This is a genomic window from Geodermatophilus sp. SYSU D00708, from assembly GCF_054050115.1.
On record NZ_JBJGYS010000021.1, the window covers coordinates 1 to 57,671 of the forward strand.

52 protein-coding genes are annotated in these 57,671 nt (G+C 76.3%); 36 read left to right on the forward strand and 16 right to left on the reverse strand.

The genetic code is table 11. From position 1 onward, the window contains the following. Window positions 1-10 precede the first annotated feature (10 nt). Window positions 11-895 (reverse strand): esterase/lipase family protein, encoded by an 885-nt coding sequence (locus ACI79D_RS17200; protein WP_456919666.1) that lies wholly within the window; start codon window positions 893-895, stop codon window positions 11-13. A gap of 54 nt (window positions 896-949) precedes the next feature. Between ACI79D_RS17200 and ACI79D_RS17205 the strand changes: the two genes are divergently transcribed. Then, window positions 950-1,606 (forward strand): CDP-alcohol phosphatidyltransferase family protein, encoded by a 657-nt coding sequence (locus ACI79D_RS17205; protein WP_456919667.1) that lies wholly within the window; start codon window positions 950-952, stop codon window positions 1,604-1,606. 124 nt (window positions 1,607-1,730) lie between these two features. Then, complete coding sequence (locus ACI79D_RS17210; protein ID WP_456919668.1) at window positions 1,731-2,705, forward strand: carbohydrate kinase family protein; 975 nt, start codon at window positions 1,731-1,733, stop codon at window positions 2,703-2,705. A 325-nt stretch (window positions 2,706-3,030) separates the two neighbouring features. Here ACI79D_RS17210 and ACI79D_RS17215 read toward each other — a convergent pair whose 3' ends face one another. From ACI79D_RS17215 to ACI79D_RS17245, 7 genes are all read right to left on the reverse strand, one after another. Further along, complete coding sequence (locus ACI79D_RS17215; RefSeq protein WP_456919669.1) at window positions 3,031-3,681, reverse strand: flavin reductase family protein; 651 nt, start codon at window positions 3,679-3,681, stop codon at window positions 3,031-3,033. Window positions 3,682-3,748: 67 nt separating this feature from the next. Continuing rightward, window positions 3,749-3,946, reverse strand: a complete 198-nt coding sequence (locus tag ACI79D_RS17220; protein WP_456919670.1) for a DNA-binding protein — start codon at window positions 3,944-3,946, stop codon at window positions 3,749-3,751. Next, window positions 3,943-5,172 carry a glycosyltransferase gene (locus tag ACI79D_RS17225; RefSeq protein WP_456919671.1) on the reverse strand — a complete coding sequence of 410 codons (1,230 nt, stop codon included), beginning with the start codon at window positions 5,170-5,172 and terminating at the stop codon, window positions 3,943-3,945. The genes ACI79D_RS17220 and ACI79D_RS17225 overlap by 4 nt, the downstream gene beginning before the upstream one ends. Next, complete coding sequence (locus tag ACI79D_RS17230; RefSeq protein ID WP_456919672.1) at window positions 5,169-5,972, reverse strand: carotenoid biosynthesis protein; 804 nt, start codon at window positions 5,970-5,972, stop codon at window positions 5,169-5,171. The genes ACI79D_RS17225 and ACI79D_RS17230 overlap by 4 nt, the downstream gene beginning before the upstream one ends. Continuing rightward, window positions 5,969-7,615 (reverse strand): phytoene desaturase family protein, encoded by a 1,647-nt coding sequence (locus ACI79D_RS17235; protein WP_456919673.1) that lies wholly within the window; start codon window positions 7,613-7,615, stop codon window positions 5,969-5,971. Before ACI79D_RS17235 ends, ACI79D_RS17230 begins: the two co-directional genes overlap by 4 nt. Further along, window positions 7,612-8,199, reverse strand: coding sequence for a GNAT family N-acetyltransferase (locus tag ACI79D_RS17240; protein ID WP_456919674.1), 588 nt, complete (start codon window positions 8,197-8,199; stop codon window positions 7,612-7,614). Before ACI79D_RS17240 ends, ACI79D_RS17235 begins: the two co-directional genes overlap by 4 nt. Further along, the gene (locus tag ACI79D_RS17245; RefSeq protein ID WP_456919675.1) at window positions 8,196-8,708 is read right to left on the reverse strand and encodes a YbaK/EbsC family protein; all 513 of its coding nucleotides are present in this window, start codon (window positions 8,706-8,708) and stop codon (window positions 8,196-8,198) included. The genes ACI79D_RS17240 and ACI79D_RS17245 overlap by 4 nt, the downstream gene beginning before the upstream one ends. 221 nt (window positions 8,709-8,929) lie before the next feature. Between ACI79D_RS17245 and ACI79D_RS17250 the strand changes: the two genes are divergently transcribed. The 7 genes from ACI79D_RS17250 to ACI79D_RS17280 all read left to right on the forward strand — a co-directional run bounded on the left by ACI79D_RS17250 (window position 8,930) and on the right by ACI79D_RS17280 (window position 17,551). Continuing rightward, complete coding sequence (locus ACI79D_RS17250) at window positions 8,930-9,256, forward strand: DUF6504 family protein (protein WP_456919676.1); 327 nt, start codon at window positions 8,930-8,932, stop codon at window positions 9,254-9,256. Continuing rightward, window positions 9,256-9,741, forward strand: coding sequence for an SAV_6107 family HEPN domain-containing protein (locus ACI79D_RS17255; protein WP_456919677.1), 486 nt, complete (start codon window positions 9,256-9,258; stop codon window positions 9,739-9,741). The genes ACI79D_RS17250 and ACI79D_RS17255 overlap by 1 nt, the downstream gene beginning before the upstream one ends. 73 nt (window positions 9,742-9,814) lie before the next feature. After that, window positions 9,815-13,600, forward strand: coding sequence for a DNA polymerase III subunit alpha (locus ACI79D_RS17260; RefSeq protein ID WP_456919678.1), 3,786 nt, complete (start codon window positions 9,815-9,817; stop codon window positions 13,598-13,600). A gap of 136 nt (window positions 13,601-13,736) precedes the next feature. Further along, a complete protein-coding gene (locus tag ACI79D_RS17265; RefSeq protein ID WP_456919679.1) occupies window positions 13,737-14,225 on the forward strand; it encodes a VOC family protein in 489 nt (162 codons plus the stop codon). A gap of 68 nt (window positions 14,226-14,293) precedes the next feature. Further along, window positions 14,294-15,046 carry a class I SAM-dependent methyltransferase gene (locus ACI79D_RS17270; RefSeq protein WP_456919680.1) on the forward strand — a complete coding sequence of 251 codons (753 nt, stop codon included), beginning with the start codon at window positions 14,294-14,296 and terminating at the stop codon, window positions 15,044-15,046. Further along, window positions 15,043-16,212, forward strand: a complete 1,170-nt coding sequence (locus tag ACI79D_RS17275) for an alkaline phosphatase family protein (protein ID WP_456919681.1) — start codon at window positions 15,043-15,045, stop codon at window positions 16,210-16,212. The genes ACI79D_RS17270 and ACI79D_RS17275 overlap by 4 nt, the downstream gene beginning before the upstream one ends. A 94-nt stretch (window positions 16,213-16,306) precedes the next feature. Continuing rightward, a complete protein-coding gene (locus tag ACI79D_RS17280) occupies window positions 16,307-17,551 on the forward strand; it encodes a serine hydrolase domain-containing protein (protein ID WP_456919682.1) in 1,245 nt (414 codons plus the stop codon). Between the two features lie 3 nt (window positions 17,552-17,554). On the opposite strand, the gene ACI79D_RS17285 is transcribed toward ACI79D_RS17280, so the two are convergent. The 3 genes from ACI79D_RS17285 to ACI79D_RS17295 all read right to left on the reverse strand — a co-directional run bounded on the left by ACI79D_RS17285 (window position 17,555) and on the right by ACI79D_RS17295 (window position 20,140). Continuing rightward, window positions 17,555-18,496: a sucrase ferredoxin gene (locus tag ACI79D_RS17285; protein ID WP_456919683.1), complete on the reverse strand. Its 942-nt coding sequence runs from the start codon at window positions 18,494-18,496 to the stop codon at window positions 17,555-17,557. 19 nt (window positions 18,497-18,515) lie between these two features. Further along, window positions 18,516-19,544 (reverse strand): cupin domain-containing protein, encoded by a 1,029-nt coding sequence (locus ACI79D_RS17290; protein WP_456919684.1) that lies wholly within the window; start codon window positions 19,542-19,544, stop codon window positions 18,516-18,518. A 308-nt stretch (window positions 19,545-19,852) separates the two neighbouring features. Next, window positions 19,853-20,140 carry a BatC protein gene (locus ACI79D_RS17295; RefSeq protein WP_456919685.1) on the reverse strand — a complete coding sequence of 96 codons (288 nt, stop codon included), beginning with the start codon at window positions 20,138-20,140 and terminating at the stop codon, window positions 19,853-19,855. A gap of 211 nt (window positions 20,141-20,351) precedes the next feature. Between ACI79D_RS17295 and dinB the strand changes: the two genes are divergently transcribed. The 3 genes from dinB (at window position 20,352) to ACI79D_RS17310 (ending at window position 22,559) form a co-directional block, all read left to right on the forward strand. After that, complete coding sequence (gene dinB / locus ACI79D_RS17300; RefSeq protein ID WP_456919686.1) at window positions 20,352-21,554, forward strand: DNA polymerase IV; 1,203 nt, start codon at window positions 20,352-20,354, stop codon at window positions 21,552-21,554. Window positions 21,555-21,740: 186 nt separating this feature from the next. Then, window positions 21,741-22,139, forward strand: coding sequence for a DUF3040 domain-containing protein (locus ACI79D_RS17305; RefSeq protein ID WP_456919687.1), 399 nt, complete (start codon window positions 21,741-21,743; stop codon window positions 22,137-22,139). 84 nt (window positions 22,140-22,223) lie between these two features. Further along, the gene (locus ACI79D_RS17310; RefSeq protein ID WP_456919688.1) at window positions 22,224-22,559 is read left to right on the forward strand and encodes a DUF2750 domain-containing protein; all 336 of its coding nucleotides are present in this window, start codon (window positions 22,224-22,226) and stop codon (window positions 22,557-22,559) included. A 7-nt stretch (window positions 22,560-22,566) separates the two neighbouring features. On the opposite strand, the gene ACI79D_RS17315 is transcribed toward ACI79D_RS17310, so the two are convergent. From ACI79D_RS17315 to ACI79D_RS17325, 3 genes are all read right to left on the reverse strand, one after another. After that, on the reverse strand, window positions 22,567-24,948 hold the full coding sequence (locus ACI79D_RS17315) for a transglutaminase family protein (protein WP_456919689.1): 2,382 nt from the start codon (window positions 24,946-24,948) through the stop codon (window positions 22,567-22,569). A 76-nt stretch (window positions 24,949-25,024) separates the two neighbouring features. Further along, the gene (locus tag ACI79D_RS17320) at window positions 25,025-26,377 is read right to left on the reverse strand and encodes a DUF58 domain-containing protein (protein ID WP_456919690.1); all 1,353 of its coding nucleotides are present in this window, start codon (window positions 26,375-26,377) and stop codon (window positions 25,025-25,027) included. A 14-nt stretch (window positions 26,378-26,391) separates the two neighbouring features. Continuing rightward, complete coding sequence (locus ACI79D_RS17325; RefSeq protein WP_456919691.1) at window positions 26,392-27,375, reverse strand: AAA family ATPase; 984 nt, start codon at window positions 27,373-27,375, stop codon at window positions 26,392-26,394. 428 nt (window positions 27,376-27,803) lie between these two features. Here ACI79D_RS17325 and mraZ point away from each other — a divergent pair, with 428 nt between their 5' ends. The 19 genes from mraZ (at window position 27,804) to ACI79D_RS17420 (ending at window position 48,135) form a co-directional block, all read left to right on the forward strand. Next, entirely contained in the window at window positions 27,804-28,238 is a 435-nt protein-coding gene (mraZ, locus tag ACI79D_RS17330) for a division/cell wall cluster transcriptional repressor MraZ (protein ID WP_456919692.1), read from the forward strand. A 411-nt stretch (window positions 28,239-28,649) separates the two neighbouring features. After that, entirely contained in the window at window positions 28,650-29,627 is a 978-nt protein-coding gene (gene rsmH / locus ACI79D_RS17335; RefSeq protein ID WP_456919693.1) for a 16S rRNA (cytosine(1402)-N(4))-methyltransferase RsmH, read from the forward strand. Further along, window positions 29,624-30,235: a hypothetical protein gene (locus ACI79D_RS17340; protein ID WP_456919694.1), complete on the forward strand. Its 612-nt coding sequence runs from the start codon at window positions 29,624-29,626 to the stop codon at window positions 30,233-30,235. Before rsmH ends, ACI79D_RS17340 begins: the two co-directional genes overlap by 4 nt. A 3-nt stretch (window positions 30,236-30,238) precedes the next feature. Continuing rightward, window positions 30,239-32,053 carry a peptidoglycan D,D-transpeptidase FtsI family protein gene (locus tag ACI79D_RS17345; protein ID WP_456919695.1) on the forward strand — a complete coding sequence of 605 codons (1,815 nt, stop codon included), beginning with the start codon at window positions 30,239-30,241 and terminating at the stop codon, window positions 32,051-32,053. A gap of 149 nt (window positions 32,054-32,202) precedes the next feature. Then, entirely contained in the window at window positions 32,203-33,774 is a 1,572-nt protein-coding gene (locus ACI79D_RS17350; RefSeq protein ID WP_456919696.1) for a UDP-N-acetylmuramoyl-L-alanyl-D-glutamate--2,6-diaminopimelate ligase, read from the forward strand. Beyond that, the gene (locus tag ACI79D_RS17355) at window positions 33,771-35,162 is read left to right on the forward strand and encodes a UDP-N-acetylmuramoyl-tripeptide--D-alanyl-D-alanine ligase (protein WP_456919697.1); all 1,392 of its coding nucleotides are present in this window, start codon (window positions 33,771-33,773) and stop codon (window positions 35,160-35,162) included. The genes ACI79D_RS17350 and ACI79D_RS17355 overlap by 4 nt, the downstream gene beginning before the upstream one ends. Next, window positions 35,159-36,238: a phospho-N-acetylmuramoyl-pentapeptide-transferase gene (gene mraY, locus ACI79D_RS17360; protein ID WP_456919698.1), complete on the forward strand. Its 1,080-nt coding sequence runs from the start codon at window positions 35,159-35,161 to the stop codon at window positions 36,236-36,238. Before ACI79D_RS17355 ends, mraY begins: the two co-directional genes overlap by 4 nt. Before the next feature lie 82 nt (window positions 36,239-36,320). Then, complete coding sequence (gene ftsW, locus ACI79D_RS17365) at window positions 36,321-37,859, forward strand: putative lipid II flippase FtsW (RefSeq protein ID WP_456919699.1); 1,539 nt, start codon at window positions 36,321-36,323, stop codon at window positions 37,857-37,859. A 26-nt stretch (window positions 37,860-37,885) separates the two neighbouring features. Beyond that, window positions 37,886-39,001, forward strand: a complete 1,116-nt coding sequence (murG, locus tag ACI79D_RS17370) for an undecaprenyldiphospho-muramoylpentapeptide beta-N-acetylglucosaminyltransferase (protein WP_456919700.1) — start codon at window positions 37,886-37,888, stop codon at window positions 38,999-39,001. Further along, window positions 38,988-40,436, forward strand: coding sequence for a UDP-N-acetylmuramate--L-alanine ligase (gene murC / locus ACI79D_RS17375; protein WP_456919701.1), 1,449 nt, complete (start codon window positions 38,988-38,990; stop codon window positions 40,434-40,436). The genes murG and murC overlap by 14 nt, the downstream gene beginning before the upstream one ends. A 137-nt stretch (window positions 40,437-40,573) precedes the next feature. After that, a complete protein-coding gene (locus ACI79D_RS17380; RefSeq protein WP_456919702.1) occupies window positions 40,574-41,236 on the forward strand; it encodes a cell division protein FtsQ/DivIB in 663 nt (220 codons plus the stop codon). A 97-nt stretch (window positions 41,237-41,333) separates the two neighbouring features. Continuing rightward, on the forward strand, window positions 41,334-41,918 hold the full coding sequence (locus ACI79D_RS17385) for a peroxidase-related enzyme (protein ID WP_456919703.1): 585 nt from the start codon (window positions 41,334-41,336) through the stop codon (window positions 41,916-41,918). A gap of 393 nt (window positions 41,919-42,311) precedes the next feature. Then, window positions 42,312-43,601: a cell division protein FtsZ gene (gene ftsZ, locus ACI79D_RS17390; RefSeq protein WP_456919704.1), complete on the forward strand. Its 1,290-nt coding sequence runs from the start codon at window positions 42,312-42,314 to the stop codon at window positions 43,599-43,601. Between the two features lie 138 nt (window positions 43,602-43,739). After that, the gene (pgeF, locus tag ACI79D_RS17395) at window positions 43,740-44,471 is read left to right on the forward strand and encodes a peptidoglycan editing factor PgeF (protein WP_456919705.1); all 732 of its coding nucleotides are present in this window, start codon (window positions 43,740-43,742) and stop codon (window positions 44,469-44,471) included. Window positions 44,472-44,486: 15 nt separating this feature from the next. After that, a complete protein-coding gene (locus tag ACI79D_RS17400; protein WP_456919706.1) occupies window positions 44,487-45,227 on the forward strand; it encodes a YggS family pyridoxal phosphate-dependent enzyme in 741 nt (246 codons plus the stop codon). Between the two features lie 41 nt (window positions 45,228-45,268). Further along, entirely contained in the window at window positions 45,269-46,195 is a 927-nt protein-coding gene (gene sepF / locus ACI79D_RS17405) for a cell division protein SepF (RefSeq protein WP_456919707.1), read from the forward strand. A 55-nt stretch (window positions 46,196-46,250) separates the two neighbouring features. Continuing rightward, entirely contained in the window at window positions 46,251-46,547 is a 297-nt protein-coding gene (locus ACI79D_RS17410) for a YggT family protein (protein WP_456912228.1), read from the forward strand. Between the two features lie 103 nt (window positions 46,548-46,650). After that, complete coding sequence (gene wag31, locus ACI79D_RS17415; RefSeq protein WP_456919708.1) at window positions 46,651-47,376, forward strand: DivIVA-like cell division protein Wag31; 726 nt, start codon at window positions 46,651-46,653, stop codon at window positions 47,374-47,376. 120 nt (window positions 47,377-47,496) lie between these two features. Then, window positions 47,497-48,135, forward strand: a complete 639-nt coding sequence (locus ACI79D_RS17420; protein ID WP_456919709.1) for a hypothetical protein — start codon at window positions 47,497-47,499, stop codon at window positions 48,133-48,135. Window positions 48,136-48,169: 34 nt separating this feature from the next. Here the strand turns inward: ACI79D_RS17420 and ileS are convergent, their stop codons facing one another. Beyond that, on the reverse strand, window positions 48,170-51,334 hold the full coding sequence (ileS, locus tag ACI79D_RS17425; RefSeq protein WP_456919710.1) for an isoleucine--tRNA ligase: 3,165 nt from the start codon (window positions 51,332-51,334) through the stop codon (window positions 48,170-48,172). Between the two features lie 89 nt (window positions 51,335-51,423). Here ileS and ACI79D_RS17430 point away from each other — a divergent pair, with 89 nt between their 5' ends. After that, complete coding sequence (locus tag ACI79D_RS17430) at window positions 51,424-52,935, forward strand: potassium/proton antiporter (RefSeq protein WP_456919711.1); 1,512 nt, start codon at window positions 51,424-51,426, stop codon at window positions 52,933-52,935. A gap of 81 nt (window positions 52,936-53,016) precedes the next feature. Here the strand turns inward: ACI79D_RS17430 and ACI79D_RS17435 are convergent, their stop codons facing one another. Next, complete coding sequence (locus ACI79D_RS17435; protein ID WP_456919712.1) at window positions 53,017-54,510, reverse strand: malate:quinone oxidoreductase; 1,494 nt, start codon at window positions 54,508-54,510, stop codon at window positions 53,017-53,019. A 101-nt stretch (window positions 54,511-54,611) separates the two neighbouring features. Here ACI79D_RS17435 and lspA point away from each other — a divergent pair, with 101 nt between their 5' ends. The 4 genes from lspA to ACI79D_RS17455 are packed head-to-tail and all read left to right on the forward strand — an operon-like array spanning window position 54,612 to window position 57,517. Continuing rightward, window positions 54,612-55,307, forward strand: coding sequence for a signal peptidase II (lspA, locus tag ACI79D_RS17440; RefSeq protein WP_456919713.1), 696 nt, complete (start codon window positions 54,612-54,614; stop codon window positions 55,305-55,307). A 47-nt stretch (window positions 55,308-55,354) separates the two neighbouring features. Then, on the forward strand, window positions 55,355-56,302 hold the full coding sequence (locus ACI79D_RS17445; RefSeq protein ID WP_456919714.1) for an RluA family pseudouridine synthase: 948 nt from the start codon (window positions 55,355-55,357) through the stop codon (window positions 56,300-56,302). A gap of 13 nt (window positions 56,303-56,315) precedes the next feature. Then, the gene (locus ACI79D_RS17450) at window positions 56,316-57,089 is read left to right on the forward strand and encodes a CPBP family glutamic-type intramembrane protease (protein WP_456919715.1); all 774 of its coding nucleotides are present in this window, start codon (window positions 56,316-56,318) and stop codon (window positions 57,087-57,089) included. After that, window positions 57,086-57,517 (forward strand): GNAT family N-acetyltransferase, encoded by a 432-nt coding sequence (locus ACI79D_RS17455; protein WP_456919716.1) that lies wholly within the window; start codon window positions 57,086-57,088, stop codon window positions 57,515-57,517. The genes ACI79D_RS17450 and ACI79D_RS17455 overlap by 4 nt, the downstream gene beginning before the upstream one ends. Window positions 57,518-57,671 lie beyond the last annotated feature (154 nt).

Genomic DNA, 57,671 nt, shown 5'->3' on the forward strand with positions numbered 1-57,671 from the left:
ACAACAACACCTAACACCCCCCCCCGAGCGCGCCCCCCCGCCCCCCCCCCCCCCCCCCCCCCCCCCCCCCCCCCCCCCCCCCCCCCCCCCCGCCGCTCAGAGCGCCGCAGTCGTCGGGGCCGAGCTGGACGGGGTCCCCGGGGCGCAGCTCGGCGAGCACCATCGCCTGCACCAGCGGGTCGCGCGGCAGGTCGCCGTGGCCGACCCGCGCGTCGGCGCAGACCGACTGCACCGGCAGGTCGACGGCGCCGTCGAGGCGGGCGGAGTCCGGCGGGGTGACCGTCTCGTCCTGCGTGGTCCAGATGGACACCCAGGTCGGTCCCTCCGGTGTCTCGTCCCCGGCGTTGAGCCGGGCGATGAGCGGGCTGCGGGTGGACATCTGCTGGCACCCGACGGGGCACTGGGACGGCGCGATCGAGCCGGCCAGGTCGGCGAGGGTGGTGCCGTGGTGCGGCGAGCCCAGGGTGACCACCCGGCGGGCCACGTCGTCCCCACCGTCGGCGACCCACAGCCGGGCGATGACCCCGCCGGCCGAGTAGCCGACGACGTCGACGCTGTCGGCGCCGGTGCGCTCCAGCGCGGCGTCGACCGCCGCGCCGAGGGACACGGCCGACTCGGTGAGGTCGCCGGTGCCGTCGCCGGGCACGGCCACCACGGTGGCGTCGCGGCCCTCGGCGGTGAGCCGGTCGGCCAGCGGCTGCAGCGACGCGGTCGACCCGCCGTAGCCCGGCACCAGCAGCACCGGCCCGGGCTGCTCCTGGGACACCGGCCCGTCCGTGGCCTCGGAGGTGCGGTCGAGCAGCAGGACGACGCCCGCGGCGAGCACCGCGACCGCGACGAGGGCCAGCACCGCCACGACCAGGCGGCGCCGGGCGGGGGAGAGGCCGGCGAGCACGCTCCCACTGTCCCTGGTCTCGCCGCGATCGTGCGGCACTGGTGGACTGCGGACGTGCTGAGCCGCGAGGAGTACCTGGCCGCGTGGTCGGCGTGGCACGGCGGCACCGACCCCGCGGCGAGCCGGCTGGTCCGCGGCTGGCTGTCGGCGGCCTACGCGGCAGCCCGCCGGCTCGCCGGGCTGCCGCCGGTGGTGGCGACCGCGCTCGGCCTGGCGGTGGCGGTGGCCGCGGTGGTCCCCGCCGCGTCCGGCGGGGCCTGGCTGCTCCTCGCCGGGCCGCTGATCGGGGTCTCGGCCGTCCTGGACTCCCTGGACGGCGCGCTGGCCATCGCCACCGGCCGCGCCTCTCGCCGCGGCTTCGTGCTCGACTCGGCCGTCGACCGGCTCAGCGAGGCCGCCTTCGCCGTGGCGCTGTGGGTGGCCGGGGCGCCCGGCTGGCTGGCCGCGGCGTTCGGCGCGCTGTGCTGGCTGCCCGACTACCTGCGCGCCCGCGCGGGGCAGGCCGGCGTGGCGGAGACCGGCGCGATCTCGGTGTGGGAGCGGCCGTCGCGGGTGGCGATGACCGGTTTCACCCTGGGCGGGGCCGGCGTGGTCGCAGGCTGGGGCCTCGCCGTCCCGGTGGTCACCGCGGGGACGGCGGCCGGCTGCCTGCTCGGGGTGGTGGGCGTCGCGCAGCTGGGGACGGCGCTCCGCCGGGCGCTGGCCGACTGAGCTCCCGCGGACGGCCGGGCTCCCGCGGGCGACCCGGTCGTGCGACACCTAGAGTGACGCCTGCCGTTCACCTGGGCCGACCCACGCCCGGAGACCACTCACCGTCGCACCGAGGGAGCGCTCCGTGCCCGTCGTCGTCACCGGTTCCATCGCCACCGACCACCTGATGACCTTCCCGGGGAAGTTCACCGAGCAGTTCGTCGAGGGCCAGCTGGAGAACGTCTCGCTGTCGTTCCTCGTCGACGACCTGGTGCAGCACCGCGGCGGGGCCGGCGCGAACATGGCCTACGGGCTGGGCCTGCTGGGCGTCGGGCCGGTGCTGGTCGGCGCCGTGGGCAGCGACTTCGCCGACTACGAGGCCTGGCTGTCCCGGCACGGGGTGGACACCGCCAGCGTGCACTGGTCGGAGGTCAAGCACACCGCCCGGTTCGTCTGCACCACCGACGCGGTGAACAACCAGATCGCGTCGTTCTACTCGGGCGCGATGAGCGAGGCGTCGTCGATCGAGCTGGCCCCGGTGGCCGCCCGGGTCGGGACGCCGGACCTCGTCGTCGTCGGCCCCAACGACCCCACGGCGATGGTGCGCCACACGCAGGAGTGCCGGGAGCGGGGCTACCCCTTCGCCGCCGACCCGAGCCAGCAGCTGGCCTGGGCCGACGGCGAGATGATCCGCGAGCTGGTGGACGGCGCCGAGCTGCTGTTCACCAACGAGTACGAATCGGCGCTGCTGCTGCAGAAGACCGGCTGGACCGCCGGGGAGGTGCTGGCCCGGGTCGGCGTGTGGATCACCACCCGCGCCGCCGACGGGGTCCTGGTGCGGCAGGCGGGGGCGGAGCCGATCTCGGTGATCGCCGTCCCCGAGACCAAGCCGGTCGAGCCGACCGGCGGCGGCGACGCGCTGCGCGCCGGGTTCATCGCCGGCCGGATGTGGGGGCTGTCCCTGGAGCGGGCCACCCAGCTGGGCTCGGCGGTGGCGACCGAGGCGGTGGAGGTCATCGGCACCCAGGAGTACGCGCTGCACCGGCAGCGGTTCCTGGAGCGGTTCGCCGACGCCTTCGGGGCCGGGGCCGCCGACGAGGTAGCCGCCCACCTGCCGTGACGTCACGGTCCCGCCGGGCTGCGGGCCCCGCTACAGGCAGGGCAGGGGGATCCACCAGAGCCACATCTGCTCGCAGTGCTGCGGTGCGGCCCCGCCGCTGACCGCAGGCTCTCCCGGAGCGAGCAGCACAGCTGCCGCGGTCACGACTCCTACAACGGTGGCCCGGACCCAGTCCATCGCTTCTCCCCAGGGCTCTTCTCACCCGTCGCGGAACGCGAGCGTTCCGAATGGGATTCGATCCCATCCGGCCGCCGAGGACGATCCTAGGGCCTTTGGTCCCCGGTCGGCGTCGCCACCGGAGCCCGACGGCGCTGCCCGTTCCTCGTCAGTCCTCCCGGAGCTGCTCGCCGATCGAGGGGTCCTCGGCCCAGCGGCGGTAGGAGATCCGCCTGATCTCCTTGACCTCGCCGATCGTCGACCACTCGTTGCCGCCGAGCCGGGCCAGCGGCCGCAGCTCCTCGATCCGCGGCCGCCCGTCGCGCACCGCGCGCCCGGCCACGCTGACCAGCTGCACCCGGCCGAAGACGACGGTGCTGTCGCCCAGCCGCAGCGTCGAGTGCAGCGTGCACTCCACCGCCACCGGGGACTCCGCCACCCGAGGCACCGAGACCCGCTCCCCGGGCTCGAGCCGGACGCCGACCTCCTCGGCCTCGCTCACCCCGTGCGGGAAGTCGGTGCCGGTCGCGTTGACCTGCTCGAACAGCTCCTCCGGGGTGAGGCTGACGGTGAACTCGCCGGTGGCCTCGACGTTGCGCAGCGAGTCCTTGCGGCCGACCGAGGTGAACTGCACGACCGGCGGGTCCACGCACGCGACGGTGTAGAAGGAGTGCGGCGCCAGGTTCACCACGCCCTCGGCCGAGCGGCTGGTCACCCAGGCGATCGGCCGGGGCACCACCACCGAGTTGAGGACGCGGTAGAAGGCGCCGCTGTCCATGGCGGCCGGGTCGAACTGCACGCGGGCATCCGGGCTGGTCACCCGCCCATCCTCGCCTCCGGACCGGGGACGAGCCGGGCGGGGCCGGCTCACCGGTGACGGGGCTGCGTCAGGCCCCGGACGGATCCAGCCCGCGCTCGACCAGCGCCGCACGCAGGAGCCGGACCGCCTTCGGCCCCACGCCGTGCAGGGCCAGCAACTCCTTCTCCCCGTGCCGGGCCACCTCGGACAGACGGTCGATCCCGGCCGCGCGCAGCGCACCGAGCGCCGGGCGGCCGATGGAGGCGGGCAGGTCGTCGTCGGTCATGCCAGCGCAGACCCCGCCCCGCGCGAGATGTCATCGGTCCTGCTCCGCTGGGCGGATCGTCGGTGGCTGCCCCGTGCCGCTCGCCGGTCGGGAGGTCCGGACGCCGGGAGCGACGGCAGGGTGCGGCCGCGCCAGGTGAGCCGCCCCCGGCGGCGGTCGGCCAGCGACGAGGCCATCAGCACGTCGAACAGCACCACCGAGAGCGGGTGGGCCAGGGAGTCCGGCCACACCCGGCTGCCGGTGACCGCCGCGGACACCGCCCGCCCGGCGACGCCGGCCGCGTACCCGACCAGGCCGGCGCGGGAGCCGCGCAGGGCGGCCAGCGCCGGCAGCACGGCGACGGCGGTGAGCCCGGCGGCGGCCGCGGCACTCGCGGCCGGTGACCCGCCGACCGAGGCCCACAGCGACTTGGCGTACCCGGCCCGCAGCGCCGGCCAGCCCGCGTACATGCGGCAGGCGGCCAGCCGGGAGCCGTCCACGGGCACCGCCCGCCCGCCGGCCCGCTTCACCGCGCGGGCCAGCGCGACGTCCTCGATCACCTCGCTGCGGACGGCGCCGTGCCCGCCGGCCCGCTCGTACGCCGTCCGCCGCACGACCAGGAACTGGCCGTTGGCGGCCGCCAGCGACGGGCGCGGCGAGCGCTCGGCCAGCCGGACCGGCAGCGTCGTCATCCACAGCCACGGGCTCAGCGGCTGCACCAGCCGCTCGGCGCCGGTGCCGGTGACCGGCCGCGGCCACGGGGAGACCAGGTCCAGGTCGTGCGCCTCCAGGATGGCGACCGAGCCGGCGACCGCGTCGGGGAAGAGCCGGACGTCGGCGTCGAGGAAGACCAGGACGGCGTCGTCGGTGCCGTCGTCCTCCCCGCCCGCCGCCGCACCGACCGCGCAGGCGTGCGGCTTGCCCAGCCAGCCCGGGGGCGGGTCGGGCGCGGTCACCAGCCGCACGCGGGGATCGCCGACCGCCCGGACCACCGCGGCCGTGCCGTCGGTCGAGCCGTCGTCGACGACGACCACCCGCAGGTCGGTCACCCCCTGCTGGGTCAGCACCGCCGCCAGGCAGCCGCCGACCTGCGCCTCCTCGTCCCGGACCGGCAGGACGACGGTCACCGGGCGGCGCACCGCCGCGGGGGAGGGTGGCGGCCGGCGCAGCAGCACCGCGTTGAGCGCCGCGTGCAGCGCCCCGGCGACCGCCGTCCCCGCGAGCACGCGCACCGGCCGGCCGCTCACCGCGAGCGCGCCCGCCGGGCCTGCACCGCCAGCGCCGCCAGCACCGGGACCGCGAGCACGACGCCCCACGCCGCGGACCCGGGCAGGTCCAGCCAGCCGGCGTGGGCCAGCGCGCCGCCCAGCGTCATCCAGGCCAGGGCCAGCAGCGGTGCGCCGTCGCCGATCCGCGGCGCCGCGTCGGGCACCAGCAGGTCCAGCAGCGTCATCAGCGCCAGCCCGGCCAGCAGCCAGCCGGCCAGGTTGGTCAGCGGCACGGTGTCGATGCCGGGCAGGGACGGCTGCGGGTGCGCCCAGGTCCAGTACCCCGCCTGGACCATCTGCGGGTCGAGCACGACGTCCCAGCCGGCGAACACCGCGGCGGCGAACGCGACCCGGGCCGCGCGGCGCCACGCAGGCCGGACGGCGCGGGTCAGGCGGAGGGCCAGCAGCCGGCTCGGCCAGGCCATCATCAGCCAGGCCAGCGGGACCAGGAACGGGACGCCGAGCAGCGTCGGGCCCAGGTCGTCGCTGTAGGTGTACTCCCCGTACGGGAAGCCGGTGGCCAGGCCGACCGCCTCGAACGCCACGGCGGTCGCCGCGGTGACGCCCAGGACGACGGCGCCGGCGCGCCCGCCCCGGCTCGCCGCGGCGTGGCCGACCGACAGCGCCGCGCCCAGCAGCACGATCGCCCAGCTCACCGTGGTCCGGGCGGAGGCGTCGGTCAGCGGGTAGGCGATGGCGACGAGGACCAGCAGGCCGGCCAGCGCCCACGGCAGGACGGCGGCCGCGCTCCGGGACCGCGGCAGCGCCAGCCCGGTCACCGTCGGCTCCGCAGCCGGCCGGCCGCACGGGCCAGCGCCCGGCGACCGCGGGCGGCGCGGCCGCGGTCGGCGAGGACGACCCGCGCCGCCGTCCGCCCGGAGTTGCCCGACACCCCGCCGCCGGGGTGCGTCGAGGCGCCGGCCAGGTAGAGGCCCGGCAGCCCCGGGACGCGGTGGCCGGCCAGCGCAGGCGTGGGGCGGAACCCGAACATGCTGGCCAGCCCCATCTCCACGTGCATGACGTTGCCACGGAGGAGGGACAGTTCCCGTTCCAGGAGCACCGGCGTCTGGACGTACAGCCGCTGCACCGAGCCGGCGAAGCCGGGGGCGAACCGGTCGACGGCGGCGACCAGCCGGGCCGCCTCGGACTCGGCGAGGACGTCCCAGTCGGCGCCGTCGGCGAGCGCGTACGGGTACCACTGCCCCCAGACGGTGACCACGTGCTGCCCGGGCGGGGCGAGGGTGTCGTCGGTGGCGGAGAAGCACATCGCCAGCGGCACCGGCTCCCGGGGCAGCCGGCCGGCCCGCCAGTCGCCCGCGGCCGCCGCCAGCTGCGCGCGGTCGGTGCACAGCAGCTGCAGCCCGCCGAGCGCCGCGGCGGCGTCCACCCCGGGGTAGGCCGGCGGGGCATCGGTGAGCGCCCGCACCACCAGGCCGAAGCCGTTGCCCAGCGGCGGGTCGGCGTCGGCCAGTGCCGGCGGGGCGTGCTCACCGGCCAGGTCGCGGGTGGCCAGCACGTGGCAGGCGGCGACGACGACCGGGGCGCGCAGCCGCCGTCCCGAGGTCGTCTGCACGCCGGCGGTGCGGCCGTCCTCGACCAGCAGCCGCTGCGCGCCGTCGCCGAGGGTGACCCGCCCGCCGTCGGCCTCCAGCCGCCGGCGCAGCGCCTCGGTGAGCCCGCCGGAGCCGCCGACCGGGTGCCCGGGCGGGACGTCGTGCAGCAGCGTCGCCCAGGCCACCATCGCCGCCGTGCCCGGCTCGCTCACCGGCGGGCCGGACTGCGCGCCGAACCAGGCCAGCGCCGCCTTGAGCCGCTCGCTGGTGAACCAGCGGTCGAGCAGCGCGTCGCCGGAGCCGAGGAAGTCCACGGCGAGGTCGCCCCCGGCAGTGCGCGGCCGGCCGTCGGCGGGCGCGCCCAGCGGCCAGAACGAGCGGACCAGGGCCGCGGGGCTCGGCCGCCGTCCGAAGGAGGCCACGACCGCGCGGCTGCGCGGTGCCCACACGCGCACGAACTCCCGGTAGGCGGCGGCGTCCTCCGGGCCGCAGGCGGCGGCGATCGAGGTGCAGGTGGCGTCGAGGTCGACGGAGAAGACCAGCGGCCGCCCGTCCGGGCCGGGGTCCCCGGGAGCCGGGGCGGGGGCGAAGCCCCAGGGGTCGCAGTCGACGTAGCGCAGTCCGTGCGCGGCCAGGTCGAGCTCCTCGACGATCCCGCTCTGCCGGACGATCACGTGCGCGCTGGAGCCGCGGTCGACCCGGACGCCGGGCCACCGCTCGACCGTCGAGACCGCCCCGCCGAGCACCTCGTCGCGCTCGACGACCTCCACCCGCAGGCCCGCGCGGGCCAGGTAACAGGCGGCGACCAGCCCGTTGTGCCCGGCGCCGACGACGACGGCGTCGACGGTGCTGCCCCCGCCGGGGGTCACCGGGCGTCGGTGCGCGGGGGAGGGGGGCGCAGCGGCAGCCGGGCGCCGAGGATGGCGAAGGGTCGGGAGTCGCCGGGGAAGTGGTGGTTGCGGGCGAGGTCGACGAAGCCGTCGGCGTGGTACAGCCGGAAGGCCTTGGTGTCGCTGTCGGGGGTCGACAGCAGCGCCGCGGGGTGGGGCAGGCCGGCCACGAGGGCGTGCAGCAGCTGCCGGCCCAGCCCGCGGCTCTGGTGGTCGGGGTGGACGTGCAGCTCGCAGACCTCGAAGGCGCCGGGCAGCCACCGCTTCGCCGTCCGCCGGTCCAGCGCCGCGCGGACCTGGTCGTGCCACCACTGGCCGGGCGCGACGAGGTAGCCGTAGCCGAACCCGACCAGCTGCTCGCCCTCCGGGGTCGCGACGAAGGCGCCGACGGCCCGGAACCCGGCCCGCTCGGTGTGCTGGATGGCGTAGCCGTACCGGCCGGCCACGACCGACTGCGCGTACCCCATCGCCGCGCCGTAGATGGCCAGGGCCTCGTGCATGTGGTCGCGCAGCCAGCCGGCGGGCAGCTCGGCGACCCGCGTCGCGGGGGTCGTACCCGTCACGGCGACACCACCTCCACAGGAGCGAGGGGACCGTTGCCGACCTCGGCCGGGCTGCCCCCGGTCAGCCGCAGCAGCTCCTCGTACGTGGTCGGGAAGACCGCGTGCGGGTGGCCGGCGGCGGCCCACACCCGCTCGTAGCGGGCCAGCTCGACGTCGACCAGCGTGCCGATCGGCTCGGGGTGCCCGACCGGCGCCACCCCGCCGATGGGCTGGCCGGTGTGCCGGCGGACGAAGTCGGGGGAGCCCGGGCGCACCCGGGGGACGCCGAGCAGCGCGGCGACCCGCCCGACGTCGACGCGGTGCGCGCCGCTGGTCAGGACCAGCAGGGGGGCGTCGTCGACGTCGAACACCAGGCTGTTGGCGATCGCCCCGACGGGGACGCCGAGCTGCGCGGCGGCGGCCGCGGCGGTGCGGGCGCTGTCGGGGAGCTCGCGGACCTCCCCGTCCGCGCCGGCCTCGGCCAGCAGGCGGGCGATCGCAGCCACCCGCGGGTGCTCGGGCCGGCTCATGCGCTGATCCTCCCATCGGCTCCGGTCGCCCGCTGGACCTCCGGCCGCGCCGGCTCCCCGGTCCCGCGCGCCCCGCTTGACGATGTCGGTGCGGTCGGGTCTACTCGACGTCGTTCGAACACGCGTTCGAACAGCGGTCGACCTCCCACCGCGCCCGGGTCTTCCCCACCCGGTGCGGTGGCGGGGTCGGCCGGTCGGTGCAGAGCGGTGGGGAGTCTGTCATGAGCCGGGTGCTGGGTGGGGTCGGCGGTCGGGTCGGCGAAGAGGTGCAGGTCGAGCGGGGGGCGCTCGGTCCGGCACAGTTCTGGCGGGGCCAGTCGCGGTACGTCGTGGGCGAGCTGCTCGACTCGTGGGTGGAGACCGCACCGTGGTGGCAGCGAGGCCCCGAGACGACCGGTGGTGCCTCCACCGAGCTGGTCGCCACGCGCGAGGTGTGGCGGGTGGAGGCGGTCCGGGCCGGGCGGTCGCGGATGAGCTTCGCCGGCGTCTTCGACCTCAGCTGGGAGTCGACGGCCAACCGGTGGTCCCTCGTGCGGGTGCACGACTGATGGGCGCGGTCCGCGTCATGGCCGATCAGCTGCCCCTGCCCCCGCCGCTGCCGCCGGCGGCCGGCCAGCTGCTCGACCAGGCGTCCCGGGCACTGGCCGAGGCCGCGGCGAGCACCGACGCCCGGCAGCGCTACGCCACGGCGCACCTCGGTGCGCTGCGGGCCGCCGCGGCGGTGCTGGCCGCCCGCACGCGGCCGGAGTCCGGGCGCCGGCGGCCGCGCAGCGCCTGGGTGCTGCTCAGCCAGGTCGCCCCGGAGCTGGGGGAGTGGGCCACCTTCTTCGCCGCCGGCGCGGCCAAGCGGGCGGCCGCCGAGGCCGGGCTCTCCCACGCGGTCACCGAGCGCGAGGCCGACGACCTGGTCCGCGACGTCCGGGCCTTCCTCACCGTGGTCGAGAGCTGCCTGGGCAGCGACCCGGCCCCCGAGCCGCCCCGGCGCGCCCGCCCGCGGGTGGTCGGCGGCACCGAGCACCGGAACCGGACGTGAGCGCGCTCGCGAGCTCACGCGGGGAGGCGGCACCCCCGGTTCCGCGACCGGTGAGCGCCGGCGAGCCGGGAGCGTGAACGCCGACCCCTTCGTCCACCTCCACGTCGCCTCGGGCTACTCCATGCAGTACGGGGCCAACCACCCGGCCGACCTGGTGAACCGGGCCGCCGAGCACGGCATGCGGGCCCTGGCGCTGACCGACCGCGACGGGCTCTACGGCGCGGTGAAGTTCGCCCTCGCCTGCCGGGCAGCCGACATCCGGCCACTGTTCGGGGTGGACCTCGCCGTCGTCCCCACGGTGGACAGCACGGTGCCGCCGGCCCTGGCGCCGGTGCTGGGCGACGGGCACTCCGCGGAGCGGACCCGCGCGCGCCGGCCGGACGCGCCGGACGGCGCTCCCGGTCGCCCCGGCTCGGGCCGCCGGGTGCCGGCCCGGGGCGGGGCCGTCGTCGACCCGCGGCTGCCCCGGGTCACCTTCCTCGCCCGGGACGGCGCCGGCTGGCGGTCGCTGTGCCGGCTCACCAGCGCCACCCACCTGCGCGGCACCCGGGGGGAGCCGGTGAGCTCGCTGGCGCTGGCCGCCGAGCACGCGCCGGGGCTGGTCGCCCTCCTGGGGCCGGACTCCCCGGTGGGCCGGGCGCTGGCCGCGGGCCGGGCCGATGTCGCCTCCGCCCGGCTGGCCGCCTGGCGCGCGGTCTTCGGCCCCGGCTCCCTGGTGCTCGAGGTGGTCCACCACCGCGGGCAGGGCGACCGCGCCCGGGCCGGGGCGATGCTGCGCTTCGCCGCCGCGGAGGGCGTGCCGGTGGTGCTGACCAACGCCGTCCGCTACGTCGACGCCCTCGACGCCCCCACCGCCGACGTCCTCGACGCCGCGCGCCGGCTGGTCCCGCTGGACACCCGGCACGTCGACCGGCGCACCGCCGAGGGGTACCTGAAGTCGGGCAAGGAGATGGCCGAGGTCGCCGAGGACGTCGTCGGGCCCGACCGCGACGCGGTGCTGCGGCTGCTGGAGCGCACCGCCCGGCTGGCCGAGCAGTGCGCCGTCGACGTGCGGGCCGACCTCGGCATCGGCACGGTGCGCTACCCCGAGCTGGACGTGGTCACCACCCCGGCCGAGCAGGGGATGAGCCCGTCGCAGGTGCTGCGCGCCCGCTGCGAGGCCGGCCTGGGCCGGCGCGGGATGGCGCTCACCGAGCGGGTGCGGGTCCGCCTGGAGGAGGAGCTGGAGGTCATCGACTCCCTCGGCTACCCCTCCTACTTCCTCACCGTCGCCGACGTGGTCGACCTGATCAGGGGCCTGCGGGTGCGGGCGGCGGCGCGCGGGTCGGGTGCGGGGAGCCTGGTCACCTACCTGCTGGGCATCTCCGACGTGGACCCGATCCGCTACGGCCTGCTGATGGAGCGCTTCCTCTCCCCGCTGCGCCACCAGCTGCCCGACGTGGACATCGACGTGGAGTCCGCGCGCCGGATGGAGGTCTACGACGCGGTGATCGAGCGCTTCGGCGCCCACCGGGTCAGCTGCATCTCGATGATGGACACCTACCGGGTGCGGCACGCCATCCGCGACGTCGGCGCCGCCCTCGGGCTGCCCCCGGCCGAGATCGACGCGGTGGCCAAGGCCTTCCCGCACATCCGGGCCAACCAGGTGCACGCCGCGCTCAAGGACCTCCCGGAGCTGCGGGCCAGCCGGTTCGGGTCGCGACGGGCCGGCGGCACCGGCGACCTGGACCTGCTGTTCGACCTGGTCGCCCGCCTCGACGGGCTGCCCCGGCACATCGCGCTGCACCCGTGCGGCGTGCTGCTCTCCGACGCAACGCTGCTCGACCGCACCCCCGTCGAGAACAGCTTCCTGGGCTACCCGATGAGCCAGTTCGACAAGGACGACGTCGAGGAACTCGGGCTGCTCAAGCTGGACCTGCTCGGCATCCGGATGCAGTCGGCGATCGCCCACGCCCTCGACGAGGTGGCCCGGGTCGACGGCGTGACCGTCGACATCGACGCCGTTCCGCGGGACGACCCGACGACGTTCGAGCTGATCCGCAGCACCCGCACGCTCGGCATGTTCCAGATCGAGTCGCCGGGGCAGCGGGAGCTGGTCGGCAAGTTCGGGCCCGAGACGTTCGAGGACATCATCATCGACATCTCGCTGTTCCGGCCCGGGCCGGTGAAGAGCGACATGGTCACCCCGTTCCTCCTGGCCCGGAACGGCTGGCGGGAGACGGTCTACCCGCACCCCGACCTGGAGTTCGCACTCGAGCAGACCGCCGGGGTGGTGGTCTTCCACGAGCAGGTGCTGCAGATCGTGTCCCGGATGACCGGCTGCACCCTGGCCGAGGCCGACGAGGTGCGCCGCGCGCTGGGGGAGCGGGACGCCCATCCCGAGGTGCGCACCTGGTTCGTCCCCCGCGCGCTGGCCTCGGGCTACCCGCCCGAGGTGGCCGAGCAGGTCTGGGAGGTGCTGGTCGCCTTCGGCTCGTTCGGTTTCTGCAAGGCCCACGCGGCGGCGTTCGCGCTGCCCACCTACCAGTCGGCGTGGCTCAAGGCGCACCACCCGGCGGCCTTCCTCGCCGGGGTGCTCACCCACGACCCCGGCATGTACCCCAAGCGGCTGATCCTCGACGACGCCCGCAACTTCGGCGTCCGGGTGCTCGGGCTGGACGTCAACGCCTCCGGCGCGACCTACCGGGTGGAGCGGCTCGACGGGGACGCCGACGCCGAGCCGTCCTGGCGGCGGCCGGAGTGGATGCCCGCGTCGATGGCCGACCCGTCGCGCTACGGCATCCGGCTGTCGCTGGGCGACGTCAAGGGCATCGCCGAGGAGGAGGTGGCCCGCGTCGTCGCGGGGCAGCCCTACCGGTCGCTGACCGACTTCTGGCACCGGGCGTCGGTGTCCCGGCCGGTGGTCGAGCGGCTGGTGCTGGCCGGCGGTTTCGACTCCCTCTACGGCTTCGGGGTGCGTGACCGCGAGGCCGGCCGCCCGACCCGCAGCCGCCGGCAGGTCACCCGGCGCGACCTGCTGCTGCAGATCGGCGAGCTGGACCGGTGGAGCCGCAGCGGCGCGCGGGCGAGCTCGAACGGGCAGCTCAGCCTCGACCTCATGGGGCTGGAGCTCCCCGGCGAGGAGGCCGGCACCGGGGAGGCGGGGGTCGAGGAGCCCGGGCTGGGCTGGGCCGAGGGCAGCGGGCTGCCCGAGTTCACCGACGCCGAGCTGGTGCGGGCCGAGCTGGAGGTGCTCGGCCTGGACGCCAGCCGGCACGTCGTCGACTTCTACCGGCCGTTCCTCGCCGCGATCGGCGCGGTGCCGGCCGGCGAGCTGCTCGGCTGCCGCAGCGGCGCGGAGGTGCTCGTCGCCGGGGTCAAGGTGGCGACCCAGACGCCGCCGATCCGCTCCGGCCGCCGGGTGGTCTTCGTGACCCTCGACGACGGCACCGGCTGCACCGACTCCACCTTCTTCGAGGACGCGCAGGGGCCCTACGCCGCCACGGTCTTCCACTCCTGGCTGCTGGTGATCCGCGGGGTGCTGCGGCGCACCGGCCCGCGGGGCGTGTCGCTGCGGGCCACCGGCGCGTGGGAGCTGCCCGCGCTGCACGAGGCCTGGGAGACCGGCGGCACGGCCGCGGTGGCCGAGCACATGGCCGCGCCGGGGGAGTACACCGAGGCGGCCATCGCGGGGGCCGCGGCCTCGCACGGCTCCCGGCCGGTGGTGGTCAAGCCGGTGCTGGTCCACCCGACGGGGTTCCGGATGTCGCCCTACGCCGACATCAAGCCCGCCGGGGACGACGCCGCGACCGCCGCCCGCCGTGCCGCGGCGGCACCGCGCAAGCTGTGGCACTCCAGCCCCGGCAGCTCCGGTCACTGAGAAGGGACCACCCTTTCTCCCACGCCTCGCACGCTCAGGCGGAGGGCCCCTGGAGGGTGGCCGAGAGCGGCCGATGAGTTCCGGGCGGCCGCGGCGTCTACCTGTCGACGGACCGCACCGATCCAGGAGGACCCCGATGCCGAAGCAGATCCCGTGCCTGTGGTTCGACGGCCACGCCGAGCAGGCCGCCCAGCTCTACACCTCGGTCTTCCCGAACAGCTCGATCGGCGAGGTGACCCGCTACGGCCCGGACATGCCGCCGCCGATGAAGGAGGGCGACGTCCTCACCGTGAACTTCACCCTCGACGGCCAGGAGTACACGGCGCTCAACGGCGGGCCGCAGTTCCCCTTCACCGAGGCCATCTCCTTCCAGATCATGTGCGCCGACCAGGAGGAGGCCGACCACTACTGGGACCGGCTGACCGCCGACGGCGGCGAGGAGAGCCAGTGCGGCTGGCTCAAGGACAGGTTCGGCGTCTCCTGGCAGGTCGTCCCCGTCGAGCTGACCACCCTGCTCAGCGACCCCGACCCCGGCCGGGCGCAGCGCGCCACCCAGGCCATGCTGCAGATGCGCCGCATCGACATCGCCGAGATCAGGCGGGCCGCGGACGGCGTCCCCGCCTGAGGGCGCCGGGGGAGGGCGGCCCCCGCGCGCCGCTGTGACCTGCCGCGCCCGCCACTAGGCTGCGACGGGTGCCGCCGTCTGCTCCCGCCTCCTCCACCGCGGACCAGCTGCCCGCCCGCGCGGCCGCCGTCTGGGCCGCCCTCGACCCGGTCGTCGCGGCGGGCACCCCCCTGCGCGTCCTCGACGTCGGCGGGGGGAGCGGCAACTTCGCCGTCCCGCTCGCCCGACTCGGCCACCGGGTGACCGTCGTCGACCCGAGCGCCGACGCCCTCGCCACCCTGAACCGCCGGGCGCAGACCGCGGGGGTGGGGGAGCGGGTCCACGGCGTGCAGGGCGACGGCGACCTGCTGCACGAGGTGATCCCGCCCGGCGACGACGGCGAGGGCAGCTACGACCTCGCCCTGTGCCACTCGGTGCTCGAGGTCGTCGACGACCCGGCCACCACCCTCCGCGAGATCACCCGGGCGCTGCGCCCCGGCGGCACCGCCAGCGTGGCCAGCGCCAACCGCGCCGGCGCGGTCCTGGCCCGCGCCGTCGCCGGCCACCCGGTCGAGGCGCTGGCCCTGGCCGAGGGCCGCGAACCCGCCCGCCCCGCCCACCCCGCCCGGCGCCGGTTCACCCCCGACGGCCTGCTCGCCCTCGTCGAGGCCGCCGGCCTGCGACCGGGCACCTGGCGCGGGGTGTCGGTCGTCGCCGACCTGCTCGACGTCGCCTCCGGCGCCGACCCCGATGCCGTCCGCCGGCTGGAGATGGCCCTGGCCGGCAGCTCGCCCTACCGCGAGGTCGCCGCCGGGCTGCACGTCCTGGCGACCCGTCCGTGAGCCTGCCGCCCGACCTGCAGCGCCCGGCCTACGGCGCCGCCACCCTCGCCGACGTCCTGCCCGGCGTCGCCACCGCGCTCGGCGTCCCGGTCGCGCGCGGCGACCTCCCGCCCGACCCCCTGGACCTCACCGCCGCGCTGGCCGGTGCCCGCCGCGTCGCCGTGCTGCTGGTCGACGGCCTCGGTGCCGACCTGGTCCGGGCGCACGCCGACCTCGCCCCCGCCCTGGCCGGGCTGGCCACCCCGGTCGGCGACCTGTCCGCGCCCTGCCCCAGCACCACGCCGGTCAGCCTCACCAGCCTCGGCACCGGACTCCCGCCCGGCAGCCACGGCGTCCTGGGCTTCGTCACCGCGGTGCCGGGGGAGGAGCGGACGCTCAACCACGTGCAGTGGTCCGACGACCCCGACCCCGCGATCTGGCAGCCCCGGCGCAGCGTCTTCCAGCAGGCCGCCGACGCGGGCGTGCCGGTCACCGCCGTCGCCCCCTACGCCTTCGCCGGCAGCGGCCTCACCGACGCGGCCTACCGCGGCGCCCGCTACTCGGGGACCGTCGGCGCCGGCGACCTCGCCGCCCGGCTGCTGGAGGCGCTGGCCGCCGCACCCCGCACCCTCGTCTACGGCTACACCGCCGAGCTCGACCTCACCGGGCACGTCCGCGGGGTCGACTCGGCCAGCTGGCGGGCGCAGCTGGCCCTGGTCGACCGGCTCGTCGAGCAGGTGGTCACCGGCCTGCCGGACGACGCGGCGCTGCTGGTCACCGCCGACCACGGCATGTTCGACGTCCCGCCGGACACCCGGCTCGACCTGGACGCCGCACCCGAGCTCACCGAGGGCGTGCGGCTGCTCGCCGGTGAGCCGCGGGCCCGGTACGTGCACGCCGTGCCCGGCGCCGAGGCCGACCTGCTGGCCCGGTGGCGGGAGCTGCTGGGCGACCGGGCGTGGGTCGCCGGGCGCGACGAGGCCGTCGCCAGCGGCGTCTTCGGACCCGTCGACGACGGGCTGGCCGCGCGGATCGGCGACGTCGTCGCGCTGGCGCGCGGCACGTGGGCGCTCACCGCGACCGAGCGGGAGCCCGGCCCCAGTCGGCTCATCGGCTACCACGGCTCACTCACCGCGACCGAGCTGGCCATCCCGCTGCTCGCCGCGCGGGGCCGCGCCCTCTCCTGACCGCGCGCAGGCCCCAGGGCCGTTGACGGCCGCCGCCGGGAGGACGAGTCTCCGGCCGTTCGGTGTCCCCGATGCCGCCTGGGCGGAGTCCGCGATGAGCACCCGACGCACACGCCTCGTCCCTGCCCGGACCCGTCTGGCCTGCGTGCCGGTCGCCGCGGCGTCCCTCGTGGTGGCCGGCCTGGTGGCCCCTGGCGCCGCGGCCGCTCGGGCGGTGAGTGAGGACCCCGACCCCGCCCTGGTGGCGGACCTGCGCGCCGACCTCGAGGCGTACCTGCAGGAGCGCGGCGCCGCGGAGCACGTGTCGGCCGCCGGGCTGACCGTCGACGTCCCGGGGGAGGAGCGGGTCGACGTCAGCGCCGGGACGACGGAGTTCGGCGGGTCCGTGCCGGTGGAACCCGACGCGCTGTGGCAGATCGGCAGCAACACCAAGGCGTTCACCTCGGTGCTCCTGCTGCAGCTCGAGGCCGAGGGCCGCCTGTCGATCGAGGACACCGTCACCGACTGGCTCCCGCAGTACCCCCAGTGGACCGACGTCCCCATCCGGCGGCTGCTGGACATGACCAGCGGCATCCCGACCTACGACGACCAGCAGGGCATGCTCGCCGACTACGCCGCCGACCCGCTGCGGGACTTCTCCCCGGAGGAGCTGATCGCCTACGTCGACGGCGTCCCGGCGACCTCCGGGTACAGCTACTCGAACACGAACTACGTGCTCGGTGAGCTGATCGTCGAGGCGGTGACCGGGGAGAGCTACGAGGACCAGCTCTACGACCGGATCATCGACCCCCTCGACCTCGAGGACACGCACTACCGGCCGCACCTCTACCCGGAGGAGGTCGCCGACCGCATGCCGGCCGGCTACTACACCCGGACCGGGGACCCCGGGCTCGCGCCGCTGCGCGGGCAGGACGTCAGCCGCGACTCCCTGTCCTGGGCGCGCGGCGCGGGCGGCATCCTGGCCACGACGGCCGACATGACCCGCTGGGAACGCGCGCTGTACGAGGGGGACCTGCTGCCCCCGCAGCAGCAGGACGAGCTGGAGAGCCTGGTGTCGACGGCGACCGGGCAGCCCATCGAGTCGACCTCCGCCGAGGACCCCATGGGGTTCGCCCTCGGGATCGCCCAGATGACCGACGACCTGGGCACCTTCTGGTTCTACGAGGGCCAGACGCTCGGCTTCCGCGCCCTGCACGTCTACTTCCCGGACTCCGGCGTGATCGCCGCCATGAACCTGAACAGCTCACCGGACGAGGACCGGATCGGGGCCTTGGCGACGACCGTGTACGGCACGCTGGCCGAGCACGGGCTGGTCCCACCGGCCCAGGAGGCGGCCTGACCGCTAGACCGCCGGGACCAGCCGCACCGACCAGGTGCGGGTGTGCGCCTCGTGGGTCGCCCGGCAGGTCAGCCGGGCGGCCTCCTCCGAGGGCCGGCTCTCCACCTCGGCCACCACGTCGCCGTCGGGGCCGGCGAGGGTCACCACCCACCGCTCGATCTCGGCCCCGGCCGGTGTGAGGCGGCGCACGCCCCGGGGCGGGAGCGCGTCCACGCCGAGCAGCCCGAGCCGACCCCGGGCGGTGTGCTGCGCCGCCTGCACCGGTGGGGGGCAGCCGGCGCGGCCCCGCAGCCAGGGCAGAGCGACCTCGCCCGCGGCGTGCGCGGCCACCAGGACCGAGCCGTCGTCGGGCACCTGCCCGTAGTAGAAGCCGTGCGGCAGCACGAGGACGTTCGCGGCGAACCGGTCGCCGCCGAGGTGGCTGCACTCCCACACGTCCGCGGCGGGCATCACCTTGGCCAGCGGGCGGCCGCGCAGCGCGCAGCAGGCGTCGTGCCCGCCGTGCGCGCACACCAGGTAGGTGGGTCCCTCGGCGGGCTCGCCGACCGACCCGTCCCACGGCGCGTCGACCAGTTCCTCGTCGCTGGTGCGCGCCGACCACCACAGGCCCTCGCGCCCCGGCCGCCCGTCGACGTAGGCCCACCGCCGCTGCGCGTCGGCCGGCCGCTCCCCGGGCCGGCGCACCAGCAGCACCCGCACGTTCTCCAGCCGGGCGCGGTGCGCCAGCCGTCGGGCGACGGCGATGTCGAAGCGGGACTGGGTGAGCGCGTCGACGCCCCACGGCCCGGCCTGCTCGATCAGCAGCCAGCGCTGGGCCGGGGAGGCGGTGGCGACCGCGGAGTCCCCGCGGGCCAGCGCCCGCACCGAGCAGCGGTCCTCGGCGATCCGGCCGACCGGACGTCCGGGTGCCTCCGCCGGGCGGCAGAAGTCGGTCGGATCGGTCACGCCCGGTGGCCCACCCGGCTCACCGTCCGGTCCCGGGCGTGCGGTCACGATCCTCATCGTGCCCCGCGAGGGCGCGCCCGACGACGGCGTCCGGTGCGGTGGCGTCCGGGACGACCGCGATCGACTCGGTCACCAGCCGCCGGGCCAGGGTGAGCTGGTCGGCGGCGTCCAGACCGGGCAGGTCGGCGACCTTGAGCTCGCCGGCGGCCAGCAGCCCGGCCAGCGCGGGCCGGGTGTCGGCGGGCAGCTCCAGCGTCCGACGGCCGGCGACCAGCGTCACCCGCCCGTCGACCGGCTCGCCCAGCCGGCAGCGCAGCCGCCGGCGGACCCGCAGCACGGTGTCGGGGGAGAGAGCCGCCGCCGCGGTGGCCTGGGCCAGCGGGGCGACCGGCTCGGGCCGGACCTGCGCCCAGGTCCGCGAGCGCAGCCGGTCGGCGACCTCGGCCGGGTCGACGCGGTCCAGCCACTCCTTGAGGCCGGCCACGACCGCCGTCACGTCGTCGCGGACGGCCGCGGGGTCGGCCAGGTCGACGCCGAGGGGCAGCGAGCCGCGCAGCGCGGGGTCCTCGGTGGCGAGCACCCGCACCAGGTCGAGCACCGACTCGGCGGCCGCCCAGCGGGTGACCGGGTGCACGCCGACGGTCAGGTGCGCGCTGATCTCGCCCAGCGCGACCGCCGAGTGCAGGTAGCCGCGGGGCAGGTAGAGGGCGTCGCCGGGGCGGAGCACCGCGTCGATGACCGGGTCGCGCTCGGCGGCGGCGGCCACGGCGGCGGCCCGGTCGTTCCACGGCTGGGTGCGCAGCGGGTCGGGCAGCACCGGCTCGTGGATGCGCCAGTGCTTCTCGCCGGCGACCTGCAGCACGAAGACGTCGTGCACGTCGTAGTGCGGGGAGAACCCGCGCGAGGACGGCGGGGTGACGTAGGCGTTGACCTGCGTCGGGTGCCCCAGGTCGGCGGCGAGTGAGTCGGCGAACTCGATCAGCGGCGGCCACAGCCGGTGCAGGCCCTGGAGGACGACGGTGCTCCCGTCGGCGAACAGCCGCAGCACCGCGTCGGAGGAGACCTGGTCGGCGATCTCGGCGCCGGCGCCCCCGGAGGTCGTGAACCGCTGGGGGTCGACGACGGCGCCGTCCTTGGCGATCCGCAGGAACGGGGTGCGCAGCCCCCGCCGGGAGAGCAGCTCGTCGACCGCGGCCAGGTCGAGCAGGTCGGCGAAGGACCCGCCGGTCTCCTCGGCGCGGGTGAGCAGCGGCCGGCGGGACCAGTACTCCGCGGCGAAGACCTGCGGGTCGAGGGCGGTGCACCGACGCAGGGCCGGCCGGAGCTCCGGCCGGCCCTGTGCGGTGGGGTTCTCGGTCAGGCGGAACCGTCCGCGCCGCCGTCGGCACCCCCGTCGGCGCCGCCGTCGGCACCCCCGTCGGCACCCCCGTCGGCGCCGCCGTCCGCGCCCCCGTCGGCACCACCGTCCGCACCGCCGTCCGCGCCCCCGTCGGAGCCGCCGCCGGCAGCCCCGCCGTCGGCCGGGCCGTGCGCGCCGCTGTCCGCGCCGCCGTCGGCCCCGCCGTCCGCGCCACCATCGGCGCCGCCGTCGGCACCGCCGTCGCCCACGCCGGCCGTGGTCATGTCATCGTCGTCGAGCGCCATGGGTCTCCGATCCGATCGGTCGCGGGCCACCGGATGGTGGCCTCCGGGCGTGCTGTACCTCCCCGATCCTGCTCTCACACCCCGGGTCCGACCAGCGGGAACGGCAGGTGGGCAACAGGTCGGTCACGACACGGGGCGGAGATGCCCGGACCGTGCCGGGAGCGTTACCGTCCTCCCGTCGTCGAACACGTGTTCGACTCGGGAAGGGGTCATGAGCCAGTCCGCCCGCGCTGCCGGCTGCACCGTGCTGCACGTCGACATGGACGCGTTCTTCGCCAGCGTCGAGGTGCGCCGCCGCCCCGAGCTGGCCGGCACCCCGGTCATCGTGGGCGGGGCCGGCAACCGCGGGGTCGTCACCTCGGCCACCTACGAGGCCCGCCGCTACGGGGTGCACGCCGCGATGCCGACGTCCCGCGCGCTGCGGCTGTGCCCGACCGCGACGGTGCTGCCGGGGGACCTGGCGCTCTACGGCGAGGTCTCCCGCGCGGTCATGGCGCTGTTCCGCTCCATCACCCCGCTCGTGGAGCCGCTGAGCCTGGACGAGGCGTTCCTCGACGTCTCCGGCGCCGGGCGCAGGCTGGGCGACGCGGCCGAGATCGGGGAGTACATCCGCGCCCGCGTCTACGACGAGCAGGGCATCACCTGCTCGGTGGGCGTGGCGGGCACGAAGTTCGTCGCGAAGCTGGCCTCCACCCGGGCCAAGCCCGACGGGCTGCTCGTCGTCCGCCCGGCCGAGGTCATGGCGTTCCTGCACCCGCTGCCGGTCGGCGCCCTGTGGGGGGTGGGCGCCAAGACCGAGGAGGTGCTGGTGCGGCTGGGGCTGCGCACGGTGGGTGACCTCGCCCACGTGCCGGCGCGCACCCTGCAGCGAGCGGTGGGCCAGGCCGCCGGCACCCACCTGCACGAGCTGGCGTGGGGCCGCGACCCCCGCCGGGTGGTGCCCGACGAGCCGGAGAAGTCGACCGGGCACGAGGAGACCTTCGGCACCGACGTCGACGACCCGGCGGTCATCCACCGCGAGCTGCTGCGGCTGTCCGAGCGGACGGCGGGCCGGCTGCGCTCGGGCGGCTGGCTGGCCCGCACCGTGACCATCAAGGTGCGCTTCGCCGACTTCACCACGATCACCCGCTCCCGCACCCTCGAGGTCCCCACCGACGTCGGGCAGGAGCTCTACGACACCGCCCGCGCCCTGTTCGACGCCCTGGGCCTGCAGCGGGCGCGGATCCGGCTGGTCGGCGTGCGCGCCGAGCGGCTGGTGGAGGCCGGCTCCGCACCGCGCCAGCTGCAGCTGGGTGCCCGCGAGCACGGCCGCCGGGAGGCCGAGCTCGCCGCCGACCGCGCGGCCCGCCGGTTCGGAGCCGGTGCGGTGCGCCCGGCGACGCTGCTGCACCGCGGCGGCCAGCACGCCCGGTGACGGTCCGAGGAACCCGCGAGGGCGCCCGTTCGTCTCTCCTGGCGGTGCCGTCCCCACCCCGCGAGAGTGATCACGGCGGGTCGGCGCCGACTCGCCTTTCGCGCCCCGCAAAGGGCTCGTATCCTCGTTGTCACCGACGGCGGGCACCGCCGTCGGGTCTTGGCTTTGGCCCACCTGGAGGTCGACGTGCCGCTCTCCGAGCACGAACAGCGACTGCTGGAGCAGATCGAGCGCGCCCTCGTCGATGACGATCCGAAGTTCGCCTCGTCCGTCCGCACCGGTGATCGCCGGATCAAGGCCCGCCGCAGACTGCAGCTGGGCGCTCTCCTCGTCCTGGTCGGGATGGCCGTCCTCGTGGGCGGCGCCGTGGCGTCGTGGGTACCGCTCGGTGTCCTCGGCTTCCTGATCGCCTTCGGCGGGCTGGCGCTCGCCGTCCTCAACTACAAGAACGCCACCGGTGTGGCCGAGGCCGGCTCCACCGGGCCTGCCGCCGGTCCGGCGTCCCGCGGCCGCGGCGGCAAGCCCCGCCGGCAGCCGCTGAAGAACCGGCTGGAGGAGCGCTTCCGCCGCCGCTACGACCAGTAGCCCGACCGCCTCTCCGCGACAGCCGCCGTCCTCCGGGACGGCGGCTGTCGCGCGTCAGGGGCCCGCGAACCGCGAGGAGGAACCGTGACCGATCCGGTGTGGCAGGCACTGGCCGCCCACGGCGGGCTGTGGGGCTGGGGGGACGCCGACGGCATCGTCCCGTGGACCGGCGAGGACGGCCGCGACGTCGTCCCGCTGTGGACCTCCGCGGAGCTGGCCGCCGCGGAGGCCGCAGCCGCCGCCGACCCGGGCGAGGGGCCGGTCTTCCTCGACCTCGACACCCTGCTGGAGGAGATCCCCGGCTGGCTGGACGGCGGGGTGCCCGCGGCCGTGCTGAACGCGGGTGACGGCGGCCGGCCGGTGCCCCTGGCCGAGCTCACCGAGCAGGTCCTGCGCCTGCAGGTGGACCGCCCCGACTGAGGCCGGCTCAGCCGCGCAGCGCCGTCCGCCGCCCCAGGCGCAGGGCCGGCCGGGCCCCGCGCGGCCACAGGGCGGCGCCCAGGGACGCCGGCCACAGCAGGGCCCGCAGCCGCGTCCGCCGCGGCGCCGTCGACAGCAGCGCGCGGCGGGCGGTGGCCAGCGTCGCCCGGAGCTCCGGCCCGGCCGCCGGCGCGCTGCCCGGCCGCGCGTAGCTGGCCGCCTCCTCGGCGCCGGCCAGCCGGGCGACGGCGTCGGCCGCGGCCGGATCCGACCCGTGTCGGCCCCGGGTGCGGGAGCCGCCTGCCGCGCTGCGCTCGGCGACCGCGGCGGCCAGGTGCCCGGCGGTCTGGCGCGGCGTGCGCGCCGGGTCCCTCTGCAGCCCCACGTCCAGCGCCGTCGCGGTCAGCTCGTCCCACAGCCCCGCGGGGTCGTCGCCGGCCAGCCGGCGGCGCCGCTGCAGCGCCCGCAGCCCGGCCGGGACGGCGGCCAGGGCCGCGACGCCCAGCACCGCCGCGGCGCCGAGCAGCACCGGGCGCACCCACTGCGCGGACTCCTCGGCCTGCTGCGGCGCCGGGGTGGCCTGCGGCGCCCGGTCGACCTGCGGGGTGGGGGTGACCGGGGCCGGCAGCGGCGCGGTCGGGGCGTCCGTGCGCGGGTCGGCCTCCTGGTCCTGGGTCCGCGGCGACCACGGCAGGTCCACCGCCCGGTCCACGTCGATCGGCGTCGGGTCGAACGGGATCCACCCGAGGTCGTCGAAGTACACCTCGACCCACGCGTGCGCGTCGTCGCTGGTCACCAGCCGGCTGCCGTCGGGCTGCACGGTCCCGGGGGTGTAGCCGAGCACCACCCGGGCAGGCACGCCGGCCGCGCGCACCAGGACGGCCATCGCCCCGGCGTACTGCTCGCAGTAGCCGCGCCGCAGCCGCAGGAAGTCGACGAGGTCGTCGCCGGTGGTGCCCGGGGCCGTCGACAGGGAGTACACGAAGCCGTTGTCCCGGTCGGTGAAGTAGTCGTAGAGCGCCCGGACCCGCTCGTAGGGCCCGGTCAGCCCGTCGGTGAGCCGGCCGACCAGCTCCGGCACGCTGGGGTCCAGCGGCGGCAGGGCCGTGTAGCGCTGCACCAGCGGCAGCTCCGCCGGCAGCGGCCCCGCGCCGGCCAGCTCCTCCTCGCCGGGCCGCGGCTCCACCGAGGCCACCGACCAGGTCCGTCCTCCCGTGGTCGCGTCGCGGCCGAAGACGGTGGACGTGGCCGGGTCGAACCGCCAGCGGTCGGCGTCGGCGACCTGCACCGCGAGGGGCGAGTACAGGACCGGGAGGAAGCGGTCCTCGTGGCCGAGCGCGGTGATCAGCGCGTCGACCGGCCGCCCGTCGCGGCGTCCGGGCAGGGGGGCGAGCTCGTCGTCGCCGGCGACCGACTCCTCCCCGTCGAGGTTGCCGACGGTCCACCCGTCGTCGTTGTCGTAGACCTCGAGGGCGACGACCCGCAGGTAGCCGGGGTCCTCCACGGAGGCGTCGACGCTGAGCAGGTCGATCGGCTCGGGCAGGGTCAGCTGTCCCTGCAGCGCGGCGGCCGGGTCCAGCGCCGTCCCGGTCGCGCCGCCGCCGGTGCCGCCGATCCCGCCGGCGAAGGTGCCCTCGGTCAGCGTGGGCACGACCGTGCCCACCACCAGGCCGAGGACGACGGCGACCGCCCCCGTGCGGACGGCGGTCAGCGTGCCGGTGCCCAGCAGCGGGCGGCGCCCCTCCGGCGACCGCCCGCCCAGCCGCCGGTGCTGGTCGGCCCACAGCAGCAGCGCGAGGCCGGCCGCGGGGGCGACCACCGGCAGGGCGCCGATCGTGCCGGTCACCGTGCTCACCGGGACGCAGAACAGGACCAGCAGCCCCAGGCCCGCCAGCGCCGGCTGCCGGCCGCCGACGGCGACCAGGTCGACCACGATCGCGACCAGGCCCACCAGCACCGTGGTCAGCGCCAACAGACCGGTCAGCGGCAGCGCCGGGGTGGACTGCTCCCGCAGCTCCGCCGTCCCGTCCACCAGCACCGCGGCGAGGTCGGTGACGCTGCCGCTCGTGGGCAGCCACCCGCCGCCGGCCCGGGTCGGGGCGAACAGCGCGGTCAGCAGGCACCCGAGCAGCACCAGCTGGCCGAGCGGGACCAGCGGCACGCCGAGGACGACCCACCGGGTGGGGGCGGACCGGTCCCCGAACAGCCGGCGCTCCAGTGCCGCGCCGGCGCCGCGCAGCGCCAGCCCGCCCAGGGCGACGACGGCGACGGCCGCCAGCACCGGGGGCAGCCAGCTGCGATCGGTGAAGACCGGGACCAGCGCGACGGCGCCCAGCGCGGTGGCGACCGCCGCGGCGACGGTCGTGCCGGCCTCCCGCAGCCCGCTCACCGGGTCACCTGCTCGCTCCCGCGGGGCGCTCTGCTCCGCGCTCGTTCCCCGCTGCGACGCCCACGCCCCTGCCCGCTCACGCCGGCACCGACCCGAGCCCGGACGGCGCCGACCGCCCCAGCTGCGCCCACACCGACGCGACCGAGGTCGTGGCCGTGGCGACCGCGACCTGCCAGCCCCCGGCCCGCAGCAGGTCCGCGGCGGCCTCCTGCTGGCGGGTCAGCTCGCCGTGGGCGGCGGCGAGCGGACGCCGGCCCCGGCCCGCGCCGTGGGCGTCGGCCCAGCTGCCCAGGTCGGCGAGCACGGCGACGTCGCTCGTGGGGCCGGAGCGGGCGCGCACCAGCTCGGCGGCCTCGTCGGGGCCGACGGCCCCCAGGAGGGCGACCACCGGACCGTCGCCGGCCGCCCGCGCCAGCAGGTCGATGCCGGGGCCCAGGCCGCTCAGCCGGGACGGCGTCAGCGCGGCGAGCCGGTCGAGCAGCTCACCGGGCCCCAGCCCGTCGCGGTGCTCGGCGGGGGCGAGCTCGACGGCGTCGGTGACCACCCGCAGCGTCGCGCCCCGGGCGATGAGCTCCGTGCCGATGCTGGCGGCGGCCTCGACCAGCCACTCGAAGCTGTCCGGCGGCGGGGAGTCCGGCGTCGCGGCGGCCGCGTGGGCGGCCGCGGCGTGCCCGCGCAGCAGCAGGTGGGCACGCGTCCGGGTGTCGAGCAGCAGGGTGGCCTGCGCCCGCCACGGGCGCTCCTCCATCCGCACCATGAGCTCGCCGGTGCGCGCCGTCGCCCGCCAGTGCACCTTGCGCAGGTCGTCCCCGTGCCGGTAGGCGCGCGTGCTCACGTCGTCCTCACCGTGGACGGCGATGGACCGGCGGGCGCCGGACGCGCCGCCCCCGTGGCCGCCGGACGGCCCGCCGGCACCGAGCGGGACCACCCGCGGCACCACGACCAGCGGGGCGCTGTCGGCGCCGGAGACGCTGCGCACCACGAGCCCGAACGGGTCGACCAGCCGCAGCCGCAGCGGGCCCAGCCGGTGGCGGCCGCGGCGCCCGCCGTGGACCCGGTAGTGCAGGGCCGTGGTGGCGCCCCCGGGCAGCCGGTCGACGACGAACTCCGGCGAGGGCCCGAGCTCGGCGGGCAGGGTCTCGGCCAGCAGCCACAGCCCGCCGGTCCCGCGGCCGGCGTTGGTCAGGTCCAGCCGGACCTCGGCGTGCCCGCCGCGGGGGACGCGGGAGGGCAGCACCGTCCGCCGGGAGGCCACCCGGAACCGGTGCCGCGCGACGGCCACCGCCGACAGCAGCGGCAGGGCGAGCACGAAGACCGCCACCTGCACGAGCGGGCGCTCGCCCAGCAGCACACCGAGCAGGAGCAGCGTCAGCCCGGCGGCCACGAGGCAGCGGCCCCGGAGGGTGAGCGTGGCGAGCGCGGTCGCCACCGGGCCGCGCACCGTCAGCGTCCGCGGAGCACCGGGACGGTGGCGAGCAGCTCGGTGACGACCTGCTCGGCGCGGCGGCGCGCGGCCGCGGCGTCCGGGGTGAGCAGCAGCCGGTGGGCCAGCACCGGCACCGCGACGGTCTGGACGTCGTCGGGGAGGACGTGGTCGCGGCCGGCCAGGGCGGCGGCCGCCCGGGCGGTGCGCAGCAGCTGGAGCCCGGCCCGCGGCGAGGCGCCCAGCCGGAGGTCGGGGGAGCGGCGGGTGGCCTCCACCAGGGCGACGACGTAGCGGCGGACGGCCTCGGAGACGTGCACCCGGCCGACCGCGGCGACCAGCGCCCGCACCCCCGCGGCGTCGGCCACCGGGGTGAGCGAGGCCAGCGGGTCGGTGGTGACCATGTCGTCGAGCATGGCGAGCTCGGCCTCGCGGTCGGGGTAGCCCATCGAGACCCGCGCGGTGAACCGGTCGCGCTGGGCCTCGGGGAGGGGGTAGGTGCCCTCCATCTCGATCGGGTTCTGGGTGGCCACGACGAGGAACGGCCGGGCCAGCTCGTAGCTGACCCCGTCGACGGTGACCTGGCGCTCCTCCATGCACTCCAGCAGCGCCGACTGCGTCTTGGGCGAGGCCCGGTTGATCTCGTCGGCCACGACGATGTTCGCGAACACCGCCCCCGGCTTGAACTCGAACTCGCGGGTCTCCTGGTCGTAGACCGACACCCCGGTGACGTCGCTCGGCAGCAGGTCCGGCGTGAACTGGATGCGGCGCACGCTCGCGTCGATCGAGGCGGCGAGGGCCTTGGCCAGCGTGGTCTTCCCGACGCCCGGCACGTCCTCGACGAGCAGGTGCCCCTCGGCCAGCAGGACCACGAGGGCCAGGTGGACGACGTCGGGCTTGCCGTGCACGACGCGGGCCATGTTGGCGGCGATCCGGGCGCCCTCCGCCGCGACGTCGACCGAGGAACCGGCCGCGTCCTGCGCCGTCCGCGCCAGGTCCGTCACGGCGCTGCCTCGACAGTCGTCGGCTCCCTGCCCAACGCCGCTCCCTCCCCGTGGGACCGCGCCTCTCGGTCCGGTCCACCCACGGTACGTGCGCCGACCGGTCACCGGGCGGTCACGCGGCACCGGACGAGTGGGTTCCCCAACTCGTGGGGCTCCTCCCACCCCACGGCGACCCTGCGCGACGACCGGCCGGGCCGGCCCGAGCCCCACTCCACCCCACCCCGCGCCCCACCCGGCCCCACCCCGCGCCCCGGGCCGCGGGACGCCGCGCTGACCTGCGGGTGGAGCGGTGGGGGAGAGCGGTCACGAGATGGTGTCGAGTGGTGTCCGGTGGGGCGTGGTGGGTTACTGTGTGGCCCGGTGGGGAGGCAGGGCCCGTCCCGGGGGCACCCCGGAGCACGAGGAGGACCGATGGGGGAGGTGATCCGGTGTTCGTCGGCAGCTATCCGCTGCGGCTCGACGAGAAGGGCCGGCTCGCACTCCCCGTCCGCTTCCGCGAGCAGGTGGCCGGCGGCATGGTGATCAAGAAGGGCCAGGAGCACTGCATCTACGGCCTGACCATGGAGCGGGTCGCCGAGCAGAGCCGGGCCGCAGCCGCCATGGCGCCCTCCGACACCGCCGAGGCCCGGATGCGGGCCCGCATGGGCTTCGGGTCGATGGTCGAGGTCGAGCCGGACAAGACCGGCCGGATCACCATCCCCGCCAACCTGCGCCAGTACGCCGGCCTGGACCGCGACGTGGTCGTGGTCGGCGTCGACACCCGCTTCGAGATCTGGGACGCCGCCACCTGGGACGCCTACGTGGCCGAGCAGGAGGCGAAGTTCGCCGAGATGGAGAGCGAGGGGATGCCCACCCTCTCCTGATCCCACGTCCGTCCCGAACCCCCTCCGGGCCCGCCCCGACCGAGCCGTCTTCCCCGCGGCTCGACCGGTCCGGCCCGAGCCGCCTTCCCCGCGGCTCGGACCTCGCGGCACGGCAGGGAGCACACCGCGCCCCGGGCGCGCGCCGGCCGCCCTTCCCCGGGCACGGGCCGGCACGGGCCCTCCCCGTCCCCGCGGGGCGCCACCTGACGCACTTCCCCGGCGCCAGGCGGGCCCCGCGGGGGGCGGGCCGCCCCCGCGGCCCGGGAGCCCGCCCCACTGCGCCCCACCACCCCCACCTCGCCCCACCGGTGCCCGACACCACCGGCGAAACGCCGCTGCCCTCCACCCGTCGACCACCGCCCCGCGCCACCATGGACGGGCCGAACCACCCCGTCCGAGGAGCAGTCGACGATGAGCAGCACCGAGCCGGCGCCGTCCGCGGTGCACGTGCCCGTGCTGCTCGACCGGGTGGTCGAGCTCCTCGCCCCCGCCTGCGCCGCCGAGGGCGCGGTGCTGGTCGACGCCACCCTGGGCCTGGCCGGGCACTCCCTGGCGCTGCTGCGCGCCCACCCCGGCCTGCGGCTGGTCGGCCTGGACCGGGACCCCGACGCCCGCGCGGAGGCGACCCGGCGGCTGGCGGCCGCGGGCGTCGCCGACCGCGCCACCGTCGTCCCCGCCGTCTTCGACGAGCTCCCCGACGTGCTCGAGCGGCTCGGCGTGGCGGAGGTCCAGGCGGTCCTGTTCGACCTCGGGGTCTCCTCGCTGCAGCTCGACCGGCCCGACCGCGGCTTCAGCTACGCCGCCGACGCCCCCCTCGACATGCGGATGGACCCCGGCGCGCGGCGCACCGCCGCCGACGTGGTCAACACCTACTCCGCGGCCCAGCTCACCCGCGTGCTGCGCGTCTACGGCGAGGAGCGCTTCGCCGGCCGCATCGCCCGGGCCATCGAGCGGGAGCGGGTCCGCGAGCCGTTCACCCGCACCGGCCGCCTGGCCGAGCTGGTGCGCGAGTCCATCCCGGCCGCCACCCGCCGCACCGGCGGGCACCCCGCCAAGCGGACCTTCCAGGCGCTGCGGATCGAGGTCAACGACGAGCTCGGCGTCCTGGAGCGGGCCCTGCCGGCCGCGATCGAGGCGCTGGCCGTGGGCGGGCGCATCGCCGTCATCACCTTCCACTCCCTCGAGGACCGGATCGTGAAGCAGACCCTCACCGCCGCCGCGACCGACCGCACGCCCCCGGAGATGCCGGTGCCGCTGCCCGAGTACGGCCCCACGCTGCGACTCCTCACCCGCGGCGGGGAGGCCCCGTCCGACGCCGAGATCGCCGCCAACCCGCGCGCCGCGTCCGCGCGGGTCCGTGCCGCCGAGCGCACCCGGAGGGCTGCATGAGCTCCGCCGCCCGCGCCGCCGGGGTCCCGCCGGAGCCGCGCCGCGCCCCCGGCGCCGGGCGCCGGAGCACCCCCCGCGCGGTTCCGGTGCCCCCGGGCCGCTCCTCGGGCGCCCGCGCGCCCCTCACCGGCCCGGACCGGCCGGGCCGTGCGCACAGCGTCCCCGTTCGCACCGGCGGCCTGCGCGCCCGCCCGCTCGCGACGGGGCCCACCCCCCGCCCGGCCGGTGCCGCCGCACCGGGCCGGGACCGCCGCGGCGCGCTCTCCCGCCGGCAGGCCCCCTTCGTGCTGCTCGTGGTGGGGCTGCTGGTCGGCACGTCGCTGGCCCTGCTGGTCCTCAACACCGCCATCGCGGTCAACTCGCTCAAGGCGACCCAGCTGTCGTCGGCCAACGCCGACCGCGCCCAGGAGGTGGAGCGCCTCGAGCAGCAGGTCGTCGACGGCAGCACGCCCGCCGCGCTGGCCTCCGCCGCCGCAGAGGAGGGGCTGGTCCCGGCCGGCCCGGCCGCCTACCTGGTGATCGGCGAGGACGGCACGGTGACCCTGCGCGGGGAACCCCGGCCCGCCGAGGACCCCGCGACCGACCCCGAGTCCGGCACGGGAGGCTGACCGGTGCCACCCGAAGCCCGCCGCCCCGCCCCCGGACGGCGCCCCGCCGACCGGCTCCCGACCGGGCCGGGCGCCTTCGCGCCCCGCCGCACCCCCGGCAGCCGCCGCACCGTCGCCGCGGTCCGGGCCAGCAGCCGCCGGCTGACCGTCGGCCTGGTCCTGGTCGTCGTCCCACTGCTGGTGGTCACCGGCAAGCTGGTCCTGCTGCAGGGAGTGGACGGCGCCGAGTACGCCACCGCCGCGGCCCAGGACCGGCTGCGCAGCTACCCGATCGCCGCACTGCGCGGCGCGGTGACCGACCGCGACGGCAACCCGCTGGCCTACACCGTCGACGCCTCCCGCGTGGTCGCCGACCCGACGGTGGTCACCGACCCGGCCCGCACCGCGCTCGCGCTGACCACGCTGCTCGACGTCCCGGTGTCGGACCTGACCGAGCAGCTGTCGCGGGACAGCCGGTACGTCGTCCTGGCCTCGCAGGTGACGCCGGAGACCGTCGACGCCATCGACGCGCTCGGCCTGGGCGGCATCTTCTTCGAGGACGACCCCGTCCGGCTCTACCCGGCCGGGATCACCGGCGGGCAGGTGGTCGGCTTCATCGGCCGGGACGGCGACGGGCTGGCCGGCATCGAGCAGACCTTCGACGAGCAGCTGGCCGGGTCCGACGGCGAGCGGCGGGTCGAGGTGGGCAGCGGCGGGCACCCGATCCCGTCGGGCATCGACGAGTCCACCCCGGCCACCGACGGCGAGACCGTCGAGCTCACCATCGACTCGGACCTGCAGTACGTCACCGAGCAGCGCCTGGAGGAGGCCTGCGAGGACGGCGCGACCACCCGCGCGTCGGCGGTCGTGCTCGACGTGCACACCGGCCAGGTCGCCGCGATGGGCTCCTGCCCCGGCTACGACCCGGCCCAGGCGTCGCGGACCGACCCGGAGCTGCTGGGCAACCCCCTGGTGTCCGACGTCTTCGAGCCCGGCTCGGTGATGAAGGCGGTGACCCTCTCCGCGGCCATGGAGGAGGGGAAGGCCACGCCGGACACCGTGCTGACCGTGAACGGGCACATCCAGGCCGGGGACGCGGTGGTCACCGACGCCCACGACCACGCGCCGATCGACTGGACGGTCACCGGCGTCCTCGCCAAGTCCAGCAACGTGGGCACGATCATGCTGGCCCGGGAGGTCGGCGACGAGAAGCTCGAGGAGTACCTCCGGGCCTTCGGCGTCGGCAGCGCCACCGGCATCGAGCTGCCGGGCGAGAGCGCCGGCATCCTGCAGGACTCCGCGGACTGGGCGGCCAGCCGCGCGGCCAACGTGGCGATCGGCCAGGGCGTCTCGGTCACCACCCTGCAGATGGCGTCCATCTACCAGGCGATCGCCAACGACGGGGTGCGCATCCCGCCGCGGGTGGTCGGCTCGGTCGGTGGCGAGGCGGCGGCCGCGCCGGAGGGCACCCGGGTGGTCAGCGAGAAGACCGCCGAGCAGATGGCGTACATGCTCGAGGCGGTCGTCGGGCCGGGCGGCACGGCGCCGCTGGCCCAGATCGACGGGTTCCGCGTGGCCGGCAAGACCGGCACCGCGCAGCGGGCCAACCCCGAGTGCAACTGCTACGACGGCGGCGGCTACGTGACCACCTTCGTCGGGTTCGCCCCGGCCGACGACCCGCAGTACGTCGTCGCCGTCGACCTGGAGCGGCCGACCAGCTCGGCGGAGGGCGGCCAGGTCGCCGCGCCGGTGTTCGCCGACGTCATGCGCCAGGCACTGACCGCCGACGGGATCGTGCCGTCCGGGACGGCGCGCCCCGACTTCCGGCTCACCGGGTGACGGAGGGGCCCCGTCACGTTCCACCCGACGGGCGAGGAACGCCCCGACGGCCGTCGGTAGATTGGAGTCCCGGTGAGCGAGCCGTCTCGCTTCCGCACGAGCACGGCAGCACCGGGAGCGCGCTCGACGAGCGCCGGCGAGGAGGACGTGTGACCCCGACCGAGGACGGGTCGGTGCTCCGTCGGTCGGGGACCACCCCGCCGGTCGGTCCGGTGACCCTCGCCGACCTCGGCGACCTGGTCGGTGCCCCGGTGCAGGGTGACCCCGCGACGGTCGTCGCGCGGGTGACCCTCGCGTCGGGCGAGGTCACGCCCGGCACCCTCTACGCCGCCCTGCCCGGCGCCCGCACCCACGGCGCCCGGTACGCCGCCGACGCCGCGGCCCGCGGCGCGGTCGCCGTCCTCACCGACCCGTCCGGCCGGGAGCAGGCCCTCGCCACCGGCCTGCCGGTCTGCGTCGTCGACGACCCGCGCGAGCTGCTCGGGGCCGTCGCCGCCCGCGTGTACGGCGAACCGGCCCGCCGGCTGCAGGTCGTCGGGATCACCGGCACCAACGGCAAGACCACGACCAGCTACCTGGTCGAGGCCGGGCTGGCCGCGGCCGGACGGCGGACCGGGATGGTCGGCACCGTGGAGACGCGGACCCGGACGACGGCGGCCGACGGCACCGCCACGGTGACGGCGATCCGCAGCGTCCGGACGACGCCCGAGGCGCCCGCCCTGCACGAGCTGCTGGCCACGATGGCCGACGCCGGCGTGCAGACCGTGGTCATGGAGGTCTCCAGCCACGCCCTGGTGCTCGGCCGGGTCGGCGGCATCCCGTTCGCCGCCGCCGGGTTCACCAACCTCGGCCGCGACCACCTGGACTTCCACGCCGACCTCGAGGACTACTTCCTCGCCAAGGCCCGGCTCTTCGACGGCCGCGCCGCGGTCGAGGTGATCGACGTCGACGACCCGCACGGACGGCGGCTGACCGGCATGCTCGGGGGGCGCCGTCCGGTCACCGTCTCCAGCCGCTGCGCCGACGCCGACTGGTGGGCCGACGAGGTCTCGGTCCCCTCGGACGGCGGCTCGGCGTTCACCCTGCACGGCCCCGGCGGCCGCAGCTGGCCCGCCCGCGTGCGACTGCCCGGGCGGTTCAACGTGGCCAACGCCGTCCTCGCCGTCGCCCTGCTCGACGCGGTCGGCGTCCCGGTGGAGGCGGCGCTGACCGGGCTGGCCGACGTCGTGGTGCCCGGCCGCATGGAGCCGGTCGACGCCGGCCAGCCGTTCGTCGCCGTCGTCGACTACGCGCACACCCCCGACGCGGTCGCCACCGCCCTGGCCGCCCTGCGCGCCGCCACGCCCGGCCGGGTGATCACCGTCCTCGGCTGCGGCGGCGACCGCGACCCCGGCAAGCGCGCCGGGATGGGGGAGGCCGCCGCGCGGGGCAGCGACCTGCTCGTCGTCACCGACGACAACCCGCGCTCGGAGGACCCCGCCGCCATCCGCGCCGCGATGATCGCCGGCGTGCCCGCCGACCGGCGGGACGCGGTCCTGGAGATCGGGGACCGCCGCGCGGCGATCGCCGCCGCCGTCGCCCGGGCCCGCCCCGGCGACGCCGTCCTCGTGGCCGGCAAGGGCCACGAGACCGGCCAGGAGGTGGCCGGCACCGTGCACCCGTTCGACGACCGCGCCGTGCTGCGCGAGGCGCTGGCGGGCGCCGTGGAGGAGACCCCGTGATCCCCCTGACCCTGTCCGAGCTGGCCGAGGCGGTCGGGGGGCGGCTCACCTCCGGCGCGGGCACGGTCACCGGGAAGGTCACCGTCGACTCGCGCACCGTCGCGCCCGGCGACCTGTTCGTCGCCGTGCCGGGGGAGCGGGTCGACGGGCACGACTTCCTGCCGGCCGCGGCCGCCGCCGGCGCGGTCGCCGCCCTGACCACCCGCCCGGACGACGCGCTGCCCTGCGTCGTCGTCGACGAGCCGGTGGCCGCGCTGGGCCGGCTGGCCGCCGCGGTGCACGCCCGGCTGACGCGGGGGCCCCTGACGACGCTGGGGATCACCGGCTCCTCGGGCAAGACCTCCACCAAGGACCTGCTCGGACAGGTGCTGGCCGCCGCGGGCCCGACGGTCAGCCCGCCCGGCTCGTACAACAACGACATCGGCCTGCCGCTCACCGTGCTCGACGCCGACGAGAGCACCCGCTTCCTCGTGCTGGAGATGGGCTCCCGCGGGCGCGGGCACATCGCCCGGCTCTGCCGCGTCGCCCGCCCCGACGTCGGGGTGGTGCTCAACGTGGGCTCGGCGCACCTGGGCGAGTTCGGCTCGCCGGAGGGCATCGCCGCGGCCAAGGGCGAGCTGGTGGAGGCGCTGCCGGAGGAGGGGACCGCCGTCCTCAACGCCGACGACCCGCGGGTGCTCGGGATGGCCGCCCGCACCCGGGCGCGGGTGCTGACCACCGGCCGCGGGGCCGACGCCGACGTCCGGGCCGACGACGTCGTCCTCGACGACTCCAGCCGGGCGCGGTTCACGCTCCGCGCTGCCGGCGCGAGCGCCGCCGTCTCCCTGCAGGTGGTGGGGGAGCACCAGGTCGCCAACGCGCTGTCGGCGGCCGCGGCGGCCCTCGCCGCGGGGATGCCGCTGCCCGACGTCGCCGCGGCGCTGTCGGCGGCCGTGCCGCGCAGCCGCTGGCGGATGGAGATCGCCCGCCGGGCCGACGGGGTCACCGTGGTCAACGACGCGTACAACGCCAACCCCGAGTCGATGCGGGCCGCGCTGGCGGCGCTGACCCGGCTGCCCGGCCGGCGGCGGATCGCCGTGCTCGGCGCGATGGCCGAGCTGGGCCCGGGGGCCGACGGCGAGCACGAGCGGCTGGGCCGCGACGCGGTCGCCGCCGGGGTGGACCTGGTCGTGGCCGTCGGTCCCGATGCGGTAGGGATAGCCCGGGGCGCGTCCGCTGCCGGCGCGACCCAGGACGAGGGCACGGTGCACGTGCCCGACCGGGCGGCCGCCCGGCAGTTGCTCACGGAGGTGCTGGTGCCCGGTGACGTCGTGCTGGTGAAGGCCAGCCGGTCCTACGGGCTCGAGGTGTTGGCCGCCGACCTGCTCGACGCCGGGGCAGGCGCGTGAAGTCCGTCCTCATCGCCGCCGCGTTCGGCCTGGTGATCTCGATCCTGGCCACCCCGGTGGCCGTGCACCTGTTCCGCCGGAAGGGCTTCGGCCAGGAGATCCGGGACGACGGTCCCGAAACCCACCTGTCGAAGAAGGGCACGCCCACCATGGGCGGGACGGTGATCGTCGCCGCCACGGTCGGCGGCTACCTGATCGCCCACCTGTTCCTCGTGAACCAGCCCGGCCGGGGCGTGACCGCCAGCGGCCTGATGGTGCTGTTCCTCATGGTGGGGCTCGGCACGGTCGGCTTCCTCGACGACTACCTCAAGATCCGGTACCGGCGCAGCCTGGGCCTGAACAAGACCGCCAAGCTGGTCGGCCAGCTCGTCGTGGGCGTCGCCTTCGCCGTCCTGGCGATCAACTTCCCCGACGACGCGGGCAACACCCCGGCCTCGACGTTCGTCTCCTACGTCCGCGACATCGCCCCGCTGGCGCTGGGGTCGATCGGGTTCGTCATCCTGGCCTACCTGTTCATCGCCGGGTTCTCCAACGCGGTGAACCTCACCGACGGTCTGGACGGCCTGGCCGCCGGGTGCTCGGCGATGGTCTGCGGCGCCTACACGATCATCTCGTTCTGGCAGTTCACCCACGACTGCACGACCGAGCTCATCGACGGCTGCTACCAGGTCCGCGACCCGCTCGACATCACCCTGGTCGCGGCCGCCGGTCTCGGTGCCTGCCTGGGCTTCCTGTGGTGGAACACCAGCCCGGCGCGGATCTTCATGGGCGACACCGGGTCGCTGGCCCTCGGCGGGCTGCTGGCCGGCCTGGCCATCGTCACCCGCACCGAACTGCTGCTGATCGTGCTCGGCGGGCTGTTCGTCGCGGTCACCCTGTCGGTCGTGATCCAGGTCGCGTTCTTCCGGGCCACCCGCCGGCGGGTCTTCCGCATGGCACCGCTGCACCACCACTTCGAGCTGGCCGGCTGGACCGAGAACACGGTGATCGTCCGCTTCTGGCTGGTCACGGGCATGGCGGTGGCCTTCGGGCTGGGCCTGTTCTACGCCGACTGGCTGACCATCACCGGGCTGTGAGCCCCGGCTGGTGAGGGAGGCGCTGCCGCGACACGCCCCGTCGGTCCCCCGGGACATGCGCGGGAGCGGCGACGATGGCCCGATGGAGTCCACCGGCGTCCCCCCGGCCGGCGGACGGCGGACCGCGGCGGCCGGCCGGGTGCGGCCGTCGTCCCCACGCCGGTTCGCCGGGCCCGCCTGGCTCGACGGGCCCATGACCAGCTGCCACCTGGTGGTCGGCGCGGCGGGCCTGCTGCTGGCCATCGGCCTGGTCATGGTCTTCTCCGCCTCGGCGATCGAGGCGGCGCTCGACGACCAGCCGGCCTGGCGGCCCGGGGTCGACCAGGTCGTGTTCGCCTGCATCGGGCTGGGCGCGCTGCTCGTGGCGGTGCGGCTGCCCGTCGGGCTGATCCGCCGCTGGGCGCCGCTGGCACTGGTCGCCTCGGCCTTCTCGCTGCTGCTGGTCTTCGTGCCCGGCCTGGGGATGGAGCTCAACGGCTCCCGGGCCTGGCTGGACCTGAAGATCACCAACTTCCAGCCGTCGGAGCTGGCCAAGCTGGTCTTCGCGCTGTGGGGCGCGCACATGCTGGCCCTGCGGGGCCGCTTCCTGACGGTCAAGTCGCTGCTGGTCCCGCTGCTGCCGGTGTTCGGGGTGCTGGCGTTCCTGCTCTACCTCGAGCCCGACTTCGGCGGCATCGTCACCCTCGGCCTGGTGTTGGTCGGCCTGCTGTGGGGCGCGGGCCTGCCCAAGCGGTTCTTCGCCTGGGGGGCGGGCGTCGCGGCGCTGGGGCTGTGGGCCATGGTGATCGCCGCGCCCTACCGGATGGCCCGGATCACCTCCTTCCTCGACCCGTTCGCCGACCCCTCCGACAGCGGCTTCCAGGCCATCCGCGGCTTCTACGCCCTCGCCACCGGGGGGCTGTGGGGCGTCGGGCTGGGCAACTCCGCGATGAAGTGGAACCTGCTGCCCGAGGCGGAGTCGGACTACATCTTCGCCATCATCGGCGAGGAGCTCGGGTTTCTGGGGTGCCTGGTGGTGGTCACCCTCTACGGTGTGCTCGCCTACGCCGGCTTCCGGATCGCCCGCAACTCCACCGACCGGTTCGTGCAGCTGGCCAGCGTGGCCATCACGGTCTGGCTGGTCGGGCAGGCGGCCATGAACATGGGGTACGTGGTGGGCGTCCTGCCGGTCACCGGGGTCACCCTGCCGCTGGTCTCGGCCGGCGGCACCTCGCTGGTGCTCACCCTGTTCATCGTCGGGCTGCTGATCCGCTTCGCCCGGTCCGAGCCCGACGCGATCGAGCACCAGCGCCGGCGCGAGCGCGGCCGGCTGACCCGGCTGCTGCTGCCGATCCCCGCGCAGGCGGTGGACCCGGTCCGGGCGCGGCGGGACCGCCCGGCGCCGGAGGCCCCCGCCGACCGGCGGCCCGAGCGTTCCGCGGGGCGGGGCGAGCGGGCCCGGCGGCCGGCGGTCTCGGGTAGTCGCACCGTCGCCCGGGTCGCCGTCGACCCCGCGCGGGAGCGGACCCCCGCACGCGAGCGCCGCACCCCCGACGGCCGGGGGCGGACCGGCGAGGCCCGCCGGCAGCCACCGCCGCGCGCCCGCTCGACGGCGCCCGAGTCCCCCCGGCGGCCGCGATGAGTGGGGCCTCCCACGGCGACGGGCCCGTGGGCACCCGACCCCTGAGCGTCGTCCTCGCCGGCGGGGGCACCGGCGGGCACATCGAGCCGATGCTCGCCCTCGCCGACGCGCTGCTGCGCCGTGCCGTGGAGGAGGGCGGCCCGCGGATCACCTGCCTGGGCACCGCCCGCGGCATGGAGACCCGGCTGGTGCCCGCCCGCGGCTACGACCTGCGGCTGATCCCGCCGGTGCCGCTGCCCCGCAAGCCCACCCCCGACCTGCTGCGCGTCCCCGGCCGGCTGCGCCGGTCGGTGGCCGAGACCCGGGCGCTGCTGCGCGAGCTCGAGGCCGACGTCGTCGTCGGCTTCGGCGGGTACGTGGCGCTGCCGGCCTACCTGGCGGCCCGCCGCGAGCGGGTGCCGGTCGTGGTCCACGAGCAGAACGCGCTGCCCGGGCTGGCCAACCGGATCGGTGCCCGGCTGGCCGCTCGGGTCGCGGTCACGGTGCCCGGCACGCCGCTGCCCGGCGCCGAGCACGTCGGCATGCCCCTGCGGACGGCGATCACGACGCTGGACCGCGCCGCCCGCCGCGCCGAGGCCCGCGCGGCCTTCGGCCTGGACCCCGACCGGCCGACGCTGCTGGTCTTCGGCGGGTCCCAGGGCGCGGCCTCGCTCAACCGGACCGCGGTCGGCGCGGCCGACGCCCTCACCGCGGCCGGCGTGCAGGTGCTGCACGCCCGCGGGCCGAAGAACACCGACGTGACCGTGCCCGCCCGAGCCCCGGGCAGCACCCCCTACGTCGTCGTCGACTACCTGGAGCGGATCGACCTCGCCTACGCCGCGGCCGACCTGGCGCTGTGCCGGGCGGGCGCGGTGACCGTCGCCGAGCTGGCCGCCGTCGGGCTGCCTGCGGCCTTCGTGCCGCTGCCGATCGGCAACGGCGAGCAGCGGCGCAACGCGCTGCCGCTGGTCGAGGCCGGGGGAGGACTGCTGGTGGACGACGCCGACCTGTCGCCGTCCTGGATCGAGGAACACGTGCTCCCGCTGATCACCGACCCGGCCGCGCTGGCCGGGTACGCCCGGCACGCCGCGGCGGCCGGCGCGCCCGACGCCGACGAGCGCCTGGCCGACATCGTGCTGGAGGTCGCCCGTGCCCGCCGCTGACGTGGCCGCCTGGAGCGCCCCGGTCCCGACGCTGGCCGAGCTGGGCGCGGTGCACTTCGTGGGCATCGGCGGGGCCGGGATGAGCGGGATCGCGCGGATCCTGCTGGCCCGCGGGGTCCCCGTCTCCGGCAGCGACCGCCGGGACACCCCGACCCTGCTCGCGCTGCGCGCCCTGGGCGCCCGGGTGGAGCTCGGTCACGACGCGGCGCACCTGGGCGACGCCGACACGGTGGTCGTCTCCACCGCCATCCGCGAGGACAACCCCGAGCTGGCCGCGGCCCGCGCGCGGGGGCTGCGGGTGCTGCCCCGGGCGGTGGCGCTGGCGGCGGTGATGGCCGGCAAGCGCAGCGTCGCAGTGGCCGGCACCCACGGGAAGACCTCGACCACGTCGATGCTCACCGTGGCCGTCCAGTCCTGCGGCGCGGACCCGTCGTTCGCCATCGGCGGCGACCTCAACGAGTCGGGCAGCAACGCGCACGCCGGGCGGGGCGACGTCTTCGTCGCCGAGGCCGACGAGAGCGACCGCTCCTTCCTCCTGCTGGCTCCCCACGGCGCGATCGTCACGAACGTCGAGGCCGACCACCTGGACAACTACGGCGACCTGGCCGCGGTCGAGGCCGCGTTCGACCGGTTCCTCACCACCGTCGACCCGGCCGGGTTCGTCGTGCTGTGCGCCGACGACCCGGGGGCGGCGCGGCTGCGGGGCGTGCCGACGCCCGCGCGGGTGCGCACCTACGGCACGGCCGAGGACGCCGACCTGCGGCTGCTCGACATCGAGGTCGGGCCCGACACGACCGCCTGGACCGCCGTCCTGGACGGCGAGGTCCTCGGCCGGGTGCAGATCCGCGCGCCGGGGGAGCACATGGCCCGCAACAGCGCCGCGGCGCTGCTGGCCGGGCTGGAGCTGGGCCTGCCCGCGGAGGGCCTGATCGCCGGGCTGGGCCGGTTCGGCGGCGTGCACCGCCGGTTCGAGCTCAAGGGCGCCGTGCAGGGCGTGCGGGTCTACGACGACTACGCCCACCACCCGACGGAGGTGGCCGCGCAGCTGCGGGCGGCCCGGGCGGTCGCCGACGGGGGCCGGGTCGTGGTGGCCTTCCAGCCGCACCTCTACAGCCGCACCCGCGAGTTCGCCGCCGGCTTCGGAGAGGCCCTCGGCCTGGCCGACGAGGTCGTCGTGATGGACGTCTACGGCGCCCGCGAGGACCCGGTGCCCGGCATCACCGGCGCGATGGTGGCCGACGCCGTCCCGCTGCCGGCCGAGCGGGTGCGGTTCGAGCCGTCCTGGTCGGCCGCCGCACCGGCGCTGGCCGAGCGAGCCCGCCCCGGCGACCTGGTGATCACGATGGGCGCCGGCAACGTCTCGATGGTCGGCCCCGAGGTGCTGGAGGCGCTGCGCGCCCGCGCCGGCGACGACCCGGCGCTCCCGGCCCGGTGAGCCGCTCGGGGTCGACGACCCGCGACCGCGCCCGCGTCGCGGGGGCCGGACCGGACCCCGCCCGCCGGCCCGCGCGGTCGCCGCGGCGGCCCCGCCCGAGCACCCCGGCCGCCCGCCGTCGGCGGCTGCTCGTCCGCGTGGGCGTCGCGGGGACGCTGGTGGTGGTGTTGGCCTGGCTGCTGTGGGGGAGTCCTGTGCTGGGCGTGCACCGGATCCAGGTGGACGGTGCCGGCAGCCTCACGTCCGCCGAGGTGGTCGACGTCGCCGGCATCGCCGAGGGCACGCCGCTGCTGCGGGTCGACGTCGACGTGGCCGAGGCCCGGGTCGCCGGGCTGCCGCAGGTGGCGTCGGTCGAGGTCGCCCGCGGCTGGCCGCGGAGCGTCGTCATCACCGTGGTCGAGCGGGTGCCCGTGGCCGAGGTGGAGAAGGACGGCGCCCGGTGGCTGGTGGACGCCGGCGGGGTGCTCTTCGACACCGTGACCCGCGACCGGCCGTCCGGCGTGGTGCCCCTCGACGTCGCCCACCCCGGCCCCGACGACCGGGTGACCCGCGCCGCGCTGTCCGCGCTCGTCGCGCTGCCCGAGCAGGTGCGCGACGACCTGGCCGTCGCGTCGGCCACCACGACCGAGGACGTCACGCTCACCCTGGACGACGGCACCACGGTGCTGTGGGGGAGTGCCGACCAGGGCGAGGACAAGGCGCAGGCGCTGGTCGGGCTCCTCGACCAGCTGGACTCCGGAGCGCTGGAGCCCGCCGACGAGATCGACGTCAGCGCACCGCGGGCGGTCGTCCTGCGCTGAACGGCGGACACCCCGTCCTCCGCACCACTCCCGGCGGGCCTCTGCACGGGGCCGGCCGGGGTGGCCGCGTGCGGGAGGTGCGCGGCAGGCTGGCCGGGTGACCTCCTCGCCGATCAGCCGGTTCCCCGTCCCTCCCCGCGACGAGCTCGCCGAGGAACTGCGCGAGCGCTACGCCGACGTCGAGGAGCGCTCGGGCTTCCTGCCCAACGTCTTCGGCGCGCTGGCCTGGCGCCCGGCCGAGGCCGCGGCGTTCTTCGCGATGCACGACGCGCTCATGGACAAGGAGACCCCCGGGCTGTCCAAGGCCGACCGGGAGATCGTCGTGGTCGCCACCAGCGCGGCCAACGACTGCCTGTACTGCGTGGTGGCGCACGGGGCCATCGCCCGCATCCGGGCCCGGGACCCGCACATCGCCGACCAGGTCGCCGTCGACTGGCGCAAGGCGCCACTGCCGCCGCGCATGCACGCGGTGCTCGACGTCGCCGTCCGCCTGGCGGTGGCGCCGGCCACGGTCACCGCCGCCGACCTCGCCGGCCTGCGCGCCCACGGGCTCACCGAGGACGACGTGTGGGACGTCGGCGCGATCGTGGCGCTGTTCGCGCTGTCCAACCGGCTGGCGCACTGGGCGGCGATCCCGCCCAACGACGAGTTCTACCTCCTGGGCCGGCTGCCCCGGGAGTGAGACGGGACCCGTGGCCGACCGAGCGCGTATTCGCGGCGGCACCCTGCAGGGGCCGGGCCTCGGCGGACCGCCCGGTTCAGGGGGTCGCGGGACGACACGCGCGGCGCCGCGACACGCCCGACGCGCGACATCACTTTTCCGAGTTCGCGGTCGTCGGTGTGTCGGGGCCCTCGACCTGCACATGAGACGTTCCGGACGCGCGTCGTCACACGGAGTGATACGAATGTGACTACTGGGTCACCCGGGATCCGTGGGAACCCGCCCGGTCGACACGCCGGTCGCGGCAGGGTGTTTGTGGGGCCTCTGGCGCCCCTTTAACTTCGTCCGCGTCGACCCAGTTGACATAACTATAAGGCTTTACTTGAGGATGAGGGTCGAGGTCGGGAGCCCCACATGACACCTCCGCACAACTACCTCGCGGTCATCAAGGTCGTCGGCATCGGCGGCGGCGGTGTGAACGCGGTGAACCGGATGATCGAGGTCGGCCTCAAGGGGGTCGAGTTCATCGCCATCAACACCGACGCGCAGGCGCTGCTGATGAGCGACGCCGACGTCAAGCTCGACGTCGGCCGCGAGCTGACCCGCGGGCTCGGCGCCGGCGCGCAGCCCGATGTCGGCCGGCAGGCCGCCGAGGACCACCGGGAGGAGATCGAGGAGGTGCTCAAGGGCGCCGACATGGTCTTCGTGACCGCGGGGGAGGGCGGCGGCACCGGCACCGGTGGCGCGCCCGTCGTCGCCTCGATCGCCCGCAAGCTCGGCGCGCTGACCATCGGCGTGGTCACCCGCCCGTTCTCCTTCGAGGGCAAGCGGCGGGCCGTGCAGGCCGAGTCGGGCATCGAGGAGCTGCGCAACGAGTGCGACACGCTCATCGTGATCCCCAACGACCGGCTGCTGCAGCTCGGCGACCGGAACGTCAGCGTCATGGACGCCTTCCGCACCGCCGACCAGGTGCTGCTCTCCGGTGTCCAGGGCATCACCGACCTGATCACCACGCCCGGTCTGATCAACCTGGACTTCGCCGACGTCAAGTCGGTCATGTCCGGGGCCGGCTCGGCCCTCATGGGCATCGGCAGCGCGCGCGGCGACAACCGCGCCCTGCTGGCTGCCGAGCAGGCCATCGCCAGCCCGCTGCTCGAGGCCTCGATGGAAGGCGCGCACGGCGTCCTGCTGTCCATCTCGGGCGGATCGGACCTCGGGCTGTTCGAGATCAACGAGGCCGCCTCGCTGGTCTCCGACGCCGCGCACGCCGACGCGAACATCATCTTCGGTGCCGTCATCGACGACGCCCTCGGCGACGAGGTGCGGGTGACCGTCATCGCCGCCGGCTTCGACGGCGGCAAGCCGGCCGGCCGCAAGGACGCCGGGATGGCCTCGGTGCCCACCGCCGCCCCCGTGGCCCCGCCGGCCACCCCGCGGCTGCCGGTGCACCCGCAGCCGGTGACCGGTGCGCAGCCGGCGCAGACCGGCGAGCGGCTGCTGGGCTCGGCGTCCTCCCTGCCGCCGGTCCAGCCGGCGCCGCCGCTGCCCTCGACCTCCCAGCTGCCCTCCCGGCCCGCGGCCGGTCAGGGCATCACCGTGCCGCCGCTGCCCCCGGCGCAGAGCGCGGGTGCGGGAGGGCGCCGGCCGCTGTCCGACGAGGACTTCGAGGAGGAGCTCGACATCCCGGAGTTCCTCCGCCAGTGAAAGGACCCTCCTGCCCCCCACCGCTCGCGAGCTCGCCGCGGGCCCCTGCAGGAGGGTCGCCCGTGCCCCCCACCACTCGTCGGAGGACCCCGTCCTCCTCACCGCTCGCAGGCTCGCGGTGAGCCTCTGGACGGGGCCGTGACGCAGCCGCCGGCCGTCCCGCAGGCGGTGCGACCCCGGCGGGTCGTCACCGACCGGCGGGGCGGCCGGTCCCGTTCGCCCTACGACTCCTTCAACCTCGGCGGCCACGTCGGCGACGACCCGGCCGACGTCGACGCCAACCGGGCGCGGCTGGCCCGCGAGCTCGGCGTCGACGGCGACCGGTTGGTGTGGATGGACCAGGTCCACGGCGCCGGGGTCGCCGTGGTCGACGGCCCCGGCGACGGCCCGCTCCCCGCGACCGACGCCGTCGTCACCCGCACGCCGGGCCTGGTGCTCTGCGTGCTGGTCGCCGACTGCGTGCCGGTGCTGCTGGCCGATCCGGTCGCCGGGGTGGTGGCCGCGGTGCACGCCGGGCGGGAGGGGGTCCGGCGCGGCGTCGTCCCGGCCACCCTGGCGGCGATGGCCCGGCTGGGCAGCCGGCCGGGCGACGTCACGGCCCTGCTGGGACCCGCGGTCTGCGGGGCCTGCTACGAGGTGCCGCGCGCGATGCAGGCCGAGGTGGCCCGGGTGGCGCCCGCGGCCGCCGTGCGCACCCGCAAGGGCACGCCCGGGCTGGACCTGCGCGCGGGGCTCGCCGAGCTGCTCCGCTCCGCGGGCACCGGCCAGGTGGTGCACGACCCGCGGTGCACGGTGGAGGACCGCCGGCTGTTCTCCCACCGCCGGGACGGCGTCACCGGGCGGCAGGCCGGGGTGGTCTGGCTCGGCTGAGGCAGGATCGCGGGCGTGACCACGCCCGCGGACCGGCTCGCCACCGTGCGTGCCCGCATCGCCGCCGCCGCCCGCGCCGCGGGCCGCGACCCGGCATCGGTGGACCTGCTCGCGGTGAGCAAGACCTGGCCGGCGTCCGCCGTCCGGGAGCTGGCCGCCCTGGGTCAGTCCGACTTCGGCGAGAACCGCGCCCAGGAGCTGGTGACCAAGGCCGGCGAGCTGACCGACCTGCCGCTGCGGTGGCACTTCGTCGGCCAGCTGCAGCGCAACAAGGCCGCCGCGGTGGCCCGCCTGGGGGCGGTCGTGCACTCCGTGGACCGGCTGTCGCTGGCCCGCGCGCTCGCGCGGGCCGGGGTGGAGCTCGGCCGCCCGGTCGAGGTCTTCCTCCAGGTGGACCTCGGCGGCCCCGAGGGCGAGCTCGCCGCCCGAGGCGGGGCCGACCCCGCGGAGGTCCCCGGGCTCGCCGACGCCGTCGCCGCCGAGGAGGGCCTGCGGCTGCGGGGCCTCATGGCGGTGGCGCCCCGCGACGTCGACCCCGGCCCGGCCTTCGCCCGGCTGGCGGAGCTGGCCGAGCTTGTGCGCGCCGCCCACCCCGGGGCGCGGGAGCTCTCCGCCGGGATGACCGCGGACCTGGAGCAGGCCGTCGCCGCCGGGAGCACGCTCGTGCGTGTCGGTACCGCGCTCTTCGGCGAGCGCCCCCTACCCTCCCGAGAGGACGAGTCACACCAGTCACACGGGTCCCACCAGCCCGGGTGACCGACGCGGGCAACGCTCGCGGAACCGGAGGGGGAGGGCCGATGGCCGGAGCCATGCGGAAGATGGGCATCTACCTCGGGCTCGTCGAGGACGACGACGCCCGCGCGTACGGCCGGTACGACGCCCGGCAGCCCGACCACGCCGACCGGTACGACCGGGTCGAGGACCGTCGCTACGACCGGTACGCCGCGGACGACCGCTACGACGACCGCTACGCCGAGGCCGGCGACCGGTTCGCCGACAGTGACTACCGGGCCGACGACTTCCGCGACTCGGACTACCGCCAGTCGGACTTCCGCGACTCCGAGTACGAGGACGCCGGGTACAAGAGCTCGGGGTACAAGGACGCCGGGTACAAGGACGCCGGGTACAAGGACGCCGGGTACAAGGACGCCGGGTACAAGGACGCCGGGTACAAGGAGTCCGGCTACTCGTCCGACTACGCGGCCGACCGCGAGGCCGACCTGCCCGAGCCGAGCCCCGAGCCGGTCACCCTGCCCCGCCGCACCGGCTCCACGCGCAACCTCGGCCTGGCGCCCGCCGCCACCTCCGGCACCCCCCGCCTCGGTGGGCCGGCCGGCGCGACGCCCGCCTCCGGCGCCGGGTCCACCGCCTCGGGCGCCGCGGGCCTGGCCGCCGCAGCCGCCCCCGAGCCGGCACCCGCTCCGGCCCCGGCTCCCGCGCCGCAGCCCTACCGGATCACCACGCTGCACCCGAAGACCTACAACGAGGCCCGCCAGATCGGCGAGGCGTTCCGGGACGGCAGCCCCGTCATCATGAACCTCACCGAACTCGACCACGCCGACGCGCGGCGGCTCGTGGACTTCGCTGCGGGACTGATCTTCGGGTTGCGCGGTAGCATCGAGCCCGTCACGAACAAGGTGTTCCTCCTCAGCCCGAGGGACGTCGACGTGACGGCCGAGGACAAGGCGCGGATCCGCGAGGGCGGCTTCTTCGCCGAGTCCTGAGGCGACCGGCAGGACTCCGACCCGGCACACGAGGTGCCCCGAACGAACGAGGACCGTGGCTCTCTTCTGGCAGATCGTCTCGTCGGTGCTGCTCGTCTTCCTCGTCCTGCTCTTCGCGCGGTTCGTCGTCGACTGGGTGATGGTCCTGGCGCGCAGCTGGCGTCCCTCCGGGATCGTCGCCGCCGGACTCGAGGTCGTGTACGCGACCACCGACCCGCCGCTGAAGGCCATCCGGAAGGTCATCCCGCCCCTGAACCTGGGCACCATCCGGCTGGACCTCGGGTTTATGGTGCTCTTGATTGCCGTGTACATCCTGCGTGGCATCACGACCTCACTCGCCGCCACCGCGTGACCCCTGAACCCGCCGGGGAGGGCGACGTCGGAGGCTGGGTGCGGTCCGCCGTCGCTCGTCCGACAACGTCCCTGTTCCCGCTGTCCGACCCGAGGTGACCCCGATGCCACTCACGCCTGCCGACGTGCACAACGTCGTCTTCAAGAAGCCGCCGATCGGCAAGCGGGGCTACGACGAGGACGAGGTGGACGCGTTCCTCGACGTGGTCGAGGCCGAGCTGGCGCGGCTGATCGAGGAGAACAACGAGCTCCGCGCGGGCTCGACCACCGGCCGCACCCCGCGCCAGGAGGCTCCCGAGCCGCCGGCCCCGGCCCCGGCGGTGGCCCCGCCGCCCCCGCCGGCCGCCCCGCGCGAGGACGACAGCGCCCGCGCCTCCCGCATGCTGGCCCTCGCGACGGAGACCGCCGACCGGTACGTCAACGAGGCCAAGGCCCAGGCCGACCAGATGGTGTCGACGGCCAAGAGCAACAGCGACCGCATGGTCACCGACGCGCGGGCCAAGAGCGAGCAGATGGTCAGCGAGGCCAAGATGCGCGCCGACTCGATGGTCACCGACGCCCGCACCCGCGCGGACACGATGGAGCGCGAGGCCCGCGCCAAGGCCGCCGCCCTCGAGCAGGACGCCGAGCGCCGGCACACCGAGGTCATGGGGTCGCTGGAGGAGAAGCGCAGCAGCCTGGAGCGCAAGATCGAGGAGCTGCGGACCTTCGAGCGCGAGTACCGCACCCGCCTGCGGTCCTACCTCGAGTCGCACCTGCGCGACCTGGACAGCCGCGGCTCGGCCGAGCCGGCGTCGAACAGCCGCCAGAGCCAGCACGCGACGGCGTAGGACGCCGTACCCCGCGCAACGGGCCGCGACGGGCCTCCGGACGACGTCCGGGGGCCCGTCGGCGTCTCGGCCCCCCGGCTGCCGGGGCGCACCGCGTACGTGCCCGGTTACAGTCTGCGCGTGATCTTGGCGGCGGGCCTGCTGGTGCTGATCGGTCTCGGGTTGTTCGGCGGCGGACTGGTCACCGGCCTCACGGCCCTGTACTGGGGGTGCGTGGCGGCCTGCGCGCTCGCCGCCGTCCTGCTGGTCCTGGCCCGGAGCGGGATGGCCCGGGAGGCCGCCGACTTCGCCGCCCGCGCACCGGAGGCCCCGCGGCACCCCCGGGAGGCCGGCCGCCGGGTGCCGGAGGACCCGGCGACGCCGCCGCGGGGCCAGGCCGCGCTGCCGGACCCGGTTCCGCCGCGGTGGGAGGAGGCGCCGGTCGACGAGCCGGAGCCCGACGACGAGCCGTCCACCGGCGCGCACGCCGCGGTCGCCCGCACGACGACCCCGGACGTCGGCGCGGACGGCGAGCCGGCCGAGGAGGACGTCGAGGTCACCGACCTGCTGCTCGTCGTGGACCTGCGCGACGACGTGCTCGTGGTCGACGAGCACCCGCGGTACCACCTGGCCGGCTGCCCGCACCTGGGCGGCCGGACGGCGGTGCCGCTGCCCATGGTCGAGGCCCGCGCCGACGGGTTCACCCCGTGCGCCGTGTGCCGCCCGGTCCGGCACGCCGCCGAGACCGAGCGCGCCCGCCGCCGGACCGCCCGAGGGTAGCGGTCCCGCGGGCGGCCCTGGACGGGGTCCTGCTTCAGCTCTCCGCGCGGGCGACCCAGAAGCGCGTGCCCGCCGGGCCCTCGACGCCCTCGCCGGTGCCGGGCTCCTGCGCGTGCACCCGGACCGCGAGCACCTCGTCGGCCACCTGGGCGGCGTGCTCGGTCAGCGCCTGGGCCATCTGCTCCCCGTCCGTCGCGTCGGCGGTCCACCACAGCTCGATGCGGTCGCTGACGGCCAGGCCGCTGGTCTTGCGAGCCTCCTGGACCAGCCGGACGGCCTCCCGGACCAGGCCGGCCCGCTCCAGCGCCGGGGTGAGCTCGAGGTCCAGCGCCACGGTGAGCCCGCCGCCGCTGGCCACGGTCCAGCCCTCCCGCGGCGTCTCGGTCACGACGAGGTCGCCCTCCTGCAGCGGCACGGCGGCCCCGTCGACCTCGACGCTCGCCGTCCCGGCGCGGTAGCCGGCGACGAGGGTGGGCGCGTCCGCGGCGGCGACGGCCTTGGCGACGGCCTGCACCTGCTTGCCCAGGCGGCGCCCCACCGCGCGGAAGTCGACCTTCACGCTGACGTCGACCAGGTCGCCGCCGACCGCGGAGAGGTCCATCAGCTCGGCCACGTTGAGCTCGTCGGCCACCTCGGCGACCAGGTCGCGGGGGAGGACCGACCAACCCGGGGCGGAGACGACGGCGCGGGCCAGCGGCTGGCGGGTGCGCACCTTGGCCGACGTCCGGGCCGAGCGGCCGAGCTCGACCAGCCGGCGGACCAGCGCGACCTGCTCGACGAGCCGGTCGTCGCGGGCGTCGGCGTCCACCTGCGGCCAGGAGGACAGGTGCACCGAGTCCGGCGCGTCGGCCAGCCCCGGCGTGACCGCCCGGGTCCAGACCTCCTCGGTGACGAACGGCGTGAACGGCGCCATGAGCCGGGTGAGGACGTCGAGCACCTCGTGCAGGGTGGCCAGCGCGGCCGGGTCGCCGTCCCAGAACCGGCGGCGGGAGCGGCGCACGTACCAGTTGGAGACGTCGTCGACGAACTGGGCGAGCAGCCGGCCGGCGCCCTGGGTGTCGAAGTCCTCCAGCGCCGCGGTCACGCCCTCGGTCACCGCGGCCAGCTCGGCCAGCGCCCAGCGGTCCAGCAGCGGCCGCTCCGCCCGCGGGGGAGCAGGGGTCGTGGCCGGGTCCCAGCCGTTGGTCTCCGCGTAGAGGGTGAAGAAGCTGGCCGTGTTCCAGTAGGTCAGCAGGACCTTGCGGACCACCTCGGACAGCGTCTCGTGCCCGACCCGCCGGGCCGACCACGGCGAGCCGCCGGCCAGCATGAACCAGCGGACGGCGTCGGCGCCGTGCCGGTCCATCAGCGGGATCGGCTCGAGGATGTTGCCCAGGTGCTTGCTCATCTTCCGGCCGTCCTCGGCCAGGATGTGGCCCAGGCACAGCACGTTCTCGTACGAGTTCCGCCCGAACACCAGCGTGCCCACGGCCATGAGCGAGTAGAACCAGCCGCGGGTCTGGTCGATCGCCTCGCAGATGAACTGCGCCGGGTAGGCCGCCTCGAACTCCGCCTGGTTGCGGTACGGCGCCCCCCACTGGGCGAAGGGCATCGAGCCGGAGTCGTACCAGGCGTCGATGACCTGCGGCACCCGCCGGTAGGTGCCCTCCTCGCCGGGGCGGGTGAAGGTGACCTCGTCGATGAACGGCCGGTGCGGGTCCAGGCCGGACAGGTCCCGGCCGGTCAGCTCCGACAGCTCGGCCAGCGACCCGACGACCACCATGCGGCTCGGGTCGGCGTCGTTGCGCCAGATCGGCAGCGGCGTGCCCCAGTACCGGTCCCGGGACAGCGCCCAGTCGACGTTGTTCCGCAGCCAGTCGCCGTAGCGGCCCCACTGGATGTGCTCGGGGTGCCAGGAGGTCTTCTCGTTCTCGGCGAGCAGCTGGTCCTTGATCGCGGAGGTGCGGATGTACCAGGACGGCTGCGCGTAGTACATGAGGGGTGTGTGGCACCGCCAGCAGTGCGGGTAGCTGTGCTCGTAGCGCTGCTCGCGCCACAGCACGCCGCGCGCGGCCAGGTCGGCCACCAGCGTGTCGTCGGCGGCCTTGAAGAACCGGCCGCCGACCAGCGGGACGTCGGGCAGGAAGTGCCCGGTGTTGTCGATCGGGTTGACCACCGGCAGCCCGTAGGCCCGGCAGACCGCGAGGTCGTCGGCGCCGAAGGCGGGGGACTGGTGGACCAGCCCGGTGCCGTCGTCGGTGGTGACGTAGTCGGCCAGGACGACGAAGTGGGTGTCCTCACCCTCGGGGAAGTCGACCAGCTCGAACGGCCGCCGGTAGTGCACCCGCTCCCAGTCCCGGCCGGTCGTGCGGGCCAGCACCTCGACGTCGTCGGTGTCGCCGAAGACGGCGCCCAGCAGCGGCTCGGCGACGACCAGCGTGTCGTCGCCGCGCCTGGCCACCACGTAGGTGACGTCCGGGTGGACGGCGACGGCGGTGTTGGACGGCAGCGTCCACGGCGTCGTCGTCCAGACGAGCAGGTCGGCCTTCCCGGCCCACTCGCCGCTGGTGACCGGCAGCCGCACGTAGACCGACGGGTCGGTGATCGACTCGTAGCCCTGGGCGACCTCGTGGTCGGAGAGCCCGGTGCCGCAGCGCGGGCAGTAGGGGGCGACGCGGTGGTCCTCGACGAGCAGGCCCTTGTCGAAGACCTGCTTGAGCGACCACCAGACGCTCTCGATGTAGGCGGGGTCCATCGTCCAGTAGGCGGTGGACAGGTCGACCCAGTACCCCATCCGGCGGGTCAGGTCGGAGAAGTCGCTGACGTGCCGCTCCACCGACTCCCGGCAGCGGGCGTTGAACTCGGCGATGCCGTAGCGCTCGATGTCGGGCTTCCCGGCGAAGCCCAGTTCCTGCTCGACGGCGATCTCCACCGGCAGGCCGTGGCAGTCCCAGCCGGCGCGGCGGGGCACGTGCCAGCCCTGCATCGTCTTGAACCGCGGGAACACGTCCTTGAACGCGCGCGCCTCGATGTGGTGGGTGCCCGGCCGGCCGTTCGCGGTGGGCGGGCCCTCGTAGAAGTTCCACTGCGGCCGGCCGGCGGAGGCCTCCAGCGAGCGGGCGAAGACCTTGTCGGCCTCCCAGCGGCCCAGGATCTCCTGCTCCAGGACGGGCAGGTCGACCTGCGGGGGCAGCGCGCGGAAGGGACCGGGAGAGCTCACGCCCCCATTGTCCCCGAGGCGTCGACCGGGTCGTGGAACGGCTCCGCCACGGGCGTACGGGAGACTGCGGAGGTGGTCAGGGGCGCGCGGTGAACACGACGGTCACCGTCGGCCTCGCGCTCGGGGCCGTCGTGGTCCTCGTGGCCGCCGTCGCGCTGCGCCTGGCCGACCGGCTGGGCCTGCCGAGCCTGCTCCTCTACCTGGCGCTCGGCGTCCTCCTCGGCGAGGACGGCCTGGGCGTGGAGTTCGAGGACGTGCAGCTCACCCAGACCCTCGGCGTGGCCGCCCTCGTGGTCATCCTGGCCGAAGGCGGCCTGACCACGCGGTGGAACGACGTCCGGCGGGCGATCGGGCCGGGCGTGGCGCTGGCGACGGTCGGCGTCCTGGTGAGCGTCGTCGTCACCGCGGCGGTCGCCGTCTGGCTGCTGGACTTCTCCTGGGCCTTCGCCCTGCTGCTGGGGGCCGTGATCAGCAGCACGGACGCCGCGGCGGTGTTCGCCGCGCTGCGCCGGTTGTCGCTTCCGCGCCGGCTGGCCGCCTCCATCGAGGCCGAGAGCGGGCTCAACGACGCCCCGGCGATCCTGCTGGTGACCGCGCTGGCCACCTACCTGACCGGCGAGCACAGCGAGCCGTGGTGGCTCATCGGGCTGGAGATCGTCGCCGAGCTCGTGGGCGGCGCGGCGATCGGGGTCGCCGTCGGCCTCGGCGGCGCGGAGCTGCTGCGCCGGGTGGCGCTGCCCCTCGCCGGCTTCTACCCGCTGGCCACCCTCGCGCTGTGCGTGCTCGCCTTCGCCCTGGCCGACCTCGCGCACACCTCGGGGTTCGTCGCCGTCTACCTGGCCGGCGTGGCGCTGGGCAACCGCGCGCTGCCGCACCGGTCGGCCAGCATCGGCTTCGCCGAGGGCATGGCCTCCCTCGCCCAGATCGGCCTGTTCGTCCTGCTGGGGCTGCTGGTCTCGCCCGCCCGGCTGGACGAGGCGCTGCTGCCGGCCCTGCTGGTCGGCGGCGCGCTGCTGCTGGTGGCCCGGCCGCTGTCGGTCCTGGCCAGCCTGGTCTGGTTCCGGATGCCGCTGGCCCAGCAGGCGTTCATCTCCTGGGCCGGCCTGCGCGGGGCGGTGCCCATCGTGCTCGCCACGTTCCCGGTCGCCGCGGGGGTGGAGGGCGCGACCCGCATCTTCGACACGGTCTTCGTGCTGGTCGTCGTCTTCACGCTGATCCAGGGCTGGTCGCTGCCCTGGGTGGCCCGGCGGCTGCGGATCGCCGCACCGGTGACCCCGCGGGACGTCGACGTCGAGTCCGCGCCGCTCGACGAGCTCGACGCCGACCTGCTGCAGCTGACCGTGCCGCCCGGGTCCCGGCTGCACGGGGTGTACCTGCCGGAGCTGCGGCTGCCCGAGGACGCCGCCGTCGTGCTCATCGTGCGCGACGGCCGGTCCTTCGTGCCCGGGCCCACCACCCGGCTGGTGCGCGGCGACCAGGCGCTGCTGGTGTCGGCCCGCCGCTCCCGGTCGGAGGCCGAGCGGCGGCTGCGCGCCGTCAGCCGCGCCGGGCGCCTGGCCTCCTGGCGGGGGGAGACCGGCGCCGCCACGGAGAGCGACTGAGGGAGGACGCCGACATCCCGCCGGCCCTCCCGCAGGGTCCCGCCCCGAACCTGCGCGGGGTGGGCGCAGGAGGGTCCTCTCTCAGCCGTTGAGCTCGAGGGTCTGCATCGTCTCGGCGCGGACCTCGGCGAGCAGGGCCGGGTCGTCGGCCAGCCGGCGCCCGTAGGAGGGGATCGCCTCCTGCAGCCGCGGCCGCCAGGCGGGGATCCGGTCGGGGAAGCACCGCTCCAGCACGGTGAGCATCGCCGAGACCGCGGTGGACGCGCCCGGGGAGGCGCCCAGCAGGCCGGCGATCGAGCCGTCCCCGCCGACGACGAGCTCGGTGCCGAACTGCAGGACGCCGCGGCCGGTCGTCGGGTCCTGCTTGATGACCTGGACCCGCTGCCCGGCGGTGATCATGTCCCAGTCCTGCTGCTCGGCGAGCGGCACGAAGGCCTGGAGCGTCGTGTGGCGCGCCGACCGCGTCTGGAGCAGCTCGCCGACGAGGTAGCGGGTGAGCGCCATCTCGGTGCGGGCCACGCCCAGCATCGACCCGAGGTTGTTCGGCTTGACGCTGAGCGGCAGGTCGAACATCGAGCCGGCCTTGAGGAACTTCGGGGAGAAGCCGGCGTAGGGGCCGAACAGCAGCGAGTGGTCCCCGTCGATCAGCCGCAGGTCCAGGTGCGGCACCGACATCGGCGGCGCCCCGACGGCGGCCTGGCCGTAGACCTTGGCCTGGTGGGCCGCGACGAGCTCGGGGGAGCGGGTGCGCAGGAACATGCCGCTCACCGGGAAGCCGCCGAAGCCGCGGATCTCCGGGATGCCGGCCTTCTGCAGGAGCGGCAGCGCGCCGCCACCGGCGCCGACGAACACGAACCGGGTGCGGACGGTCCGCTCCTCGCCGCTGGCCGCGTCGCGGACGGTGACCGTCCACCGGCCGTCGCTGCGCCGGTCGACGGCGGTGACCCGCTGGCCGACGTGCACGTGGACGCCCCGGTCCTCGGCCGCGGCGAACAGCAGCCGGGTCAGGGACCCGAAGTCGACGTCGGTGCCGGCGGCCGAGCGGGTCGCCGCGACGACCTGGTCGGCGGGGCGCCCGGCCATCATCAGCGGCACCCACGAGGCCAGCTCGGCGGAGTCGTCGGTGTACTCCATGCCGGTGAACAGCGGGTGCGCGGCCATGGCCTCGTGGCGGGTACGCATGTACTGCCGGCCGGCGTCACCGGTGACGAAGCTGATGTGCGGGACCGGGGTGATGAAGTCCTTGGGCGAGCCGGTCAGGCCCGCGCGCACCAGGTGCGACCAGAACTGGCGGGACACCTGGAACTGCTCGTTGATGGTGACGGCCTTGCTCACGTCCACCGAGCCGTCGGCTGCCGCGGGGGTGTAGTTCAGCTCGCAGAGGGCCGCGTGACCGGTGCCGGCGTTGTTCCAGGCGTCGGAGCTCTCACCGGCCACCGAGGGTCCGGACTCGAAGACGGCGACGCTCCAGTCGGGAGCGACGACACCGAGCAGCGACGTGAGGGTCGCGCTCATGATGCCGCCGCCGACGAGGACTACGTCGGGGTCGGTGGCAGGGGCGAGATCGGTGGACACGACGGCCTTCCGTGCTCGGGGGTGGCGCTGTACCTATCCAGTAACGGTGCCTAACCGTCCGAACATGTCACTCGCCGTGGTGAGATGAGTCGCACGGCGTCATGAGATGGATCACATCCGGTTCGAGTTGCGCCGGCCCGCCGAGCGGAGCAGGCCACGCCGTCGCCCCGGTTATCGTCGGTCCGGCCGCGTCCGGAACGACCGAGGAGCTCCTCCTGTCCGAACCCAGCGACCCCCGGGACGACGCCGGTCCGCGCCCGCGGCGCCCGCGCACCCGGCTGCTGCTCCTCCTCGCGCTGGGCGTGCTGCTGGCCGACCTCGCCACCAAGCTGCTCGTCGTCGCCACGATCGCGCCGGGGGAGGACGTCCGCCTGCTCGGCGGCGCCCTCTACCTGACGCACGCCCGCAACACCGGTGCGGCGTTCTCCTTCGCCGAGGGCTTCACCGTCGTCTTCACCCTCGTCGCGGTCGCCGTGGCGGTGGTGATCGTGCGCACCGCGCGCCGGCTGTTCTCGGCCGGCTGGGCGGTGGCGCTGGGGCTGGTGCTCGGCGGTGCGGTGGGCAACCTGGTCGACCGGGTCTTCCGCGACCCGGGGTTCCTGCGCGGCGGCGTCGTCGACTTCCTCTCCGTCTTCGCCCCCGACGGCCGGGTGTACCCGATCTTCAACCTGGCCGACTCGGCGATCGTCTGCGGCGGCGTCCTCGGTGCCGTGCTGGCGCTGCGCGGCGTCGAGTTCGACGGCTCCCGGGCCTCGGCCGCGCGCGCGGCGGGCGACGGCGGCCCGGCGGGCGGCTGAGCACCCGCGGTGGCGGCGCGCCGGCCCGGTCGCGGCCCCCTGGCACGATGGAGGCCGTGACCAGCTCCGCGGGCCAGCACCGGGCCCTCCCGGTGCCGGACGGGCTGGAGGGCCAGCGCGTCGACCAGGCGCTGTCCCGGCTCTTCGGCCTCACCCGCAGCGCGGCCGCCGACCTGGCCGACGCCGGCGCCGTCCTCATCGACGGGCGCGCCCGCGGCAAGGGCGACCGGGTCAACGGCGGCAGCTGGCTGGAGGTCGAGCTGCCCCCGCCGCCCGGGGAGCCCGTCGCGCCCGAGCCGGTCGCCGGGCTCACCGTCGTCCACGACGACGACGACATCGTGGTGGTGGACAAGCCGGTGGGCGTCGCGGCGCACCCGAGCCCCGGCTGGGAGGGGCCCACCGTCGTCGGCGGCCTGGCCGCGGCCGGGTACCGCATCTCCACCTCCGGCGCGGCCGAGCGGCAGGGCGTCGTCCACCGGCTCGACGCCGCCACCACCGGGCTGATGGTCGTGGCCAAGAGCGAGCGGGCCTACACGCTGCTCAAGGCGGCGTTCAAGGAGCGCACCGTCGAGAAGGGCTACTCCGCCCTGGTGCAGGGCCACCCCGATCCCTCGCGCGGCACCATCGACGCCCCCATCGACCGTCATCCGCGGCACGACTGGAAGTTCGCCGTCGTCCAGGGCGGCCGGCCCTCGGTCACCCACTACGAGGTCGTCGAGGCCTTCCCGGCCGCCAGTCTGGTCGACATCAAGCTGGAGACCGGCCGCACGCACCAGATCCGCGTGCACTTCTCCGCCCTGCGCCACCCGTGCGTGGGCGACACGACCTACGGCGCCGACCCGACCCTGGCCGCGCGGCTCGGCGTGGCCCGGCAGTGGCTGCACGCCGTCCGGCTGGGCATCCCGCACCCGGCCGACGGGCGGTGGATGGAGTTCACCAGCCCCTATCCGCCCGACCTCGCCGGCGCGCTGGAGATCCTGCGCGCAGAGGCGTGAGGCCCGGTCCCTGATGGATCTGCCCGGGTCCCTCGCCGAGTACGGCCCGGCGGCGCTGTCGGCGGTCGTCGTCGCCGGCTACCTGGTGGCCGGCGAGCCGCTGGTCGGGCACGTGCTGCACCGCCGGTTCGAGGGACGGCTGCGCACCGACGACGGCGCCCGCCGGTCGTTCTACCGGCGGCTGCTGGTCCTCGAGTGGGGCCTGGCGCTGGTCGCCAGCGTCGTCTGGCTGTCCGCCCCCGGGGTGAGCGCGGCCGAGGTGGGCCTGCGGTGGCCGCAGTCGTGGCCCGGTCCGCTGTCGGCCGCAGCCGCCGTCCTGGTCGTCGTCTTCGTCGTCCTGTCGACCCGGGCGCTGCGCTCCGGGGCGCTGGTCTCCGCCGCCGAGGTGCGGCGGCCGGGAGAGGGCCGGCACGCCGAGCCGCAGGTGCACGCCACCCTGGCGCTGCTGCCGCGCACGCCCGCCGAGCGGCGGCTGTTCACGGTCGTGGGCGTCACCGCGGGCGTGTGCGAGGAGTGGCTCTACCGCGGGTTCTTCCTCGCCGTCGTCGCCGCTGTCGCCGGCGGGCTGTCCACACCCGCGCTCGTGGCCGTCGCCGCCGCGGCGTTCGGCCTGGCACACGCCTACCAGGGGGTGGCCGGGATCGTGACCACCGGCGTGCTCGGGGGCGTGCTGGCCGCGGTGTACCTGGACACCGGCTCCCTGCTCGTGCCGGTCGTGCTGCACGTGCTCATCGACCTGCGGTTCCTGCTCGTCCCCGCGAGCGCGCTCCCGGCGGGCAGCCGGTGAGCGGACGGGCGTCGGTCGCCACCGCGGCGGACTGGCCGGAGGTGGTCGCCCTGCGCACCCGGGTCTTCGTCGAGGAGCAGGGGGTGCCGGCCGAGATCGAGCAGGACGCCCTCGACGCCACGGCCGTCCACGCCCTCGTCCGGGACGACGCCGGCCGGGTGGTCGCCACCGGGCGGCTCCTGACCCGGGAGGGGCGCGCGGTGATCGGCCGGATGGCGGTCGACGCGCCGGTCCGCGGCCGCGGCCACGGCGCCGCCGTCCTGGCCGAGCTGCACCGCCAGGCGGTGCTGCGCGGCCTGCCGGAGGTGGAGCTGCACGCGCAGGTCACCGCCCGCGGGTTCTACGAGCGGGCCGGATACACCGTGGTCGGCGACGAGTACGAGGAGGCCGGCATCGCGCACGTCACGATGCGGCGTGACCTCGGCTGACGCCGTGTGACCGAGCGGTCCGCCTGTGGCGAGACACCTTTCTGTCGGTCCCCCGGAGTAGACCTCCGTGGTGCGAGGATCGGGTCGTCCCCCGGCCCGCACCCCGGACCACAGCACCGCCGGTCTTCCCCGCCGGTCGCCCGCTCGGATCCCC

What these genes read in the sequence shown, in the direction of transcription:
- ACI79D_RS17220 (WP_456919670.1), bottom strand. Translation starts at nt 3,946, where the DNA reads ATGACCGACGACGACCTGCCCGCCTCCATCGGCCGCCCGGCGCTCGGT.
- ACI79D_RS17245 (WP_456919675.1), bottom strand. Translation starts at nt 8,708, where the DNA reads ATGAGCCGGCCCGAGCACCCGCGGGTGGCTGCGATCGCCCGCCTGCTG.
- ACI79D_RS17250 (WP_456919676.1), top strand. Translation starts at nt 8,930, where the DNA reads ATGAGCCGGGTGCTGGGTGGGGTCGGCGGTCGGGTCGGCGAAGAGGTG.
- ACI79D_RS17255 (WP_456919677.1), top strand. Translation starts at nt 9,256, where the DNA reads ATGGGCGCGGTCCGCGTCATGGCCGATCAGCTGCCCCTGCCCCCGCCG.
- ACI79D_RS17265 (WP_456919679.1), top strand. Translation starts at nt 13,737, where the DNA reads ATGCCGAAGCAGATCCCGTGCCTGTGGTTCGACGGCCACGCCGAGCAG.
- ACI79D_RS17280 (WP_456919682.1), top strand. Translation starts at nt 16,307, where the DNA reads ATGAGCACCCGACGCACACGCCTCGTCCCTGCCCGGACCCGTCTGGCC.
- ACI79D_RS17295 (WP_456919685.1), bottom strand. Translation starts at nt 20,140, where the DNA reads ATGGCGCTCGACGACGATGACATGACCACGGCCGGCGTGGGCGACGGC.
- dinB (WP_456919686.1), top strand. Translation starts at nt 20,352, where the DNA reads ATGAGCCAGTCCGCCCGCGCTGCCGGCTGCACCGTGCTGCACGTCGAC.
- rsmH (WP_456919693.1), top strand. Translation starts at nt 28,650, where the DNA reads ATGAGCAGCACCGAGCCGGCGCCGTCCGCGGTGCACGTGCCCGTGCTG.
- ACI79D_RS17340 (WP_456919694.1), top strand. Translation starts at nt 29,624, where the DNA reads ATGAGCTCCGCCGCCCGCGCCGCCGGGGTCCCGCCGGAGCCGCGCCGC.
- ftsW (WP_456919699.1), top strand. Translation starts at nt 36,321, where the DNA reads ATGGAGTCCACCGGCGTCCCCCCGGCCGGCGGACGGCGGACCGCGGCG.
- ftsZ (WP_456919704.1), top strand. Translation starts at nt 42,312, where the DNA reads ATGACACCTCCGCACAACTACCTCGCGGTCATCAAGGTCGTCGGCATC.
- sepF (WP_456919707.1), top strand. Translation starts at nt 45,269, where the DNA reads ATGGCCGGAGCCATGCGGAAGATGGGCATCTACCTCGGGCTCGTCGAG.
- wag31 (WP_456919708.1), top strand. Translation starts at nt 46,651, where the DNA reads ATGCCACTCACGCCTGCCGACGTGCACAACGTCGTCTTCAAGAAGCCG.
- lspA (WP_456919713.1), top strand. Translation starts at nt 54,612, where the DNA reads ATGAGATGGATCACATCCGGTTCGAGTTGCGCCGGCCCGCCGAGCGGA.
- ACI79D_RS17445 (WP_456919714.1), top strand. Translation starts at nt 55,355, where the DNA reads ATGGAGGCCGTGACCAGCTCCGCGGGCCAGCACCGGGCCCTCCCGGTG.
- ACI79D_RS17450 (WP_456919715.1), top strand. Translation starts at nt 56,316, where the DNA reads ATGGATCTGCCCGGGTCCCTCGCCGAGTACGGCCCGGCGGCGCTGTCG.